The following is a 57,671-nucleotide window of genomic DNA, read 5'->3' as shown; positions in this document are numbered from 1 at the left end:
GCGCTCCAGTCGCTCGCCGCGGAGCGATGGTCCGGCCGCTGCGCGGTGCTGCACGACGCCACCGGCGAGCCCAGCGAGATTTATTTCTGGGGTACATCCGGCGATTAGCCGCGACCGGGACAACCGCCGGCCGAGATCGGCGCGGACGGGGCAGACATGCGGCGGCGGCTCCACTTACGATCGTGATCCGCTTCGGGGGATTGCGAGAAAGTCATGGCTGCACCAGGGTCACTGCGGCGCCGCTTGGGGTCGGCAGTCGCAGCATCCACATTGCTCACCGCTGGTGCGGTCGCGTTCGCGCCGCCGGCCCAGGCCCAAGCACCCGGGCCCGCGGCCCGCCCCGCCGAGGTCTCGGAGAAGCCGCCGGTGGATCCGGTCGCCACGGCCATCACCGAGGCGCGGACCGGCGGCGAAGCGGTGCCGGTCCCCTCGCTGACGGATGAGTATTCGACCACCTCGGCGAACCCGGACGGCACCCTGTCCGCGGTGTACTCCTCCAGCCCGGAGCGGGTGAAGAAGGACAACACCTGGGTGCCCATCGACACCACCCTGGTCCGGCAGAAGGACGGCAGTTACGGTCCCCGGGCGGCACTCAGCTCGCTGTCCATCTCCGCCGGCGGCGGCACCGACCTGCTGTCGATCAGGGACGGCCAGGCGGTGCTGAAGTTCTCCTGGGACAAGAAGCTGCCGGCCGCGGTGCTCTCCGGTGACACGGCGACGTACCCGGAGGTCCTGCCTGATGTGGACCTGCAGGTCACTGCCGACGCCACCGGGTATTCCTCGATGCTGGTGGTCAAGACGGCGCGGGCCGCGACCAGTCCGGCTCTGAAGCAGATCAATTTCGGGCTGACCGGTGTCGGGCTGAAGCTGGCCGAGACCCGCAACGGTGGCGCCGAGGCGGTCGACAGCAAGACCGGGAAGCGGGTGTTCCACACCGACACCGCGCTGATGTGGGACAGCACCCCGCCGGCCGCCGGGCCGCCGACCGAGGTGGACGCCCATGAGATGGGCCGGAACCGGGCGAAGATCAAGGTCGGGGTCAAGGGCGGCAAGCAGACGCTCGTCCCGGACCAGGGCCTGCTGTCCGCCAAGGACACCAAGTACCCGGTGTACATCGACCCGTACTGGTCCGGATCGCCCGGCAAGTCGCAGCTGAACTGGGCGCGGATCTCCAGCAACGGCTGGAACGTCTACAACTCGACGTCGACCACCGGCTCGACCAGCGCCCGGATCGGTTACGACAACTGGGCCGGCGGCGACGGCGAGAAGGCCCGCACCTATTACCGGATGAACACGGCCGGCATCAAGGGCGCGCAGATCTTCGAGGCCAGCCTGTACGTCGTGCACCGCTGGTCGGCGTCCTGCTACAACACCGCGGCGGTGGTCTACGGCACCGGTGGCGTCAGCAGCTGGAGTTCGTCCGGCCTGAACTGGGACAAGCAGCCGTCCAAGTCGACCGGGGTGCTCTCCACGGTCAACGGCCGGGAGCTGGACTGCGGCACCTCGAAGGTGCGGCCGACCCCGGCCAGCTTCAAGTTCAACGTGCTGAGCTACATCAAGAGCGCGGCGAGCGGCAAGTGGGGCAGCGCCACCTTCCTGGTCGCGGCCAAGAGCGAGAGCGACAAGTACAACTGGAAGCAGCTCGGTTACGGCGGTGGCGCGACCCTGTCGGTCAAGTACAGCTACAAGCCCGCCTTCACCAACGGCACCGGTAACCCGAAGATCAGCCCGTCGGTGACCGACCAGGGCCGGATCCTGACCACGACGCGGACACCGACGCTGACCGCGCACGGCTATTCGCCGAAGGTGAACGGCTACCAGGAGAACGTGCAGATCGCGTACCAGGTGTTCAACTCGGCGGGCACCATGGTCGCCAACGGCTACGGGCCCAAGAGCGGCTACAACCTCAACGGCAGCGCCTGGACGGTCACCCCGGCCCTGGCCGACGGCACGTACTCGTGGAAGGCAGCGATCAAGAACGCCTCCGGAGTGTGGGGTGGAGTCTGGTCGAAGACGCAGACGTTCACCGTCGACACGGTGGCACCCAAGGCGCCGACGGTGGTCTCGACGCAGTTCCCGCCGGACGCGCTCGGCAACGCGTTCACCGACAAGGGCACGTTCCAGCTCGGCAACGACAAGACCAACAACGTCATCGGCTACCTGTTCTCGCTCGACGGCGACCTGGCCAACGTCACCTACGCCGCGAACAAGGGCACCGCGTGGACGGCGACCACCGTGCCCACGCCGGGCACGATCTATTTCGCCCGGGCCGACAACGCCTGGGGGTACGGCACCACCACAGTGATCAACGGCACCGCGGGCCCCCAGTTCGCCCCGGTCAGCGCCGGCGCGCACCGGGTCTTCGCCAAGGCGGTCGACCAGGCCGGCACCACCTCGCCCCAGACCACGTACACCTTCTACGCCGGGACCAGCACCCCGTACTACGCGGCCGGCGACAACATGGTCAACGGCTGGTCGGCGCGGAACAACGACGGCAGCTACACCACGGTGCCCAAGGCGACCACCACCTCCACCACCGGTCAGCTGGTCAGCCAGATCCACTACAGCGGGTGGTACTTCTACAGCGGATACCAGGCGATGCTCGGCAACAAGAGCACCACCAGCAAGGTCGCCGTGAACGACACCGCGACTCTCTCCTTCAACGTCCCGGAACAGGGCCTGTGGGAGGTGGGCGCGAGCCTGATGACCGCACCCGACTACGGCACGTACACCCTGACCCTGGACAAGGGCCAGGCGACCGAGACACTGCTGATCGAGAACTTCGACGCCTACAACGTGCGTGGCGCCGTCAAGTTCCGCAACTTCGGCGTCGTCCGGGACGGCAGCGGCATTGCCCGGACCCTGAGTCGCGGCGTGCACACCGTCACGCTGAAGGTGACCGGTAAGAACGCCGCCTCCGCCGGCTTCCAGGCCGGTATCGACGTGCTGCGGATCGCCCCGGTGCCGACCTGCCCGATCAACAACATCAGCGCCTGTCAGAACAACGCCGCCATCAGCACCTACACCGCCGGCACCACGCCGACGGTCACCGCGGCGAACGCCGACGGCGTCGGCAACAGCATCGAGGCCGCCCATCTGAAGGCGGCCGGGTGGAACCCGGACAGCACCGTCACGGTCAACGGGGCGCCGATCAAACTGCCGGCCACCTTCGGTGACGGCAAGAACGACAACATCCTGTCGTACGGGCAGGTCGTCACGGTGCCCAGCAGCGGCGTGGTCAACAAGGGCAACGCGGTCGTCTTCGTCGGCTTCACCACCAACGGGCCGGCCCGCAACGCCACCGGAACGATCAACTACGCCCAGACCAGCTGCGGCATGCAGAGCCAGGCGTTCACCCTGGAGACCGTCTCCGACTGGACCAACATGCCGGCCACGGAGAAGGTGCTGACCTTCCCGACGTACAACAAGAACAACGCCACCCGGGTGGCCACCCCGATCAGCATGTTCGCGACCAGCGTGCCCCTGCTGTGTCCCGGCGCCACCGTCGCCAGCGTCACGCTCCCGCTGGTCACCAACGTGGCCCAGGGGGGCCGGTCCACCCTGCACTTCCTGGGCCTGGGCATCCGCCCGACGTCGATCTCCGGCAGCGGCGCGGACGCCACCCACTGGGTGGGCAGCTGGGCCGCAGCCCAGGACGTCGCCGCGGTGCAGGCCACCAACGCCGGCGTCAACAGCGACGTCACCCTGACCAACCAGACGGTCCGCATCCCGGCGCGGCTGAGCATCGGGACCGCCGGCGCCGACCAGAAGGTCCGGGTCCGCCTGGCCAACAGCCTCGGCAAGACGCCGATCACGCTGGACGCCGCCTCGGTCGCGCTGCAGGATCCGGCAGTGGGCGGGGCCGCGGCGAAGTCCGCTCCGATTCCGCTGACCTTCAGCGGGGCCCGGACCGTGACGCTGGCTGCCGGCACGGACGTGCTCAGCGACCCGGTCACCCTGTCCGCCGCGGACCGGGTGACGGCGCTGGTGAGCCTCAAGGTGCGCGGCACCGTGACCGCCGTGCCGGGTCACCGGGACGGCAAGACGCCGATCTACCTGAGCGCGGCGGACAACGCCGACCACACCGGCGAGCAGGCCGCCACGGGCTTCACCACGTCGGCCATCAACGGCCCGCCGTTGCTGTCCGGCATCGACGTCACCACCTCGGCGGCCGACCCGGCCGGCGCGATGGTGCTGTTCGGTGACCAGACGGTGAACGCGGACACCGGCAACTCCTCCGGCGGCGGTCAGCTCAGCGGCCGGCTGACGGACGCGCTGGCCTCCGCCGAGCAGGGCACCGGCGCCGTACCGATGGGTGTGCTGAACCTGGGCAGCAGCAGCTGGGGCACCCAGGGTCAGTTGCCGCAGACCAACTCCACGCTGCCGGAGAACGCCATCGCCGCGGTGGACCGGGCGATCCTCAACCAGGCCAACGTGCGCAGCGCGCTCATCTCCGCCGGTTCCGACGACCTGCGCGCCTGCACCGCCACCACGGCGGAGGCCTGCGCCGAGCCCGTCAAGAAGAAGCTGGTCGCCCTCACCGCCCAGCTGCGTCGTTTCAAGACCGACGACGCCGCGAACGCGGCGGTGCGGCTGCCCAGCCGGACCGGTGGCATCAAGGTCTACGTGGCGACGCTGCCGCCGTTCCACGGTACGCACAACGCGACCCAGGAGGCCGCCCGGAAGCTGGTCAACGACTACATCCTGGGCAACGACGGCGCGGCGACCCTGCAGGGTTACAGCGACGGAGTGGTCAACTTCGCCGCCGCGGTGTCCACCGACTTCGACGATGCGTCGGACACCGTCTTCGCCGACTATCTGTACAACTCGGGCGGCACGCTCTACCCGAGCGACCTCTACTACGAGGCGCTGGGCCGGCAGACGCTCGAGGACATCGACACCATCGACTGGGTCAAGGACGACCAGACCGGTGGCACGGCCGACGGCGACGACCCGGTCGCGGTGTGGGAGTTCAACGAGGACTCCGACGACACGGCCTTCGACACCGGCCACGGCACCGGCAGCGGTCGCACCCGGCACGACGCGGCCCTGACCGACGTGACCCGGGGAGACGGTCATCTCGTCGGCCGCAAGGCCGGGACCTTCAACGGGACCAGCAGCTTCGCCGAGACCGAACTCAGGACCAACACCACGCAGAGCTTCACGGTGGCCTCCTGGGTGCGGCTGACCGACAAGTCCACCGACCGGACCATCTTCACCCGGGACGCCAGTGGCCACGCCTCGCTGTACTTCCAGTACCAGAAGTCGAGCGACCGCTGGCTGGCCCAGATGCCGTCGGCCACCTCCGGCAGCGGGGTGGTCTGGCAGGACGCACTCTCCTCGCAGCCGGCGCGCACCGGGGTGTGGACGCACCTGGCGGCGGTCTACAACGCCGAGCTGAAGACGCTCACCCTGTACGTCAACGGGACGGCGGACACCTCGAAGGACGGCCTCACCACCTTCAACGACGTGAACGGGCCGACCTGGATCGGCCGCAGCGGCAGCACCTGGTTCGCCGGTGACATCGCCGACGTCCGGGTGTGGAACCGGGCTACCAACGAGGCGGAGGTGGAAGACCTGGCGGCGCCGGAAGCGGTGGCCGACTGGCAGTTCGAGGACGACAGCGTCGCCACCGTCGCCAAGGACTGGACCGCTTTCGAGCACGACGGCGCGTTCACCGGTGGAGCGGCGTACACCTACCCGGGGCACAACGACCTCGGGGACATCGGCGCGGTCGCCCTGAACGGGACCGACGCCGCCGTCACCGCCGATGCGCTGCTGCGCACCGATCAGTCGTTCACAGTGAGCGCCTGGGCCCGGCTCACCAAGAAGGACGCCAACTACACCGTGCTCAGCCAGGAGGGCACGCATGCGTCCCGCTTCATGCTGCAGTACGCCAGACAGTGCGACTGCTGGCAGTTCATGCTCACCGACACCGATCAGGCCCTGCCGGCGACCGTGCCGGCCCGGGGCCCGGCCGGGGCGGCGCTGAACACCTGGACCCACCTGGCGGCGACCTACGACGCCGGCACGGGCGCGGTGGCGGTCTACGTCAACGGTGACCTCGCCGGCTCGGCCACCGCGGCGGCCCCACCGTGGAACGCCACCGGCAAGTTCACGGTGGGCCGTACCCGCTGGGACGACCACGACAGCGACTGGTTCCCCGGTGCCGTGGACGCGGTCCGGGTGTTCCAGGGCGTCGAGTCCGCCGACCGGATCAAGGAATTCAGTACTTCCTGATCCATGTAGTGCTCGCAAGGACAGAGGAGGACCCGGTGGGCCGCACGGCCCACCGGTCGGGTCGTGCGGAGGGTGTCGGCAAATGCTGTCCAACAACGGTCACTCCACCGGTATCGCATCTGGTTGGCGGCTGCTCACCAGGGCGGTGGCGGTGCTGGTGCTGATACCGGGATCCGTGTTCCTCCTTCCGGTGGCGGCCTCGGCCAAGCCCGGGCACTCCGCGTTCCCCGAGCCGCCGGCTCCCAAGCGGGTGTCCCTGGCGAAGAAGAAGAGCGCCCCTCCGCTCGCGAAGCGCCGGCCGTACGCCCGCTTCGATCCGTCGGCGCGGGCGAAGCTCCCGGGCGTCGGCCGGGCCACTGTGGAGCTGTCCGGCGCGTCCGGCCGGGCCGCCACCGCCGAGTCGGCCCGATCCTGGACCCGGGCCGGCGACACCCCGGTCTCGGTGTCCCGGGCCCGGTCCGGTTCCGGCCCGAGCCGGGTGCAGGTGGCCACGGCGGACCAGAAGGCCGCCCGGAAGGCCGGCGTTCGAGGTGTGCTGTTCACCGTGCGCGGCGCCGACGCGGCCGGCACCGTCGGTGTGACCGTCGACAGCTCGACGTTCCGCAACGCGTACGGCGGTGACTACGCTTCCCGGCTGCGGCTGGTGCGGCTACCGGAGTGCGCGCTCACCACACCGGACCTGCCGCAGTGCCAGACCCGTACGCCGGTGCCGACCAAGGCCGGCGCGCCACTGACCGCGGAGGTCTCCCTGGCGGCCGGCTCCCGGGTCGCGGTGCTCGCCGCGACCTCCGGAGCCGACGGCTCGACCGGTGACTACAGCGCCACCAGCCTCTCGGCCGGCGGAAGCTGGTCGGTCGGCGGCAACACCGGCTCGTTCAGCTACAGCTACCCGATCGCCATCCCGCAGTCGATCGGCGCGCTGGCGCCCAGCATGGAGCTCTCCTACAGCTCCTCGTCCCAGGACGCGCGCACCGTCGGCACCAACAACCAGTCCTCCTGGATCGGCGACGGGTGGGGCTCGACCGAGAGCTACGTCGAGCGCAGTTACCAGAACTGCGGTGACGTCTCGGGTTCCGGTGCCGAGAAGAACAACGCCGACCTGTGCTGGGTCGGTCAGGTGCTGACCATGTCGTTGAACGGCGTGTCCACCGCCATCGTCTGGGACGCGGCGAAGAAGACCTTCCGTCCCGCCGAGGACGACGCGAGCATCAAGATCGAGAACCTGTTCGGCGCGACCAACGGCACCAAGAACGGTGAGTACTTCCGGATCACCCAGAACGGGGTGCAGTACTACTTCGGCCTGAACCGGCTGCCCGGCTGGAGTGCCGGCAAGGACGAGACCGAGTCCGTCTACACGGCGCCGATCTACAAGGCGCACGCCGGCGTGGACGAGTGCCCGGACAGCTCGACGTTCGCCGACACCAAATGCACGCTCGGGTACCGCTTCAACCTCGATTACGCCGTCGACCTGGACAGCAACGCGATGGCGTACTACTACGCGCCGGAGATCGGCCACTACGGGGCGAACCTGAAGAAGAACGCCGTCTCGTACATCCGCGGCGGCACCCTCAAACGCATCGACTACGGCATGACCGCCTCGACGATCTACTCGGCGACCGCTCCGGAGCAGATCAAGTTCGCCGTCGAGGAGCGGTGCCTGCCCGGCAAGCCGGCCGGCAACACCTGCTCGGACAGCCAGTTCACCGACGCCCACCCGGAGTACTGGCCGGACACCCCGATCGACCTGAACTGCACCGCCGGCGCCACCGACTGCGTCAACCACGCACCGACCTTCTGGATCCGCAACCGGCTCACCTCGATCACCACCCAGGTGCAGGTCGGCGGGGTCACCAAGCAGCTGGGCCGGTACGAGCTCACGCACGCCTTCCCGGACGGCGGCGACCACGCGCCGACGTTGTGGCTGGACTCGATCAGGCACATCGGCCTGGACCGGCTCGGCGGCGCCACCGCCGACACCGTCACCCCACCGGTCACGTTCTTCCCGGTGCAGATCGCGAACCGGGTCGGCACCGTGCCGGGCCTGCCGCTGATGTACCACACCCGGATCCAGAACGTGGTCAGTGAGGCAGGCGCCGAGACCACGGTCGAGTACAGCACCCCCACCTGCTCCGGGCTGCCCAAGAGCGATCTGTCCGACGACAAGGACACCGCGGCGCAGCGGTTCGCCTCGACCAACACCACCGGCTGCTTCCCGGTCTACTGGACCCCCGAGTCGCAGCCGCGGCCGATGATCGACTGGTTCTACACCCACCCGGTCAAACGGGTCACCACGATCGACAAGCACAACCGGTACCAGGACGGATCCCAGCCCAAGCTGGTCAGTGAGTACACCTACCTGGGCAAGCCGGGGTGGCACTACGACGACAACGAGGTGGTGAAGTCCAAGAACCGCACCTGGGGGCAGTTCCGCGGCTACCCGACCGTCGAGGTCACCACCGGTGATCCGGACGTCTTCCACTACACCAACCGCAAACAGGTCTTCGACTCCAAGACGCTGACCCGCAGCCACTACTTCCTGGGCATGAACGGCGACACCCTGCCGGACGGCGGCACCCGGTCGGTGCCCGCCCTGACCAGCCAGGACAAGACCGTCACGGTCGCCGACAACAACGCGTACGCCGGCCTGACCTTCGAGAGCGAGCAGTTCACCGAGGACGGCGGCACGCTCAACTCGTCCACCGTGAGCGTGCCGACGCTGATCGGCCCCACCGCCAGCCGGTCGCGCAGCGGCCTGCCCGCGCTGACCGCGCAGATGGTGCGGCCCGGCAAGACGATCACCCGCAGCAAGGTCTCGTACGGCTGGCGCAAGACCGAAAGCGCCACCTTCTACGACACCACCGTCGGCCGGAGCACCACCGGCAAGGCCGTGCAGTACGTCGACCGGGGTGAGGTCGGGGCCGCCGGCAACGTCCCGAACTGCACGTTCAGCCGCTACGCCGACGGTGCCGTGGCCACGCTCGTGCTGCTCACCGAGGTGATCGAGACGGATCAGGACTGTGCGAGCGCCGGGGCCGACCCGGCCGGCAACCTGATCTCCCATGTGAAGACCTCGTACGACACCAAGGGCCATCCGAACCAGGTGCAGCAGGCCACCGCGAGCTCCGGCGCGACCGCGACGGCGTTCGTGGTCGAGAAGACGATGACCTACGACTCGTACGGCCGGCCCACGTCCGCGGTCAGCACGCCGAACTCCAAGGCCGCCGACGGCAAGACCAGCATCGCGCGCAGCGTCTACACCCGGCGCAGCCCGGCGGCCGGCGCCCTGCCCGCCACGGTCACCACCATCACCACCGTCACCCCCGGCGTGGACTGTTCGGCGGCGACCGTCTCCACCAAGGACTGCCAGCTCGTCACCGAGATCCGCAATCCCGGCCGGCAGCTGCCGCTCGCCGCGACCGACGTGGCCGGGGCGCGGAGCTCGATGAGTTACGACGCGCTCGGCCGGCTCCGCGAGGTGTGGCTGGCGAACCAGGACCGGGCCGCCGGGGCGCCGCCGAGCATCACGTACGACTACAAGACCTCGGCGACCGGGCCGAGCGTGGTCACCACCAAGTCACTGCAGGACAGCGGCAAGTACGCCGTCAGCAAGGTCCTGTACGACGCCATGCTGCGGACCCTGGAGAGCCAGGACACCGGCGAGAACGGCACCGTCATCGCCACCGACGTGCAGTACGACTCGCACGGCTGGAAGGTGCTGACCAACGACGGCTACGCGGCCGTGGGCAGCCCGTCCGACTCGCTGCTGTCCGACCAGTTGTCGCAGGTGTCGATCCCGGCCACCACGGTCGAGGACCACGACGGCATGGGCCGGGTCACCCAGTCGATCACCGAGCACAACGGGGGCCAGACCACGCGTACGCGGACCGCGTACGCCGGTGACCGGACCACGACCATTCCGCCGCTGGGCGGCGTCGCGGTCACCGAGACCGTCAACGCGCGGGGGCAGCGGACCCAGCTCGACCAGTACACCCAGTGGCCGACCGTGACCGGTGACCCGGGAAGCGGCTTCACCGTCGCCGGCGGGACCGCCCAGAGCATCAAGTACACGTACACCCCGGCCGGGAAACAGGCCACGGTCACCGGTCCGGACAATGCGGTCTGGTCGTTCAAGTACGACCTGCGCGGCCGGCAGTCCTCGCAGACCGACCCGGACACCGGCTCGACCTTCACCTCGTACGACGACGCGGGCAATCTGCTCAGCACCAAGGACGCCCGCGGCATCCAGCTCGACTACACCTATGACCTGCTGGGCCGCAAGCTGGCCGGCACCGACCGCTCGAAGAACAACTTCAAGTTCGCGTCGTGGACCTACGACACCCTGCGGATCGGCCTGCCCACCTCGTCCACCCGCTACGTCTCCGGGGTGACCGGCGGCTACACGGTCGGGGTGACCGGCTATTCCACGATGGGCAAGCCGCTGGGCCAGACCATCAGCCTTCCCTCCGCGGAGAGCCCGCTGCCGGTGGAGTACACCACCGCGCTGCGGTACAGCGACACCGAGGAGCAGCTGGTCCAGCAGGACGACCCGGCCGTCGGCGGGTTGCCCGGCGAGACCATCACCTACAGCTACAACCTGCGGGGCATGCCGACCAGGACGTCCGGCATCGACCTGTACGTCGCCGACTCCATCTACACGGACTTCGGCAAGCCGTCGAAGATGACCATGGGCGCCTCCACCAACCAGGTCGAGGCGATCTACTCCTACGACGAGGAGAACCTGCGGCTCTCCGGCCGCACCATCTCGCGCTCGCAGGGGATCGGGCCGGTCGTCGACCACACCTCCTACCGGTACGACGAGGTGGGCAATCCGCTGTCGGTGGTCAACGAGCAGACCGAGAGCGGCAACACCGTCACCGACGCGCAGTGCTACCAGTACAACACGCTCAAGCGCCTGGTCGAGGCGTGGACGTCGGCGTCGCCCACCTGCGCCTCCGCGCCGTCCGGCACGGTGGCCACGGGGGCCGGGTCGTACTGGCAGACCTTCACGTACGACGCTGTCGGCAACCGCACCCAGGCGGTGGAACACTCCACCACCGGCGGCGCCGACGTCACCGAGAAGTACACCAACGGCTGCTCCACCGGCTGCAACCGGACCGGGGCGCAGCCGCACACGCTGACCGCCACCAGCGGTGGCGCCGACCCCACCGGCTTCGTCTACGACGTCACCGGCAACCTGCTCACCCGGACCGCGACCAGCGGCAAGAACCAGACGATGAGCTGGGACAGCGAGGGCCGGCTGGCCAAGGTGGTCAGCACCGGGGCGAACGCCGGCACGACCGAGTACGTGTACGACGCGGACGGCCGCCAGCTGATCCGCCGCGACCCCGGTCGCACCACCCTGTTCGCCGGCGACACCCAGGTGGTCGTCAACACCTCGGTCAAGCCGGCGGTCGTGCTGGGTGCGGTTCGCATCTACAGCCACGGCACCGGATCCGCCGTCGCCATGCGCTCGACGTTGCCCGGTGGCGGCACGCACTACCTCTTCAGCGACCCGGTGGGCACCGCCGGCCTGGCCATCGACACCACCACCCAGGCCGTTTCCCGCCAGCAGAACAAGCCGTACGGCGAACCCCGGGGCAGCGCGAACACCGCGGCCTGGCCGGACACCACCCGCGGCTATCTGGGTGCGCCGAAGGACACCGGGAACGGCTACACCGACCTCGGGGCCCGCAAGTACGACCCCGCGCTGGGCCGGTTCATCAGCCCGGACCCGATCCTGGAGACCACCGACCCGAACCAGCTGGGCGGATACACCTACGCCGGTGACAACCCGATCGCCTCGTCCGACCCGAGCGGCCTCGTCCCCGAGGAGATCTGGAACGGCCTGATCACCCCCGAGGAGTACTACGGGATCGTCGGTGGGACCGGCGCCGGCAAGGATGACGGCGGTGGCAAGGGCGGCAAGGGCGGCAAGGGCAAGGGGAAGGGCAAAGGCAAGGGCGCTCCGGGCGAGGATTACGAAAACTACACCCGCCGGCACAACGCGGCGCAGCTGCAGGCGGCGGAGTGGCTCGCGATGTTCCATTCCAGCTGGTACATCATCATGGAATTCCGGATCCCGGGAGCGTCGAAGTCGGGCAACGGGAACGACGGGTACGCCGACATCGTGGCCTACGACCGGATCAATGAGGAGTGGTACATCTGGGAGGTGAAACGGGTCGGCGGCGACAAGAACGCCGCCTCCGGCGCGGAGGCGAAGGGGCCCAAGGACATCGACTGGTACATCGAGCACTTCGAGGACTCGCATCCCGGCGAGGAGATGCGCCGTGGTCCGGACCTGCCGGTGGAGCTCCTCCAGCCCGACCCGGACGATCCCAAGGGCAGCACGCTGGTCACCGCCCCGGCGAGGCACGGTGACCGGGTCCGCGGGCCGGAATATGAGGGCGTGATCGTATATTGGACGCGCAAACAGCGAGAAGACGAGCCGCAGATGAAGACCTGGAAGTCCGACGTCTACCGTGGCCGGGCGGCGCTGGGCATGCCGAACGAGAACATTCCGATCCCCCTGCCCGCACCGGCGCCGTCACCCAGTCAGACGCCGGCGCCGCCGAAGCCGGGCTTCTGGGAGAACGAGTGGAACAAGTGGAAGGAACGGCAGAGTGATCCCTTCGGTGGTGGGATCCCGTGGCTGCCGGTGCCGATCCGCGTGCCGATCGTGGTGTGACGCGTAGGGAGACAGGAATGACCCAGTTCTGGCTTGAAGTGCAGCTGAATGTCGACACCAGCCGGGGATCGCTCGCCGATGCGGCGTACGTCTGGTTCGACACGCTGACCCAGGCGCTGACCCCCGCCGAGCGGGCCGAGCTGGCCGGCCTGCCGGCGGCGACCCGGATCAACCCGCTGGCGGAGGGTCCGCAGGGCGAGCCCGGCACGTTGTACGGCCTCATCGAGGTCGACCGTTCGATCGGCGGCGGCTACCCGACCACCGAGCGTCGCCATCTGTCGGACGAGGGCTTGGAGTGGCTGCGGGGCGAGCTGGCTGACATGCCGAAGAAGGTGACGGTGTGGATCGGCCGCTTCACCGAGAACGGGTTCCTCGGCGGTCGGTTGATGTACGCCAAGGCGTGGCCGTTGCGGGACACGCCCGGCTGGCTGGTCCTGGACGCCCAGGTGCCGGCCGACGACTTCACCGACCCCGGCGCCGGGCGGGCCGAGCAGCAGCGCTGGCTCGGTGCGATCCGGCAGGCCGCGGACCGGCTCAACCCGAGCTACGGCCAGATCGACTACTGGCGGGACAAGGGCAGTACCGCGCTGGAAAGATGCTCCAGAGGGCTGGCGCGGAACGCGCAACTGGCGATCCCGCAGACCCGGGAGCGGCTGCGCGGCTACTCCTGGCTGACGATCGCCGCGCAGGAGGTCGCCGAGAAACTCGGCGGCGCTGCTGCGCTAGCCGCCACCGGCGCGTTCGCCGAGGTGGAACCGCTCGCCGAGGGCGGGCTCTGGCTCCTGGCCACGGAGGACTTCGCCGACTACGGGATGAAAGCCGCGGAAGCGGTGTTCCACGCGGTGGCTCCGGCGCTGCCGCCCGGCATGCCCCGCCAGCGCGATGTCTACGGCGAGCCGCCGACGTTCGTGGTGATCGCCGACCCGTCCGATCGATGAGGTAGATCCTGGCTGATTGATGTCGGATCCGGGCCGCGCTGTTCGTAGCTACGGTGAACGCCGCCCACGAGGGCGTCGTCACGACCGCGGGAGGTGCCGGCCGATGTCGCATCCACAGGCCAAGGTTCACCGTATGTTCGAGCTCGTCGAGCCGATCGCCACCGTCACCTTCTCCGAGGTGCCGAACGAGGCGTTCCTGGCGCTGGGCATGCGCAACTACTGGGACGGATATTTCGCGGGCCGGGCGGCGCCGCTGGGTTTGGCGCCGGCTGAGGTGGTACACGCGGTCTTCTACAACTTCGCCGACGGTGAGGTGGCCCGCCACATCCCGTGGGTGTGGGGAAAGATCACCCCGCAGGAGGCGATCGTCGTGCGCGAGCGGGGCAGCGCTGCCGCGCTGCGGCAGATGATCGGGGAGCTGGCCGACTCGCCAGGCCTGGTGCGGGTCGCTGACCTCGCCACCCGGGCGGCGGTCAGCGCGCCGACCGAGGGCCGGGTGCTGTATGCCGGGCTCAGGGCGCTCGGGGTGCCCGAGGAGCCGGTGGCCCGGCTCTGGCACGCGGCGACGCTGCTGCGGGAACACCGCGGCGACGGCCACAACGCCGCCCTGGTCGCGCACGGCATCGGCGGCACCGAGGCGCATGTGCTGCTTGCTCTGTCGCTCGGCATGAGGGCACAGGAGTTCGGCCGGGTCCATCACCTGCCGAGGGCGCAGCTGGCCGCTGTCGTCGACGGGCTGCGCGACCGCGGCCTCGTGGACGCTGCCGGCGGGTTCACCGACGCCGGCCAGGAGATCAGGGAGCGGATCGAGGCCGTCACCGACGAGCTGGCGGCGCCGGCGTACGACGTGCTGAGCGCGGACGAGCTCGACGAGCTGATCGCGGGCCTCGAACCGATCGCCGCCGCCGTCCAGGCCGCCGGCAACTGAGCGGCGATGAGCCGACGACCACGACCCCGCTGCCCCGCCCACCGAGGCAGATCCGGAAGCCGGGATGGACCTCGAGAGGGAAGCTGCAGAACTGCCCCGGCGTCCCCGGCACCGTCGGACCCGACGACGCCGCCGCCTGGGTCTTCAACGTCGCCCGCGAGGGCGACAAGGCAGCCCGCCGCGCCGTCGACCGCTACGTCAAGGACGTCGCGGTCGGCACCGCCGCGCTCGTGCTGACCCTGGACCCGCAGGTCGTCATCTTCGGCGGCGGCCTCTCCGCCCCGGTGCCCCCCCCGCCGCCGGTAGCGCCGGCCTGGCTCCGCGGGCGGCCGGGCTCAGCCGGAAGGCACCGGCTCGCGCAGCCGTCCGATGAGGGCGTCCCCGACCCGCGCCGTCTCCTGCTTGTACGGCGTGTCCGACAGCACGAAGTGGCTGACGCCCAGGTCGGCGTACCGCCGTAGCGCGGCGGCGACGTCGTCCGCGGAGCCGACCAGCCATGTCGTGCCCGCACCGCCGCCGCCGTACCGGCCGGGAGCGGTGTAGAGGCAGCTGTCCAGCACGTCCGCGCGGCCGGCCAGATCCAGCAGGCGTTGCTGACCGACCGCGGGAGCGCCGCGCCGGTCGAGGCGCCGGTCACCGAACGAGGCCGGGCGCTGCGCCATCGCGGCGACCCGGGCCTCCGCGTCGCGCCACGCCTCCTCGGTCGTGTCCCGGACCAGCGTCGTGACGCGCAGGCCGAACTCCAGCGGGGGCAGGTCGCGGTCCAGGTCCGTGCTCAGGCGGCGGAGCCGGTCGATGCGTTCGGCGATGCCGTCCAGCGGTTCGCCCCAGAACAGCTGCACGTCGGCCTCGGTCGCGGACACCCGCTCCGAGGCGGGGGACGCGCCGCCGAAATAGAGGCGGGGACCGTTGGCGTACGGGCGGGGGACCACCGTCGAGTTGGTGACGGAGAAGTGCTCACCCGCGTACGTGACGTTCTCCTCGGTCCAGAGCCGTCGGGCCGTACGCATGAACTCCTTGGTCCTGGCGTACCGCTGGGCCTGGTCGCCTTCCGTGTCGCCGTAGGCGGCCAGGTTGTCCTGGCCGCTGACGATGTTGACCAGCAGCCGGCCGCCGCTGAGCCGGTCCAGGGTGGCGGCCGCGCTGGCGAAGTGCGCCGGCTGCCAGTAGCCCGGGCGGATGGCCACCAGCGGCCGGAAGGTCGTGGTGCGGGCGGCGAGCGCGGTGGCGACCGTGAACGTGTCCGGCCGGCCCCAGCCGGTGCCGATCAGGGCCCCCGCCCAGCCGTGCCGCTCGGCGGTCAGGGCCAGGTCCACGCTGTGCTCCAGAGTGCCGTAGCCCTCGACCGTGTCGTCGCCGCGGTGCCCCGGCTCGACGGTGTTGGGGATGTACCACAGGAACGTCGCGCTCATCGGATCGGCTCTCCGGTCAGGACCAGGCGGTTGGCCGGGCGGGGCAGCCCGTAGTGCTCGCGCAGCGTGGTGCCCTCGTACTCGGTGCGGAACAGACCGCGCTCCCGCAGGATCGGCACGACCTTGGTCGCGAAGGCCTCGATCCCGGAAGGCAGGACGGCCGGCATGATGTTGAAGCCGTCGGCGGCGCCGTTCTCGAAGTACTGCTGGATCGTGTCGGCGACCTGCACCGGCGTACCGGTGAAGGTGCGGTGGCCGCGCCCGCCGCCCAGCCGGCCGATCAGCTCGCGCACGGTCAGGTTGTCCCGCCGGGCCCAGTCCACGATGAGCGTGCGGCGGCTCTTCGCACCCTCGATCTGGTCCTCGCCGGGCAGCTGCGCGGGCAACGGCCGGTCGAGGTGCAGGGTGTCGGCGTCGACGCCGAGCGTCTGGGCCAGCGTCCGCAGGGCGTACTGCGGCGCGATCAGCCGATCCAGTTCGGCGTCGAGCTCGCGGGCCTCGGCCTCGGTGTCACCGATGACCGGGACGATGCCGGGCAGGATGACGACGTGCCCGGGGTCGCGTCCCGCGGCCACGACCCGGCGCTTCAGATCGGCGTAGAACGCCTGGCTCTCCGCGAGGGTCGGCTGCGCGGTGAACACGGCCTCGGCCCATCGGGCGGCGAACTCCTTGCCGTCCTGCGACGACCCGGCCTGCACCAGCAGCGGGTACGCCTGCGGAGAGCGGGGCACGTTCAGCGGCCCGTCCACCCGGAAGAAAGCGCCGCGGTGGTCGATGCGGCGGACCCGGTCGCTCTGCGCGTGCACGCCCCGCTGTTTGTCGGCCACGATCGCGTCGTCGGTCCAGCTGTCCCACAGCTTGGTGGCGACCTCGAGGAACTCGTCGGCCCGCTCGTAGCGGGTGCGGTGCAACGGCTGGTCGGCCAGCCCGAAGTTGCGCGCGGCCGCGTCGCCCGCGGTGGTGACGATGTTCCAGCCGGCCCGGCCGCCCGACAGGTGGTCGAGCGAGGCGAACCGCCGGGCCAGGTTGAAGGGCTCGTTGTACGACGTCGAGGCCGTCGCGATCAGCCCGATGCGGGTCGTGGTCGCGGCCAGGGCGGCGAGCAGGAGCGTCGGTTCCAGCTTGCCGGACGGCCGGCGACCCGGGTCGCTCCACAGCACGGGACTGTCGGCCAGGAACACGGAGTCGAACTTCGCGTCCTCGGCGATCCGGGCCAGGCGCTGATGCGCGGCCAGCGAGAGATTCGCGTACGGGTCGGAGCCGGGCAGCCGCCACGACGCCTCGTGGTGGCCGGTGTCGTGCAGGAACAGATTGAAGTGCAGCTTGCGGCTCATCGGCTCTCCTCGTCGACGCCCAGTTCGTCCAGCAGGTAGGTGCGGATCTCGGCGAACGCGGGATCGGAGCGCGTACGCCGGGTCAGGTCCACGCGTACGTCGGTGCGCACGACGCCGGCATCCAGCAGGATCACCCGGTCGGCCAGCACGATCGCCTCGTCGACGTCGTGGGTCACCAGCAGCACCGCCGGCCGGTGCTTCTCGCAGAGCTTGCGGAGCAGGGTGTGCATCCGGATGCGGGTGAGGGCGTCGAGCGCGCCGAACGGCTCGTCGGCCAGCAGCAGCTGGGGCTCGCGGACGAGCGAGCGGGCCAGCGCGGCCCGTTGCTGCTCGCCGCCGGACAGCTGGTAGGGCCAGGCGCGTTCGCGGCCGGCCAGGCCCACCTCGTCCAGCGCCTGCCGGCCCCGGTCGGCGGCGTCGGCGCCGCGCAGCCCGAAGACGACGTTGTCCAGGATCCGCTTCCAGGGCAGCAGCCGGGAGTCCTGGAAGACCACCGACACGGAGCCGGGCACCACGATCCGGCCGTGGCCGGCGACGTCGCGGTCCAGCCCGGCCAGAGCCCGCAGCAGGGTGCTCTTGCCGGTGCCCGATCGCCCGATGAGCGCCACGAACTCGCCGGCCGCGATGTCGAGGTCGAGTCCGTTGAGGACGCCGCCGTTCTTGGTGAAGCTGCGGTGCAGGTTGCGGATGCGGACCGCCGGTTCCGTGGTCAGTCCTCGAGCGTCCGTCGCCATGCGAGCACCTTCCTTCCTGTGGCACGGACGGCCGTGTCGGCCAGGTAGCCGAAGATCCCGTAGAGCACCAGGCCGACGACGATGACGTCGGTCTGGCCGTACTGCTCGGCCAGGGTGATCATGTGGCCGATGCCGCTGGTGGCGTTGTACTGCTCGACCACGACCAGGCCGAGCAGCGACGAGGTCACCGCGAACCGCATGCCGAGCAGGAAGCCGGGCAGGGCGCCGGGCAGCACCACGTGCCGGACGAACTCGCCGCGCCCGATGCCGATGGTCTCGGCCAGTTCGGCGTACCGGCCGTCGATGCCGCGCAGCCCGTTGTGGGTGTGCACGTAGATCGGGACCATGCTGATCAGCGCGATGGTCACGATCTTCATCTCCTGGCCGATGCCGAACCAGGCGATGAACAGCGGGATCAGCGCCAGGGTGGGGATCGAGCGCTTGATCTGGATCGGCCCGTCGAACAGGGCCTCGCCGATGCGGGACAGCCCGGAGATCACGGCGAGCACCGTGCCGCTGATCACTCCGAGGGCGAGCCCGACCACGGCGCGCTGCAGGGAGGACAGGATGTTGCCGAGCAGGTCGTGCTCGGCCCACTGCTCCCGGAACGCCTGCACCACGTCCCACGGCGCGGTGAGGATGGCCGGGCTGATCAGGCCGGTGGACGAGCCGGCGGACCAGACGGCCAGCACCAGCAGCGGGCCGATCCAGAAGGCGAAGCGGATCCGGTGGCCCGGGCCGAGCCGGCGGCGGACCACGCGGGCGTCGACCCGGGAGTCGTCGGTGCCGGCCTCGCGCACCTGGTCGACGTGGACGGTGGCGGTCATGCGGCATCACCGGAGACCACTTCGGAGCCGGCGGCGTCGGCCTGGACCTGCTCGAAGCGGCGGTCGACCAGCGTGTTCACGTCGATCTTGTCGTGCTTCTGCTCCCGGGCGAGCAGATCGGCGGTCTCCTGGAGCCGGCGTACGGCGTTGTCCCAGCTGGCCGGGATGCCCTTGGTCCCGTCGGTGGCGACCACGTCGCGGGCGTCCGCCGCGCTGAGCCCCTGGGTGTCCTGGTAGTAGAGCTTGGCGTACTCGTCGGGGTGCTTGTTCTGCCAGAGCACCGCCTTGGTGCGCACACTGACGTAGACCTTGAGGGCGGCGGCCTTCTCCGCGTCCTGCACCGCCTTGGTGAGGCAGTAGAGCGTCGAGGCGTCGTCGCGGATGCCGGTGCCGATCGCCACGGCCTGCGGGTACCGGGCCTTGTAGACCTTCACGTACTGGGCGCCGAGCGGGGCCACATCGACGGCCTTGCTGCCCAGTGCCGTCACGTACGCGTCGTCCTTGCTGGTCAGCTCGACCAGCGTGACGTCCTTCTGGCTCAGGCCGGCCTTCTGCAGCACCCGCAGCACGAGGGCGCCCTGGGCCTGGCCGGCGCTGTAGGCGATCTTCTTGCCGCGGAGGTCGGCGAGCGAGGTGACCTTCACCCCGGGAGCGATGCCCAGCTGATAGATGGGGTGCTCGAGCGGGTCGATGGTGACGGCCTGGAAGACGATCTTGGTGGAGGTGCCGGTCCAGGCGGCGAACAGCGACGGGATGTCGGCGACCGCGCTGCAGTCCAGCTTGTCGGCGCGGAAGGCCTGAATGCTCTTCGGGCCGCCGCTGATGTTGGCCCACTGCACCTTCACGCCGGCCGCGGTGAGCTCCTTGTCCAGCCCGGCCGCCTGGAGGACCGCCTGGGTCTGCGGGTCGCCGATGCGGATCTCGGTGCCGCTCGCCACCTTGTCCGGCAGCGCGGCGGTCAGTTCCAGCGTCGTACCGGTGTCGCCGCTGCCGCAGGCGGAGGTGACGGACAGGGCCGCCACCAGCGCGGCGATGGCCGTTCTTCGAAGTCTCGTGCTCATGATTTCTTCTCCGTGGCTCAGAGGACGTGGAAGGTGCCGTCGTGGTGGAGCAGGGGCGCGCTGCGGTCGGCGAGCTCGCCGACCGCCACCCGGCCGATCACCAGGTGCGACCCGCCGGCCGGATGCCGGTGCTCGATCGAGATCCGCGGCCAGGCCGCCGCGCCGTCCAGCACGGGTTCGCCGGTGGGCAGCCGGCGCCAGCGGGCCGGCGCGAGTGGCCGGGAGACGATGACGGTCATGGGACGGCCTCCGATCGGATGGAGCGCGGGCACGGCGGAGCAGGCCTGCGGGGCGGCAGGCCGGAAGCCGGAAAGGGGTGTCGGGTACCGGATGCGGCGGGATCACCGCCGGCTCAATTCATACTATGCAGCTGGGATTAGGGGGCAACCATGCGTCGGACTGAAATAAGTAGCCGCTGGTGGCCGGGGGTGTGCCGTACACCTGATCGAGGGCGACCGCGCCGCCGGCGACGGCGAGGACGTGGCTCGGAAAGCTCGTCGGCTGCACGGTCCGGGTCATGTCGGCGCCCGTGGCGGAGCAGGCCGCGGCCTCGGCGCGCAACGTCGCCAGGCACGCCGGCAGCCGGTTGGCACCCGCCTCGGCCACCACCAGGACCTCCGGATCGAACAGGTCGAGCAGCAGACCGGCGGCCCGGCCCACGAGGCGTGCGCGCTCCTGGAACAGCGCGACGCCTGCGGGGTTTCCGCTACGGGCCACCTCCACCAGAGCCGTGACGTCCGGCCGGTCGATCAGCCCGTCGGCCAGGGCGCGGCGCACCAGGGTCTGCTCGGAGACGGCCGCTTGCAGGCAGCCGATCCGGCCACAGGCGCAGACCTCGGCGCAGCCCTCGACCGGAAGGTGGGCGACAGCGCCGGCGGCGGACCGGGGACCCTGGTGGACGACTCCGCCCACCGCGAACGCGACATCGACGACGTTGCCCACGAACAGGTGCACCGCACTGCTGCGGGCCCGGCCGGCGACGGCCCCGAAGAGTTGCTCGGCTCGCAGCAGCGCGCGGGAATTGCTGTCGACGCGTACGGGCAGGCCGGTGGTCCGGGCCAGCTCGGCGCCGGCGTGGACGTTGCGCCAGCCGAGGGCGGGGTGCTCGACGACCGTACCGCCGGTGGTGTCGACCCAGCCGCCGGTGGCCAGCCCGAGACCGAGGATCCGGCGCCGGCCGCCGTGGTCGCGGCGTAGCGCCGACACACCGGCGCCCAGCGCCGCGAGGACGCTGGCCGGGTCGCGCTCGCCGTGCGGGTCCTGGCGCTGGGCGATGATCCGTCCGCGTAGGTCGAGCAGGGCCGTCGTGATGCGGGGGACCGCGATGTGGGCCGCGGCGACCGCGACCGCCTCGGTCTCGATGTCCAGCGGCACGTGCGGCCGCCCGATGCCCGGGCGCCCGGCCGCTTCCGGGGCCTCGCGGACGAGCCCGCGGTCCAGCAGTGCCGGGACGACGCCGCTCACCGTGGCCGCGGACAGGTGCGTCACCCGGGCGACCGAGCTGCGGGCGATCGGGCCGTGGTCGAGAACCGCGCGCAGCACCGCCGTCGCCGAATCCGGCGACCGGCGCGGGCCGGCCGGCGGCAGGTCGCTCCGGCGGGTCGGACGAGGGTGGGGCATCTGAACCTCGAGTTCTCCGCGGGACGGACCCGGGCCGGCCGGCCCTTGCTTCCACGGTCGTCAGCGCAGCACGGTCTGCGCGTGGCTCACGACGTAGCGGGCGACGTCGAGTCCGAGACGGATGCCGGCCAGGTCGGCGGTGCGGGTGTGGATGCCCGACCACACCCGGGCGTCGACGTTCTCCACACTCGGCCGGTGCCAGTCGACATAGGTACGTGTCACGCCGGGCGCGCTGGGGCTGCCGATCGTGTACGGCTGACGGGCGCGCGGCCCGGCGAGCGCGGTGAGCACGCCCTCGGCGAACCCGGAGTAGGTGTTGTGCCCGCTCGGATAGTCCGGGTGGGCCGGAGTGGCGTGCAGCGGGAGCCAGGTGGTGTCGCCGCCGGCCCGGATCGCGGTGACCGGCCGCCAGGTCCGGTACGCGTACTTGGCATCCGACGTGGCGATCTGGGTGTCCACCGCGGCCACGTGGAACAGCGCCACGAGGGCGGTGCGCTCCCGGATCGACCCGGTGGACCGGGCGACGGCGGCCCGCAGGATCGGCGTGTAGAGGGTCAGCGACGAGCCCAGCCAGAAGGTCGCGGTGTCGGTCTGGGCCTGGGTGCGTACGGTGCTGGTCGCCGAGCCGTACGCCTTGACCTCGGCCAGGTCGGCCTCGTAGCGCCGCGAGCCGACCGCCGGTGGCGCGGCCGGACGGAACTGGGCCGGCGAGCGGAGCACGAACGGGCGCGCGACCCGGTTGCCGTACTGGGTGGCCGGGGCGTACTGCGGCGGCGTCGGCTGCCAGACGCCGGGTGCGGCGTCGGGCACCGGGAAGGCGGCGTTGACCGAGGCCGGGTCGAGTCCGTCGTCCGCCCGCTCGGCCAGCAGCCCTTGCGCGGTCGCCCGGCCCGAGGCCACGCCGTCCCGGACCACCGGCGTCTCCGGCAACGCTGAGAGCTCGGCGGCGAGCGTGGCGTCGGCCGCGGGTTGCTGACCGGGGATCAGGGTGATGAGCGTCTGGTGCACCGCGCCGGCGAGGGCGGCTCGCCGGCCGGCGACTGACCGCGGACCTGTCTGGGCGCGGGCGGCCGCGAGCCAGGCGATCGCCCAGGTCCGGCTGTTGGTGACCTGGGTCGGCGCACCCCCGGCGGCGATCGCGGCGGAGGTGGTGTCGTACCAGGCCAGGACGGAGTCGGTGGCGACGGGCTGGGCGACCGCCGGTGCGGCGCCGCCCAGCGTGGCGCCGGTGACGACGCTGAGCAGGGTGGCACCGATCCGGGAGCGGGTGGTGGCGAGGACAGGCATGCTTTAGCCCTTCAAACCAATAGGAGAAGTAGGATTAGGGCAGCATGTATCGACGCGCTTCGCTCGGTCAAGAGGCGTAACGGGACCGTATCGAGTGTTGCCGGCGGCCGCGCCGTGTCAGAGGTGGGTGAAGACGACGAGCCGTGCGTTGCCGGCCAGCACCGACCAGGTGGCGTCGCAGACGCAGGCCGGCACCCTCGGTCAGCCGGTCGAGCATCCGGGGCGCCGGGGAGTGATCTCGCGCGGCACCCGGCCGGTGCGGCCCGCCGGCGGGACGAACCCGGCGAGGATGCCCAGCCGGCGGTGTGATGCCCGGAGGCCGGCGAGGGCAGCGCGTCGGCGAGGCCTACCTGTTCGCGTCCCGGCCGGGAGTCAGCCGGCGACCGGCGTCCTGGCTGATGGCGCCGGCGGCACCGGATCCGGGACCGGTGCGGGACCGCTCGGCCGGGCCGGGCCGGACGCGCCGTCGATGCGGGCCGCGGCCAGCGCGGCCAGCGGCAGGAGCAGCGTCGCCGTGCCGGGCACGTACGACAGCCCGTCGAACGAGTAGCCGCTGCCGTCGATGTCGAAGACCAGGTTCGGCACGAAGAACAGCAGCAGTCCGCCCGCCAGGAACGCCAGGAGCGTGCCGGGCAGTGCGGCCACGGCCAGTCCGGCCCACAGGGCGGCGGTCCGGCCGCGCCCGCGCGCCCGGTGCCGGCGCAACAGCGCGAGACATCCGACCGCGAGCGGCAGGGCGACGAACGCGGCGTACGCGGCCGGACCGGTGTCGTCGTCGGACAGCGGCGGCGGGATCAGCCCGGCCCCGACGGTGACCACGATCGGCGCCCCGAGCAGGAGTGCCGCGGCCCGGGCCGGCACCGGGCGGCGGCTGAGGGCCAGCGCCGGGACGACGGCGAGCAGGATGCCGGCCACCGCCAGGCCGATCGTCGTGACCTTCAGCCCGAGCGGCAGGTACGGGTGGTTCACCCCCGGTGTGCCCTGCAACATGATCAGCGGCAGCACGCCCGCGGCCATCAGCACACCGACGGTGACCCGGCGAAGCGCGGCACCGGTCAGCCGGCCGGGCATCGTGCCCCCGGACACCAGCCAGCCGGCGACCACGGGCACCACCCCGGCCAGCAGGGCGAGCCGCAGACCGCCCGGCCCGGTGACCTCCAGCCGGTGCAGCACCGCGTTGGCCAGCGTCAATCCGGCACCGACCAGCAACGACGCGGCCGGGCCGAACCGGCGGTCGGCGGTGGCGACCAGCATGGCCAGCACGGCCAGCAGGATCGCGGTGGCCCGCAGCTCCGCGGTCCACATGGCCAGCTCACCGTCGCCGCCGGGCATCGGCGCGGACAGCGAGACGTCCTTCATCCCGGGGGTCAGGATGGTCAACGTGTACGCCCAGCCGATCACGGCCACAGCGAGCGTGCCGGCACCGGCGACCACCACGGCCACCGGCATCGGCCGCGCTTCGGTGGGGGCGACGCGCACCGGTGCCGCTACCGTGCTGGGGTGCGGGCGGAGCGCGCCGAAGCCGTACGCCAGGGTGAACGCCGCGAAGCAGGCCAGCGTCAGCGCCCAGGGGCCCTGGTAGTAGAACGTGCGGCTGGTGGCCCCGTCGATGATCTCCGCGAACTCCGGGGGCGCCCCGCCCATGGTCAGGGACGCGACCATCGTGGCCGACCGGTCGCGGCTGCTCAGCGCGAGCGGCACGGCGGACACCACCGCGGCGAGCGCGCAGACCACCGGCACGCCGATCAGCATCAGCGCCGCGGCCCCGGCCCGCCCGGCCAATCGTCCGGACACTCGTCCGGCCGATCGTCCGGCCGTCCGCCCGCCCGTCCGCTCGGCCGCTCGCCCGCCCGTCCGCTCGGTTGATCGTCCGGCCGTCCGCTCGGTCGCCCGTACGGCGGCGGCACCGATCGCCGCGATGCCGGTCGCCCAGATCAGCAACCCGGCCAGCACGCCGGCCACGTACGGCACCTCCCCGCCGGGAACCGCACCCAGCAGGACCATCGGCGCGAAGGCGAGCGGCGCGAGCACGGCAGGGCCGGCGTCACCGAAGCGGCCGGAGCGCGAGAACGGCCGGCGCCGGCCCAGCCACCGGCCGGCCGGCAGGCACCAGGCCAGCGTGATGAGGGCCCCGACCAGGAAGGTCAGCCACTCGCCGCCGGGTGAGAACGGATCCACGCCGACCAGCTCCAGCAACCGGATGGCCAGGCTCCGGGAGTACGCGGACACGGACAGCGTGATCAGCGCGGCCACTACCAGAGCCACGGCCGCAGCGCCGGGTGCCAGCGACTCACCCCAGCCCCGCGGTGCCCCGCTGATGTCCCGGACCGGCGGCGCGGCGACCAGGCTGAACGCGTACCGCAGACGCTCTTTGGTCGTGGCCCGCTCGGCCTCCAGCGTGTGCAGCTCGGCGAGCCACTCCGCGTGCATCTCTTCGCGCAGCTCGGCCGGCCAGCGCCGGGCGGCCCGGGCCAGGCACCAGCGGGCGAAGCGGTCCACGGGCCTCATGCCGTCGCCGGTTTCGGCGCGGCCAGGCCGCGGTTCAGCTGGGCCTGCAGGGCCGCGACCTCGGCGTACGCCGACGCCCGCCCGTCCGGCGTGAGCCGGTAGTAGCGACGGGCCGGGCGACCGGCCTGGACCGGGTCGATGTCCTCCCAGTACGCCTCGACCCAGCCGGCGTTCTGCAGGCGCAGCAGGATCGGGTAGAGCGTGCCGCTGGGATGACCGCTGGCCCGCATGAGGTCGAGGCCGTACCGGTCGACCTCGGGGTCTTCGAGGAAGGCGGCGAGCACCTTGGAGACGGCGGCGGTGACCCGGAGAGGAGTTGCCATGCCGGCACCGTAGCGGACCCTAGCCAGTTTTTCTACATAGGGTTTGCCGCTACGCTGACCGGGTGATCGACTTTCGGACCGCGGTGGAAGCACGCGACCCTGACGCCATCGCGGCGACCCTGGCCGACGACGTGGTGTTCCGCAGCCCGGTGGCGTTCAAGCCCTATCCGGGCAAGGCCATCACCGCGGCGATCCTGCGCGGCGTGCTGCGGGTCTTCGAAGATTTCCGGTACGTGCGTGAGCTGGGCGGTGACGGCGGCCGCGACCACGCCCTGGTGTTCGAGGCGCGGATCGGCGACGTCGCCGTCGAGGGCTGCGACTTCCTGCACCTGGACGAGAACGGCCTGATCGACGAGTTCACGGTCATGGTCCGCCCGCTGTCGGCCGCCCAGGCCGTGGCCGCCGCGATGGCCGAGCAGTTCGAGCAGATCCAGCGCGAGGCGGTCGCGTCCAGCGGGCCGCGGGAGGGCCTCTAGGCTGGGGGGATGAAGGTTCTGTCCATCCAGTCGGCGGTCGCCTACGGCCACGTCGGTAACTCCGCGGCCGTGTTCCCGCTGCAGCGGCTCGGCGTCGAGGTCGTCCCGGTCCCCACGGTGAACTTCTCCAACCACACGGGCTACGGCGCCTGGCGAGGGCCGCTCATCCCGCCGGCGGACGTGGCCGAGATCCTGCTGGGCGTGCAGGAGCGGGGCGTGTTCCCGCAGATCGACGCCGTGCTGTCCGGCTACCAGGGCGGGGTCGGCATCGGTGACGTCATCGTCGACGCCGTCCGCCGGGTGAAGGCCGCCAACCCCGCGGCGCTGTACGCGTGCGACCCGGTCATGGGCAACGCCAAGTCCGGCTGCTTCGTCGCACCGGAGATCCCGGAACTGCTGCGGGACCGGGTCGTGCCGGTGGCCGACATCATCACCCCGAACCAGTTCGAGCTGGGCTTCCTGACCGGCACCGAGCCGGCGAGCATCGAGTCGACGCTCGCCTCGGCCGACCTCGCCCGGGCCATGGGACCCTCGACCGTGCTGGTCACCAGCGTGGAACGCCCCGACCGGGCGGAAGGCACGATCGAGATGCTGGTGGTGGACGCGGCCGGCGCCTGGCTCGTGAACACCCCGCACCTGCCCTTCAAGGCGAACGGGTCCGGCGACGTCACGGCCGCCCTGTTCACCGCCCACTACGTGGCCACCAAGGACGCGGCGGTGTCGCTGGAGCGTACGGCCTCCAGCATCTTCGACCTGATCGAGACCACGTACCGCTCCGGGGAACGGGAGCTGCAGCTGGTGCAGGCCCAGGAGTTCTATGCGACGCCGCGCATGCAGTTCAAGGCCGAGCAGGTGCGCTGAACCAGGCACCCCGGCGGTCGCTGCTCCTCACCCGAAGGGGGTCGGCCGAACATTGACGGTGCCGGGAACCTCAGTCGATGGGCGAGTCCGATGGGCGGCCCGGGCGGGCTGATCAGCGATAGCTGAGGACCGATGACCGGATCACGGTGCGTATTGGTCGCCGATACGGTCAGGCTGCTCAAGCCACCCGGTTCACCACTGAGGACTTCGCATGCGTCGAAAGGTCGGATCAGGACGTCACCGTGCACCGCTCGTCATGGGCGGTGTTCTCCTTCTCGCCGTGAGTGCGGCGGGGATCGTCCAGCTCGAGGCCGATGCCACCACCAAGGCCGCCCCGCCCCCGGCCCCTCACCACGCTGCGCTCAGTCCGGCCGTCCAGTCCCAGCTGGACACGGTGGGGCAGACCGACGTGCTCGTCAGCTACCGCGCCGGGCCGACGCGTCAGGCCGTACTGCGCACAGTGCAGAAGAAATACGGCGGACCTCGGACGAAGAACGGCCGCAAGGCCTATCCGGATGCCGCTGCCGCTGCCTACGGCCGGATGAAGCACGAGACCGCCGCCCGCGTCGGACGCGGCGTCACTGTGCTGCAGGACTACGAGGCCCTGCCGGTTCAGCACCTGCGCGTGTCCTCCCAGGCTGCGCTGCGGGCCCTTCGGGAGGATCCGGCGGTCGCATCCATCTCGGCCGACGCGCAGCTGGAGGCGAACCTCTCGAAGAGCTTGCCGCTGGTCCACCAGCCGGAGGTCGCCGCGCGTGGCCACACCGGCGCCGGCTCCGCGGTGGCGGTGCTCGACACCGGCGTGGACTACACCCGACCGGCGTTCGGATCCTGCAAGGCGGCCGGTGGTTCGTGCAAGGTCGCTTACACCCAGGACATCGCCAAGAATGACCACAAGCTCGACGCGGACAAGGGCCACCACGGCACGAACGTCTCGGGAATCGTGCTCGGCATGGCTCCCGACACGAAGGTCATCGGTTTGGACGTCTTCGACAAAACAGCCGCGGTCAGCGACATCGTCGCCGGTGTCAACTGGGTGGTCACCCATCAGGCCGAGTACAACATCACCGCGATGAATCTGAGCCTCGGTGACGGTTCGCACCACACCAGCGAATGCACCGACTCAGCGTTGACCGGCCCGTTCGCCGATGCCGCCACCGTCGGCGTTGTGCCGGTGCTGGCCGCCGGCAACGACGCCTACGTGAGCGGCAAATACCTCAGTGGCGTCTCGTTCCCCGCGTGCACGCCCGGAGCTGTCCGCGTCGGCGCGGTCTACGACGCCGACCTCGGCTCCCGATCGTACGGCGGGAAGAAGAAGCCGACCTGCGCCGACCCGACCACCGCCCCCGACAAGATCACCTGCTTCTCACAAGGTGGCCCGCTGCTCAGCGTGCTCGCGCCCGGAGCGGAGATCACGGCGGCCGGTGAGACGCTCAGCGGTACGAGCCAGGCCGCGCCGCACGTGGCCGGGGCGGTGGCGGTCCTCTCCACCGCATACCGTTCGGCGACCTTGAGCCAGTTGACCTACGCGTTGAGCACCGGCGGACCCGGGCTGATCGATGGACGGGAAGGCACGATCGATGCACCGCCCGCGGGCGGCTTCCGGATCCTGAATCGGCTCGACCTGCGCGGTGCCGACGACGCTCTGCGCGACCTGGTCGCCGCCCGGCGGGTCATCGGCAACGGCGTCGTGCAACTCGGTGTCAATCCGCTCGGCCATCTCAACGCCGCTGACGGCGAGAGCAGCCTGACGGGCCTGCGCTACCTGCCGACCGGAGCGGATGCGCTCACCCCCGGCTGCCTGTGTGAAGGATGGGGCATCGCCGACGCCGGCGCCGGGTTCAGCGGTTACGCCGACGAATCGACCGGGATTTCGCCGAACCTCAATGTCATCACCGCCAGCTACACCGCGACCCGGGCGGTCAGCACCGTGCAGGTCGGGACGATGCTGAAGGTGACGCACGACTACCATCCCTCCACCAGCCCGAACCTGATCGAGGCCACGGTGACGGTCCGCAACGTCAGCGGTGACTTCGAGACCCCGTCCGAGGTGTCGGACCTGCGGTACCGGCGGGTCATGGACTGGGACGTCGCGCCCACCGAGTTCGCCGAACACGTCACCCTGCACGGCGGTGGTGCCGCCGGCCTGGCGTACATCAGCGACGACGGGTTCGCCTCAGCCGACCCGCTCGCCGGTCCATCCAGCCTTCTCGCCGCGGGTGACGTCACCGACAGCGGTCCCAGCGATCATGGCGCCCTGTTCGACTTCGCCCTCGGCTCGCTCGAGCCGGGGCAATCCCGGAGCTTCACGCTGTACTACGGTGCCGCCGGCACCGAGCCGGATGCACTCACGGCCTTGTCCACTGTCGGCGCCCAGGCCTGGTCCTTGGGGCAGCCGAGCACGGCGGACGGGCCGAGCCTGGGGACTCCGAACACCTTCGTCTTCGGATACCGGCCCTGACCCGCACGTCAGCAGACCGTCGCCGGCACCCCAGGTGGGGTGCCGGCGGCATGTGCAGAGTATTGCCGGGTGAGGCAGAGCAGGTGCGCTAAGCCCCTCGGGTGGTCCAGGGCAGCGCCTCCAACGCCGCGGTCACCTCCGGCAGGGGCTGACCGCAAGCGGTTGCCGGCACGGCCGGCAGCACGGTCCGGCCGCCGGCGTCGATCAGGGCGAGCGTCACCGGCGCAGTCGCGACCGCGGGGCAGACGGTGTCTCCGGAACCGTCGCGCTCCGGCGGCGGCAGGCGCAGCGCCCGGACGAGGTCGTCGAGCGGTCCGGCCGAGCGCTGCACCGACTGCCAGACCCAGCCACGGTCCGCCGCCGCCGCGGAAGGGGCCGCCGGCGACTGCGGCGCGAGCAGCATCGTGTACGTGCACCGCCGCACCTCCACGGCCGCGAAGTCACCGGGCAGCGTGCCGGGCGGGGCCGGCGAGACCGTGGGGCCGGCGGTGAGCGGGGGGCACTGGCCGGGCGGTAGATACGCCGGGGCCACGGGACTGTCCGAGCACCCGGTCAGGGCGAAGCCGATCAGGACGACGCCCGCGGCGATCCGGGCGCCGGTGCAGCCGAGGCGACTCATGTGCTGCCTTCCTCGCGTAACCATCCCCCGCTCCGACGGTCCTCCGGACTGTCCGGTTCCCGGGGGCGGGACACCGCAGGCACCCGCCCCGGGACCGGAACTCACCGCATCGGGCTCACTGGGTGTTGACCCGCACGCCCAGCACCTGAGCGGCGGTCTGCAGGTCAGCGTAGAACACGATCCAGCTGCACTGACGGCCCGCGTACGCGTAGCCCTTGCACGGCCGCAGCGCCGACCCGGTACGGATGGCGCTCATGATGCCGCGCCCGATGATTCCGCCGTTGGCCGCGACGCTGGTCACCGGGCCGCCGCTGTCGCCCTCGCCGGCGAACGCGGTGTCGTCAGTGCTCTGCGCCTGCACCAGCCCGGTGATGCGGCTGACGCCGTTGAGCGCCGGCTCGATGGTGATGGTGTTGTTGGCGGAGATGATCCGGGCGTTGCACTGGGTGCCGGAGAAGGCCCCGGAGTGGCAGATCGTGGCACCCGGGAGATTGGTCACGGTGCCCTCCACGTCGACGTACGAGTTCGACCCGGCACTGCCCGGCGGGTTGATCGACGCGCCCCAGTAGATACCGGCGCCCGCCGGGGCGAGGATGAGCTCGATGTCGCGGCCGGTGTCACGCCCGCCGGAGATCGTGTTGCCGATGGTCTGCGTCATGGTCTCGCCGCTGCTCAACTGCACGGTCCCGGTCTGCCACGTGCCCGTCCCGCAGTGCGCCGCGGTCAGGATGTAGGTGCCCGCACCGTTGTTGCCGGTCACCCCGAATCCCGATGAGCACGCGTTGCCGGCGCCCTGCCGCACCATCAATGCTCCGCCGTAGAACGGCACGGTGTCGAAGTAGCGCGTGGCGAACGCCGGAAGGTCCATCGGGGCGAACCGGATCGGCATGTCGGTGTCCAGTGCCGGGACGAGCCGCCGGGCGTCCGCCGCGGTCGTGCCCGCTGGGAGGCCGGCGGCCCCGACGTCCAGTCCGGACCCGTCCGGCCGGGGCGCCACCTGCAACGCGCGCCGGACGCCACCGTCCGAGCCCAGCGGCCGGCGCGTGATGCGGTCGGCCTCGGCGAGCAGTTCGGCCTCGGTGTACGGCGCCGGTGCCACGGACACCGGCACGCCGTCCGCATCGGCCTGCCGCAGGATCTCGCGTACCGGATCGGGCACGGCGCCGTGCCAGAAGAGCCGCGCCCTGGTGCCGTCGAGGACCGCGCCGGCGAAGCCGGAGCCGGCGGTGGGCCGGACCGTCCGGATCTTCTGCAGCACGGTGGTGGCGCGGTCCTGCGTCATCATCAGGCTGCGCAGGGCGGGGGTGATGGCCTGTCCCGGTGCAACCGGGGTGCGGCCGAGGGCTCCGGCGCCCTCGGCGACCGCCGGCAACGGAACCGGATCAACCGGCCCCGCCTGAGCCGGCGGGATCTGGGTCAGCGCGGCGACGGTCGCCGCTGCGGTGAGCACGGTGGCTAGGTGGAATGGGCGTCTGCGCACGGTCGATCCCCTCGTTTATCGATGAACGCAAATGGGCCGGCCCGCGTGGGAAATTATCAGAACCGTTCGATGATCAGAAGGCCGCCGCCCGGCGGATCAGGGTGGGGTGCGTGAACCGCGCCGCTGTGTTCACCGAGACCGGCCCGCGTCCGTGCTGACGATCGTCGACCGGGACCTGCCGCCTGTCGGTTCCGGCGAGGTCAAGGTCCGGATCGTGCAGTCCGCGGTCAACCCCACCGACACCGGCACCCGGGCGGGACGTGGCGTGCCGGACGGGATCGCTCCGCCGCGGGTGCCCAATCAGGACGGTTCCGGGGTGGTCGACGGGGTCGGCGAGGGAGTCACCGGGCTCGCGCCCGGCGACCGCGTGTGGGTGTGGGACGCCGGTTCCGGTCGCGCTGACGGCACCGCACAGGAGTACGTCGTGTGCCGGGGCCACCGTCTCGTCCGAGGCGAAAGCCCGCCTGGCCATGGCCGCGGAGCCGACGCGGTCATCGACTACCGCCGGGAGGACGTGGTCGCCCGGGTCCGGAAGCTCAGCGGGACCGGACCGCAGCTCGTCGTCAAATTCAGTCCCGGCAACGTGGGTCAGGACCTGGACCTGATTCCCGAACGGCAACATCGCCCTGTACGTGGGCAGCGAAGCCGGCTCGGCCGCGGGGCCGAGCCGGCTGTCCGCCGGTCGGTGGGTCAGGCGTCGGTGGCCTGCAGGATGAGGTCGGCGACCTCGGCCGGGTGGGAGGCGAAGACCGCGTGGGAGGCGCCCTCGATGCTGACGGTCCGGCCCTTGGCGCGTTCGGCCATGAAGTGGTGCGCGGCGGCGGGGATGTTCTTGTCCGCCTCGGCGATCAGGAAGAAGCTCGGGACCGTGGTCCACGCCTGCTCACCCTCGGCCGGCTCCTGCAGCGCGGCCAGGGTGATCGGGCGCTGGGTGGCGGCCATGAGCCGGGTGGTCTCCTCCGGCACGTCGGCGGCGAACTGCCGGCGGTAGAGCTCCTGGGCGACGTACATGTCCTGGTTGCCGTCCGGCAGCGGGACCGGGCGCAGCGTCCCGGCCAGCGTGCTGCCCGGGTATCTGCCCGACAGGGTCGCGGCGCTGTCGCCGGCCTCGGGGGCGAACGCGGCGATGAAGACCAGCGACTTGACGTTGCTCGCGCCGGCGGCGGCCTTGCTGATCACCATGCCGCCGTAGGAGTGCCCGACCAGCACGACCGGCCCGCTGATCGAGTCGACCAGCGCACGGACCTGCGCGGCGTCGAACGCGACCGAGCGCAGCGGGTTGGGCGCGGCGATCACCTGATGTCCGGCGGCCTGCAGCCGCTGCGCGACCGGACCCCAGCCGCCCGATTCCGCGAACGCGCCGTGGACCAGGACGACGGTGAGCTTCTCCGACATGACTTCCTCCTCATAGCTGCTGACCGCTTCATAGTTCGACGATCGGGTGGCCGGTGGCATCCGTCAGATGACGGGCCGACCCCCTGGTATCGCGATCAACAGTCCGCGGTGCTGCAACGAACCCACCACGCGAGGGTGGCCGCCGTCGCCGGCCGAGGCACCGGAGGAGCTCTTGGGAATTTCAGCGGGCCTCGGCGCCCAGGGCGAGGTCGAAGCCGGCGCCGTTGCGGGCCAGGCCCACCAGGAGCAGACCGGCCCATTCCAGGGCGTGGGCCATCTCGAGGCCTCCTGCGTCCAGGGCTCTCATGCCCAGGCTCTCCAGGAACGCCGCGACACGGGCTTTCGCCTCGGCGTTGTCGCCGGCGAAGAACGCGTCCAGCGGCTTGTCGCCGGCCAGGACGCCGCCGAAGATCGTGTTGAAGGCCTTCACGACGTGGGCGCCCTCGGGAGCGGCGGCGGCGATCTGCTGGGACACCGAGTTGCCCGCGGTGGTCGCGAGTCCACTGGCGTCGGCGTTGAACGGGTTGGTGATGTCGACGAGGATCTTGCCGGCCAGCGCGTCGCCGTAGTGCGCGACCGCTTCCACGGCGCCGGCGTACAGGACGGCCACGATGACGATGTCACCCGCCGGCCTCGCGCCGAACGTGCCCGCGGTGGCCCCGTTGCCGATCTGGCCGGCGAGCGCCTGAGCCTTGGCGGTGTTGCGGCTCATGAGCTCGACGGTGTGACCGTGCTTGGCCGCCCGGGTGCCGATGGCGGTGGCCATGGTGCCCGAGCCGATGATGCTGATGGTGGTCATGACGTGTCTTCCTTCATCTGTCCATGGATCGTTGGTCGTGGGGGACGCGCTCAGATCACCGTGGTGCCGCCGTCGACCACCAGTTCCATGCCGTTGACGTAGCTCGAGTCGTCCGAGGCGAGGAACAACGCGGCCGACGCGATCTCCTCGGGCCGGCCCATCTCCCGCCGCGGGATCACGGATTCGAACTGCGCCTTCATCTGCTCGTCCATGACTTCGGCCAGAACCGGCGTGGCGACCTGGCCGGGGGTCAGCACGTTGACCCGGATCTTCCGGTCCCGCAACTCCGACACCCACACCCGGGCGTACGCGGGCAACACGGCTTTGCTCGCCGCGTACACACCCCAGTTGGGGTAGCCCCGCAGCGACGCGTTCGACCCGGTCATGAAGATCGAGCCGCCGTCGTTGAACAGCGGCAGCGCCTTCTGAACGGTGAACAGCGTGCCGCGCGCGTTCAGCGAGAAGGCGGCATCGAACTGCTTCTCGGTGATCTCGCCGAGCCGGGCCTGCTCGCCCGTCCCGGCACTTGCCCACAACACGTCGACCGTGCCCTTTTCCTGCCTGACCGTCTCGAACAAACGGTCCAGATCGTTCAGGTCGGCCGAATCGGCTTGCACGCCGGTCACATTCCGGCCGATCAGTTCGACCGCCTCGTCCAGCGCGTCCTTGCGCCGGCCGGAAATGAAGACGTGCGCTCCTTCGTCAACGAACAACTTGGCACCGGCCAGCGCCATCCCACTTGTCGCGCCGGTGATTACCGCAACCTTGCCATCGAGCTTTCCCACGATGACTCCATTCCCCTGTCGTGCCGATTTGTTGCTGATACCGAATTTGCTCCGGCCCATCAGGTCCTTTTGAGCGTGCCATCGGCCTGAGTTCGTTGTCCAAGACCTCTTTCGGTCGTTGCGATACCCTCAAGGCATCGCCGGACCGGGAGGCTCCATGGATCTGGACCTGCGCAAGGTGCGCTACTTCGTCGCCGTTGCCGACAAGCTGCACTTCGGCCGGGCCGCCGAGGAGCTGCACATCGCGCAGCCGGTGCTCAGCCGGCAGATCCGCGCGCTGGAGCACGATCTCGGCACCCCGCTGCTGACCAGGGACAGCCACGGCGTGGCGCTGACCGACGCCGGCCGGCAGTTGCTGGTCGACGCCGGCCCGCTGCTGGCCTCCGCGCACGCGGTCCGCCGCCGGGTGACCGTGGCCGCGCGCGGCAGCCGGCGGCTCATGGTGGGCTTCCGGGCGGGAATCGCGGTCACCCCCGCGATCCGGGAATTCGCCACCCGGCATCCGGACGTCGTGGTGGACGTGCAGCGCATCGAGGCCGACGACCAGGCCGCGCTGCTGCTCGACGGCCGCATCGACGTCGCCTACGTGCGGCTGCCCGTCGACGAGGCCGGCCTGCGCGTCACCCCGCTGTACGCCGAGCCCCGGGTGGCGGTGCTGCCCGCCGGCCACCCGCTCGCCGGCAAGGAGCAGATCACCGAGGCCGACCTGGCCGGCGAGCCGCTGCTCTGGCCCGCGGATCCGGGCACGCAGCCCACCAGGCGCGTCCACCCCAACGCCGGCTACCTGGTGCGCGGGGTGGACGAGACGCTCGAGCATGTCGCGGCCGGCCGGGGTGTCTCGTTTCTGGCCCGTTCGGCGACAGTTTTCTACTCACACCCGGAAGTCAGCTTCGTCCCCATCCCGGATCTGGCGCCCGACCAGGTGTGCCTCGCGGTGGCGGAATCGCGGACCTCGCCGGTGGTCGATGACTTCGTTACCGCGGCCCGGGCAACAGCCGAGATCACGGCCGAATGTGGGAACCAGGAAATGTGGGAGCTCGAAAGCAATTCCGTTACCGGGCGTGGTTGACCTCCACCGCATGAGGCCGGGACCGGCCGGCTGAGATTGTCGCGCGGCCTACCGCGCGCCTCGGGGTCCGGAGTGCACCGGAGACCGTAGGTGCCCGGCTGAGCCGCCTCGAAGGTCGCGATCCAGGTGTACGCCGCGTCGTCCTCGGCCCGGACCACCCGGACGACCCGCGTCGAGGCGGCGGTGACGGGCACAGCCGGACCCGACGGCGCGGTGACCTGGCAGCGGTTCGCGTCGGGCGGGGGGTCGCCACTGGCCCAGGACCGGTTCAAGGCGGCCGGGCGGCTCTCCACCAGGTACGGGCCAACGACGGCAAGCCGGTCACCGGGGCCGGCCGGCTCGCCGCGGACCCCACCCGGATCTCCCCGGACCGCCCACTCTGACGCCGTTCGCCGCGCAGGAAGGAACAGCTTGATGCGTCGTACCCGTGGAGTGGCCGCGGTCCTCGCCGGTCTGCTGCTGGCACTCCTGCCGGCGGCCGGCCCGGCGTGGGGGCACACCGGAAAACTCAAACTGGAGGTCGCCGGCGACGGCGCCACCGGCATCACCGTGCAGGCCCGCCACGGCGACGGGCACCGGCTGGACACGCTGGTCCGGCTGGTCCTCGCCGCCACCGCCGCGGGCGGGCGGACGGTCGGGCCGGTGCAGCTCGAACCGGCCGGCGAGGAGCAGGGCTTCTACTCCAGCGGCCCGATCCTGACCCCCCGGCAAATGGCAGGTGACGGTCAGCGCGCCGAAACCGCACGCCGGCAAGGCGACCGTGGAGGTGCGGGCCAAGGCCGCCCAGACGGCCCCGGCGCGGGTCGCGCCGGTCGCCGCGGCCGAACCGGGCGAGCCGGTCGGCAACGCGTCCTGGTGGGGGTGGTGGCCGGTCCTGCTCGGCGTCCTCGTCGCCCTGGCGATCGCCGCGACAACGACACCCCCGCGGAAAGCCCGGGCGGGTAGCGTCGCTCGGCATGACAGCTGAAAGCCTGCGATCGGTGGAGATCGAGCGGACCCGGGCCGGCGCGTACGACGTGCGCAACGTGCGGGGCGGGGTCATCGAACTGGGTACGGGGGACGACGACCGGTTCACGCCGGTGGAGTTGCTGCTCGCGGCGCTGGGCGGGTGCACCGCGATCGACGTCGACCTCGTCGCGAGCCGCCGGGCCGAGCCGGCCCGGTTCGTGGTCCGGGTGCGCGGCGACAAGGTACGCGACGAGGGCGGCGCCAACCGGATGGAGAACCTGGAGGTCGAGTTCGACATCGAGTTCCCGCCGGGGACGGACGGGGACCAGGCGCGGAAGATCGTGCCGCGCCTGATTCAGCAGTCGCACGACCGGCTGTGCACCGTCACCCGCACCGTGGAGCTGGGCACGCCGGTGTCGACGTACCAGCTCTCCTGACCCGTCGAAGAGCCGCTACCGCGTCCGTCCGCCGTACGGATTGTTCGGCGGCACGGCGCGCAGCACCGCGGTCGGCGCGTCGGCCATGCCGCCACCGACCGGCGCCGCCATGACCTGGGTCGACTGCAGGTCCGGTTCAGTGGGGCGCTTCCTGCGGCGGATCAGCATCAGCACGAGCATGCCCAGGCCCCCGGCCACCAGGAGCCCGCCCAGCAGGGTGAACATCAGCGAACCACTGCCGTCGTCGCCGGCGGCCTTGGTGGCCGGCGGCACCACCCCGGCCAGGCTGGCCTTCGGCGCGGGCTTCCCGGCTGCCGCGGGAGTGCTCTCCGCGGCGGTGGGCGACGGCGAGGTCTTGGTGGGGGTGGGCAGAGCGGTCAGGACCAGCCGTACGGTCGCGCCGCGGGCGGTGCCCTGCACGGTCGCGCGAGCGGTGCGGTAGCCGTCCTTGCCCGCGACGACCGTGATGGGGCCGGCGGCGATCGGCCTGCTGTCGCTCGCCTTGATCGAGAACCGGCCCTTTCCGTCGCTGGTCGTCCGGTACTCGTGCCCGGCGCTGTCCCGGACGGTCAGGCTCGCGTCCCTGAGCGCCTGGCCGTCGGCGTCGCGGACCCGGCCGGAGACCTTGCTCACCGCCGCCGCCGACGACGGCGTGTTCCCGCCCCGCACGATGATCATCTGGTGGTCGAAGGCGGTCTGCGTGCCGATCCGTACGCTGACCGCGAGGTTGCGCCCGCTCTCCTCGCCGGGGCCCACCTTCGGGGCGACGACCGTGGCGTCGAAGGTCCGGCTCTGCCGGGGTCCGAGGTCCGGGGCCGCGGCACATCCGGCGGTGCAGCGCAGGCCACCGGAGACGGCCACGAAGACCTTCTCGCTCCGCTGGTTGTTGTTCGTCGCCTGGAACCGCACGTGCACCGTCCCGCCGGACGGCACGCTCTCCGACGACACGCTCAGGATGCGGATGGCCGGAGGGGCGGCCGCCGCGGGCACCGCGTACCCCGCGAGCATCGCTCCGGCCAGCGCAACCGGCGCCGCGGCACGGATCAGCCGGGCCCGTGAGCTCGTCACGTCGAACCACCTTCTTCACGGCAAGCGACACCGGTCGATGACGCCGCGGGCCACTATGCCCTGTCGTGGGTGGCTCGCGCGACTCAGCGCCCGGACCGCGGTCAGAAGAACGGGATGATCCGGACCGGCGGGCGGACCGGGGGACGGGGCGGCGGCAGGTACCGCGGTGGTGGGCGGTAACCGGGTCCCGGGCGGTATCCCGGCCCGCCGTAGTCGTAGATCCGCGGTGGCGGCGCCGGCAGGTTCAGCCTGGGCAGCGGCGGCAACGGCTTGAGCGGCAGCAGCTTCAGGTCGCCGGGCTTGCCGGGGCGGGACCGCGGCGGCGTGCGGCGGGCCAGCGTCTCGGCCACCGTACGGTCGATCGTGGCGCTGCCGGCCGACAACGACTCCATCAGCATTCTGCGGGTCGTGGCGGCCCGTTCGGCGTCCGGCACGGCCCGCTCGACCGCCCGGGTCACGTCGGTCTGCTCGACGATGACCCGGGCCTCCTCGGCCACGTCCGGCTGACCGGGCCCGCTTCCGCCGGGCCCGGTCCGGGCGCGCCCCGACAGGGCGGCGTCCACCAGCCGGTCGTATGCCGCACCCAGCCGTTCCTGCAGGGTCGTGTCGGCGACCTCGGCGAACGCCTGGACCAGCGGATCGAGGATCGGCATCGCCTCGGTGAACGGCTTGAGGAGCGCGACGATCCGCTCGCTGACCACCTTCTCCAGTTGCAGGGTGACGGTCCGGCGGCCGTCGACGACCAGGTCGATGCCCGGCTGCGGGGATTCGCCGACGGCGGCGCGGGCGGTCGCGACCTGCTCCGGGGTGACCGACTTCGGCAGTTCCGTGCGGCCCTGCGCCGGCAGTCGGACCTCGGCCGGAATGATCCAGATCCGGTTGCGCCGGGCCGTCTCGTCGGCGACCATCCGATCGAGGGCGGCGACGCTGACACCGTGGGTGGTGCGGGCCTGCTCGGCGGCGGCCCGGACCTTGTCCAGCAGGTCGCCGATCGCGGCCTCCTGGCTCAGAGTGTTCCGGTAGGTCTGGGGCAGCGACCCGTACACCTTGTCCCACAGCTTGTCGGCGACCCGCTGGTTGAGATCGGCCTCGATCTGCCGGGTCACCTCGGCGTAGCCGCGCTGCGCGACCTTGAGCCGCAGGCGCAGGTCCTCGGAGGGCACGCCGAGGTGCATGCCGAACATGGTGAACGCGGCCAGGGTGGCGAGCCCGGCCGCCGCCGGCCCGCTGAACCGGGTGTAGAACGCGGTGCTCCGCTGCGCCGCGGAGGCGACCCGCCACCGCCACCCGCGGCCGGCGTCCGGCTCTTCCGGCTGCCGGCCGAGCAGCAGGCAGGTGAGCAGGTACACGGCGGCCAGGACCGCGAAGACGGCGAGTTCACTGAGCTTGAGACGGTCGGCGAAGAACCCGGACACGGCCTCGAAAGTCCGCTGCATCGCACCGAGCCGGTCGGCGCCGATGGAGTCACCGAACAGCTGCAGGTAAGCCGCCAGGAGACAGTAGAACGTCGCGGCGATGCCGATCGGCACCAGATAGAGGATCCCGACGGCGCACAGGTGGTACCGCAGGCCGGTGCGGACACCGTCCGGCCCCGCGGCAAGCCGCACCTGGCGGCGGCACCACCACACCAGCAGCCAGATGCCCGCGACGACCGACACGAACGGCGTGACGATCATGGACAGGAAGAGCGCCGCCAGCACGAGCAGCCCCACGACGACCGGGGTCCCTCGCTCCTGCACCGGCATCCGCCACCTCCGTCGCGCAACGACGTTCCGCTACCAGAGAACCACGCTGCGGCAACCATCGTCGAGGCGGATGGCCGCTTGTTGACACCTAGATTGCCTATGCCTACTGTGCCTGGGCATGGACATCCGTGGTCACCTCGATCTGCTTCTGCTGTCCGTGCTGGACGACGCCGGCCCGGTGCACGGATACGCCGTGATCACCGCTCTGCGCGATCGCTCGCAAGGCACGTTCGACCTGCCGGAGGGCACGGTCTACCCGGCCCTGCAACGCCTGGAACGCGCCGGCCTGGTGGCCAGCCACTGGGACGAGACAGCGCCCCGCCGGCGCCGGGTCTACCGGCTGACCGACGAGGGTCACCGCGCCCGGGCCGCCAAGAAGAAGGAATGGCGCGGCTTCGTCGTCGGCGTTCAGGCGATCATCGGCCCGATGACCGCCGGGGGCGTCGCATGACCGCCGCGGCTCCGCGCGGCGAGGGGCCCGTCGACCACTACCTCGACGAGATGTTCGACCTGCTGGCCGGCACCGGCGCGGCCGGCCGGCGACTGCTGATCGAGGCCGAGGAACACCTCACCGAGGCGGCCGCCGAGGGCCGGGCCCGCGGCCTGGACGCCGAGACCGCCGAACGCGAGGCCGTCGGCCGCTTCGGCGCGGCGGCCACCGTCGCCCGCCGCGTGCCGGCGAGCACCGGCACCGTCCGCGTGTCCCTGCGCCGGCTGGCGACGGCGGCGTGGGCGCTCACCGGCATCACCCTGATCTGGTACGGCCTCAGCGGCGCCCTGACCTGGCTGCTGAGCTGGCCCTGGACCCGGCTGCTCATCGCGACGGACCGGTTCGGCGGCGAACCGATGTGCGCACCCCTGCAGGCACTGCGGGATTCTTTGGACTGCGCCGGCTACTACCGGGAGGACGTCAGCCTGGTGCCCGGCTACGACCTCCCGTACCTGTTCATCGGCGGCGTCGGCGTGGCATTGATCATCGCGTTGCTCGCGCTGCGGCGTACCAGTGTGCTCGGTGCACCTTCGTGGACGCCGGCCCGCAGAGCCACCGGTCTGACGACGGCCGTGCTGGGCGGCCTGGCCGGCGTGGCCCTGCTGATCGAGGCGATCGACGGCGTGACGAAGAACGTCCAGTACTACGTGCTGGCCGACACGGTCGCCGGTCTGCTCGCCACCGTCATCGGCGCGGTCGCGCTGCGGCGAGCACTCAGACCCGCCGTCGCCGCATCGGCGGTGAATGACCGCGAATTGAGCCGGTGGGTCCGATAAAGTCAGTCTCGGCGGTTGCCCGGTGACACCGGAGGTGGCATGGACCCGGTCGATGTTCTGATCGTCACCGCGATCAAAGCGGAGTTCGAGGCGGCCAGGGCCGGGATTCGTGAATGGATCTCGGATGATTCCGACGCCGCCTGCCCGTACCTTCGCGGTGAATACGAGTGCACCGACGGCCGCCGGTTGTCCGTCGCGCTGGCCCGCCCCACTCGCATGAGCGGCCGGCATGCGAGCCCGCTGGCCACCACCCTCTCGGCCCGGCTGAAGCCCGGTTGCCTGGCGATGTCCGGCGTGTGCGCGGGAAACCCGGCTGAGGTGGCCCTCGGCGACGTGGTCGTCGCCGAGATGACGTACCAGTACGACGAGGGCAAGCTGACCGCGGCCGGGTTCGTCGGTGACCACCGCCAGTATCAACTGGACGGCCGGTGGATCAGGGTGGCGCAGGACCTCGACCCCACGGTGCTGCCCAGCTACGGGCCGGCGAGCGCGGGGGAGGCGGCCAACTGGCTGCTCGAGCGGTTGTACCTCGGGCTGGAGCCGACGAGACACCCCGGTTTCGACCGCTACTTCCCGCCGGGCACCTGGCTGCCCCGCACGGCGGCGATCGAGTCCGGCGGCCTGATCACGCGGGTGGGACCGGAATGGGCCCTGACCGACGCGGGACGGTCGCACATCGAGCGCATCCGTTACGACGACGTGGACGGCCCGGACCGGCTTCCGTTCGCCGTGGCCGTGGCGCCGATGGCCAGCGGCAACTACGTGGCCAAGGACGGTGGTTCCTGGGAACGGCTGACGGCGATGGGGGTTCGCACGGTGGCCGGGCTGGACATGGAAGCCGCGACCATCGCCACGGTCGCCGAGGCCCAGCAGGTGCCGCGCTGGCTGGTGGTCAAGGGCGTCATGGACCATGCCGACCCGGCCAAGGACGACCGCTACAAGCGGTTCGCCGCCCGGGCCTCGGCCGAGGTTCTCTATGCCCTGCTGGACCGGCTCGCCGAGCCGACCCCCGGTGGGGGCGAAACGACTGCCGGAGCAGCGAGCCGGTACGCGGTCACCATCGGCAGCGCGCAAGGGGTGCAGATCGGCGATCACAACGAGCAGCACAACGTCTTCGGCGCCTGAGGCCCCCGCCCGCGCCGGTGCGCCTAGAGGCCGCCGATACTGAGGCCCCGTATCGGTGGCGCCGGCAACGGCGCGACTTTTCGGCCGTCGACCTGAGGGTGGTGAACCGCGAGCTTGCCCGTCTCCAGAGCAGTGCTGGCCAGTTCGGCCGGAGCGGCCAACTGCATGGACCGGACGGTCAGTTCGACTTCGTGGGTGCTCCGATGGATGTTGTGGTTACCGACAGTCACCCCGTCGGTGCGGAAGATGCCCAGTACGTTGCCTGGTGCAGGAAACTTCAGGTGCTGGTCGACGGTCCGATCGAGGTTGACCGGCAAGCCGTTCACCGACTGGTCGACGTGCCGGCGGAACGTGGCCAGGGCTCCGGCGCCGCCGGTGGCCGGACAGAGGTAGTCGGCCAGATGCTGGGCGAGGCCGTTGTCGTGCCGCAGCAGGGCGGAAACCTGCGGACTGTCCGTGACGATGTAGTGGAAATTGTTGCGTTGGGTGTTGTGGTCGCCGACCTGTACGGCTTGGACATCGAAGGACAACAGGCGTTCGAGGATGCCCGGCGGCCGGCTCTGGGCTGACAATGTCAGCGGCTGAGACCGTACGCTCCACCGCTGGTCCACATTCTGCAGGGCGCCGACGAGGCCTTGTCGCCGGTCGCTGTTGCCGGGATCGGCCAGCAGGGCGCTCATGGCGTTCTTGACTGCTGTGTTGCGGAGCACGTCGTCGAAGTTCATGGCGAGGTCCGGGCCGCGCACCACGAAGCGGTTGACCTGGACGTTGTGGCTCCCGATCTGCACCCCGCGGGTGTCGTTCAGCTGGATGGCCGACTCGAGACCGGCCCGCAACTCCTGGCCGGGCGCGGGGATGTCGGCGGCGGTGGGAGCCGGTGGCCCGGCCCCACGGGTCAGGGCCAGATCGTCCAGGGTCCGGCGCAGCAACGGTGCTATCCCGAGCGCGACCGGTTCGAAGCGGTTGCGGTCCAGGCGTCCGCCGACCGGAGCGAGGACCCCGTCCACGGCCGTGAACTGCACCGACGCGCCGGCGACATCACATACCGGGCTCGTGCGGGCCAGCACCTCGCGCAGCCCGTTCTCATCGAGCCGGTGCAGGTCGACCGGGCGCGGCGTGGCGGGCATGGTGACCTTCGGCATGGGAAGTCCCCACAGCAGCTTCTGCCAGTCCGCGGTGGATCGTGCGGTGAGATCGAGGGTCGCGGCCGCGAGCCCGCCCATCGGCCCGGACTTCCAAAATTCGTCGCGAACGCCGTGGTCCGGCGACGAAGGCATCCGTCGGTGCAACAGGATGTGCCCGGCGGCGCCCTCGGGCAGCCAGTAGAGCCGGATCGAGATCTCTGCGGTCATGTCGTCTCCCGGGAGCGTGGTACGTACTGCTCCTCGACGCGGGGCGTCCCGTCGTCCCGCAGAGCCCGGATGCTGGTCATGACGAAGCTCGCGATGTCCTCGCGAAACGCCTCCGCCGCCCGCCCGGCGTCCACGGCCCGGCCCCCGGCCGCGGCCGCCTGTCCCTCGGCCGCGGTGACCCGGTCGACGAGGTCTGTTTCCAGGTTGTCGAGTCGCGTGTCGAAGTCCGTCCGGGCTTCGGCGACCTGTGTCGCCGCGTTCTGCTGAGTCTTCTTGATCGCGTCGCGGCTGCGCCGCCAGACGATCGCACTCGCCAGCACGGCAAGCAGCGCTACGACCAAGGAGATCCAGGGCAGACTGCCGTCGGAACGCGTGGTCCCCGGACCGGCCACCACCACCGTGGACACCGGGGCCGCCGGAGCCGGCGAGGCCCGGGTGAGCCGCTGCAACTCCAGTGCGGCCGCGTCGTCGCTGCGATCGACGGCCAACGCCGCCTTGAACGAGGCCGTTGCCGCTGCCGTCTTCCCGGCCCGGACGGCCACCCGGCCCTTCGCCACGTACGCGCCCGCGCTCGCCCGGAGCTCGCCGACCCGGGAGAGGCCGTCCTCGCTGCAGTCGCCTTCGTCGGCCTCCTGTGCGGCGGCATAGGCGTCCGCGGCTCCCGCCAGTTCTCCGGCGCTTACCAGACCGCCTGCGTAGTCGCACAGCGGAGTGGCCCGTGAGCACGATGCCAGCGCCGGCAGCAGGATGAACAGCAGAGCCCCGTGGAGTACCCGCCGGCGACACCTCATGCGGCCTTCCAAGTCAACTCAGAGTGACCTTAACAGCACTAAGAGTCTACGTCGTGCCGTGGCCGGACAACTCGAGGAGATCGCGGGCGCCCTGCCGAAGCAGTGCCGCGGCCACCGAGGTCCCCAGGGTGATCGGATCGGTCGCCCATTCGTGGACGTCGAGCACGGTCTTGCCGTCGAGGCTGAGCACCCTGGCCCGCAGGCCGAGGCGCCCGTCCGGCTCCGTGCGGGCCAGCGCGGCGATCGGGGAGTGGCAGCTGCCCTGCAGGATGTGCAGCATCGTTCGTTCCGCGACGGTCTCCTGCCGGGCCCGCGAATCGCCGAGGCCGGCCGCCAGCTCACGGGTGCCCGTGTCGTCCTCCCGGCATTGCAGGACCAGGGTGCCGGAGCCGACGGCCGGGACCATCGTGTCCACGTCGATCGGCTGGGTGATCCGGGACGCCTGGCCGATCCGGGTCAGGCCGGACACCGCGAGCAGCAGGGCGTCGTACTTCTCGCCGGCGTCGAGCTTGGCGAGCCGGCTGTTCGCGTTGCCGCGGATGGCCACCGGCACCAGGTGCGGCCAGTGCAGGGCCAGCTGCGCGACCCGGCGGACCGCGGAGGTGCCGATCCGGGTGCCGGCGGGCAGCTGCTCGATCCGTAGCCCCTCCGGGTGCACGAGGCAGTCGCGGACGTCGTCGCGGGCAAGGTAGGCGGCCATCACCGTGCCGGCCGGGGCGGGCCGGTCGCCGGGGACGTCCTTGACGCAGTGCACCACCAGGTCGACGTCCCCGGCGAGCAGGGCGGCGTCCACCTCCTTGGTGAAGGCTCCCTTGCCGCCCAGCGCGGCCAGGTCGCCGAGCCAGCGGTCGCCGCTGGTCGACATCGACTGCACCGCCACGGTGATCTCGGGGTGCCGGGCGGCCAGCATCGCGCGGACCCGTTCGGCCTGGGCCAGAGCCATCGGGGAGTTCCGGGTACCGATGCGCAGCAGGCGGGAGTCGGACATACCGGCGAGGTTAGTCCGCCGGATCCGGGCGCCGCCGACCAGGCCGCACGATCACGCCGCAGGGCCCGGTCGGTGATCCGGAAGTTTCCTGGGAGGTCTGCCGCCGGGGCCGGTCCGACCGGCGGATCTCTCAGAGTTCTCCCAGAAGCTCTGCGAAAGCGGCCAGCCGGGTCGGCGAGCATCGCCGCCATGACGATGATTGAGGTACGCGGACTGACCAAGAGGTACGGGCCCGACACCGTGGTGGACGACCTGTCCTTCACCGTCGAGGCCGGGCAGGTCACCGGCTTCCTCGGCCCGAACGGCGCCGGGAAGACCACCACCATGCGCATGATCGTCGGCCTGGCCGCGCCCGACCGGGGTTCGGTGACGGTCCACGGCCGCCGTTACGCCGACTTCCCGGTGCCGCTGACCGAGGTCGGCGCGCTGCTCGACGCCGGCGCGGTGCACGGCGGGCGGAAGGCGTACGACCATCTTCTCGCCCTGGCGGCCAGCAACGGCCTGCCCCGGCGCCGGGTCGGTGAGGTGCTCGACCTGACCGGGATGCGGGCCGCGGCGGGCAAGCGGGCCGGTGACTTCTCGCTCGGCATGCGGCAGCGGCTCGGTATCGCGGCGGCCCTGCTGGGCGACCCCCGGGTGCTGATCTTCGACGAGCCGGTGAACGGGCTGGACCCGGAGGGCATCCGCTGGGTCCGGGAACTCATGCGCTCACTGGCCGCGGAGGGCCGCGCCGTGCTGGTCTCCAGCCATCTGATGAGCGAGATGGCCCAGACCGCGGATCATCTGGTCGTGGTCGGCCGGGGACGGCTCATCGCCGACACCTCGGTGAGTGAGCTCATGAACGCCGCCGGGGGCGGCACGGTGCAGGTGCGGTCGAGCGATCCGGATGCCCTCGCGCTGCGGCTGTCGGCTGCGGGCGCGACCGTACGGGAAGGGCTCGAGTCCACCCTCGTGGTCTCCGGCATGAGCGCCGAGGACATCGGCAAGCTGGCCGCGTACCACGGGGTGCTCCTCAGTGAGCTGACCCCGCAGCGGGCGTCGCTGGAGGACGCCTTCATGGCCCTGACCAAGGACAGCGTCGAGTACCAGGGGGTGCCCGCATGAGCCGCACACTGCTGGCCGAGTGGATCAAGATCCGCAGCCTGCGTTCCACCTGGTACACGCTGGCCTGCCTGTTCGTCGTCGGGCTGGGCATCACCGCCCTGTCGTCGAACTCGGTCCAGGAGGCGTACGCGGACGCCGGGGCCGCCTGGGATCCGACGGCGCACAGCCTGACCACGTACATCGTGGCCCAGCTGATCATCGGGGTGCTCGGCATCCTGGTCGTCACCTCGGAGTTCGCCACCGGTCTGATCCGGACGACGCTGACCGTCACGCCCCGGCGGCACCGGGTGCTGGCGGCCAAGGTGGTGATCGCCGCGGCTGTCGCCGTGGTGGCCGGCCAGGTGCTGATGGTCGCCGCGTTCCTGATCGGACAGCCGCTGATCGACCGGCAGGGTGTGCCGAACGCCGGCCTCGGCGATCCCGGCGTGCTGCGGGCCGTGCTCGCCGGCGGTCTCTACCTCACCCTCATCGCGCTGCTGTCCGTCGGGCTCGGCACGATCATGCGGGCCACCGCGGGCGCGCTCGCCACCCTGGTGGGCGTCATCTTCCTGGTGCCCGCCCTGGCCGGCATCTTCCCGTCCTGGATGAGCGGCCTGTTCAACTTCTGGCCGACGCTCGGCGGGTCGGCCGCTCTCGCGACGGTCCCGGACGCGGACTTCCCGCACCCGTGGTGGAACCTGGCCGGTCTGGGCCTGGGAGTCGCCGGTGTGCTGGTGGCCGCCTTCGTGGTCCTGCGGCGCCGAGACGTGTGATGACGGTCCGCGACATCGGCCGGGGGCTGGCCGCGGCGGCCGGCGCGCTGCTCGCCATGGCCGGCACCGCGGCGGCCGGCCTGCTCCTGCTGGACGCCGGTGGAGGAGGCCGGCTCGAGCGCCTGACCGCCGCGGTCGTCGCGATGGCGGCCGGCGGTCCGGCCGACGTCGGGGTCACCCCGGCCGGCGGCCTGCCGATCACGGTGCGGGGCCGGATCGAGGTGCTACCGCTCGGCGTCTCCCTGGTGGGCGCGGTCGTCCTCGGGACGTTGCTGCTGGGCCGCGGCCGTTCCGGGCTGCTGGTCCGCGGCGCGTCCGCAACGGTCGCTTTCGTGGCCGGTCTCGGCGCGGTGGCCGCGGTGGCGCGCGGAACGCTGACGCTGCCGTCCGGCAGCGCCCGGGCGGCCGGCGGGGGAGTGGGGGCGTGCGCTTCGGGCACCCGTACGCCGTTCGCCGGCGCCTCCGTCGACAATTTGGAGGCCGGCTTCTCCGCGGCCGTCGGACCCACCGTGGCCGGCGCGGCGGTGGGGGCGCTGGCCGTGGTCGGGCTGTGCTGGCTGGCCGTCCGGTTCCCGGCTGTCGGGGGAACGCTGCGCGCCGCGCGGTGGCCGGCCGTCGGGGTCGCTTCCGTGTGTGTGTTCGGAGCGTGGGCGGTCGGCGGTCCGGCCGTGGCCGGCGGGGTGGTGCTCGCGCTGCCGCTCGTGGTGGGCGGTGCGCTGCTGCTCGGGCTGGGCGTGCCCTGGGCGTTCAGCTCGGGCGGCATGCTCTCGTGCGTCGTGGACGGCGGTTGGTCACCGCCCGGACGCGGTGCCCTCGTGGTCCTGTCGGGTGCTGTGCTCCTCGCCTGCGCTGTGGCGGTCGCCGCGCGTACCGGTGGAGACCGGGCCGGTGGCCCGCTGCGCCGGGCGACCGGGTTCGCCGTGCGCTTCGCCCCGGTGGTCGCTGCCGTGCTGGTCGTTCTGACGCTGCTGTCCCGGGTGTCCGTGGAGCTGGGCGTGCAGGCGTTCATCATCGCTGTCCCGGTCCTCGACCTGCGGCTGGCCGCGAGCCCGTGGGGTGCGCTGGCGGCCGGGCTCGGCGCCGGTGCCACCGCCGGCTTCGCCGCAAGCCTGCTGGTTGACGCCGTCCGGAGCCGGACCTCCGTAGGCTGGCGGGCATGACTGCCCGGGAAGACGCTGAGCGGCTGCTCGTGGTGGACGACGAGGCCACCGTCCGGGAACTGCTCGCCGCGACACTGCGCTTCGCGGGCTTCCGGGTGACCTCGGCGGCCACCGCGGCCGACGCGATCGCCTCGGCCACCGCCGACCCGCCCGACCTGGTGCTGCTCGACGTGATGCTGCCCGACATGGACGGCTTCGAAGTGGTCCGGCAACTGCGCGAGCACCGTACGCCGGTGCTGTTCCTCACCGCCCGCGACCGGCAGGCCGACAAGGTCACCGGGCTGTCGCTGGGCGCCGACGACTACGTGACGAAGCCGTTCGACCTGGAGGAGCTGATCGCCCGCATCCGGGCCATCCTGCGCCGCACCGCCGGACACCACGACGGGGTCCTGACCGTCGGCACGCTGGCGCTGGACGTGGAGGGACACCAGGTGACCCGGCACGGCCGGCCGGTACGGGTGTCGGCGACCGAGTTCCGGCTGCTGCGTCACCTCATGGAGAACGCCGGGCGGGTGGTGTCCAAGGCCCAGATCCTCGACCGGGTGTGGCACTACGACTTCGGCGGCGACGCCAGCATCGTGGACACGTACATCTCCTACCTGCGGCGCAAAGTCGACGGCGAGGAACCGAAGCTGATCCACACCGTGCACGGGGTGGGTTACGTGATGCGGGAGCCGCGCCCGTGAGTCTGCGCGTACGGCTGCTGCTGCTCACCACGGCCCTGCTGCTGACCGGGCTGGCCCTGGTCGGCACGGTTGTCTCCGACCGCCTGGAGCACTACCAGGTCGACCGGCTGGACAGCCAGCTGGGCTCGCTCACCGCCCTGATCTCGCGTCTGCCGGTCAGCGGGCCGCGTGATCCGGGCACCACGGGTGCCCGGGCCGACGTGCTCGATCCGGCCCTCGACCTGGTCGGGGCGCCCTACCTGGTCTACCTGGACGCCGGCGGCTCGGTCGCCGACGGCCTGCACGCCTCCCGGCTGAGCACCGCGACCCTGCCACCGCCGGCGGAACTGCGGACTGTCCCCACCGACGGGTCCGCGGTCTTCCTGCCCGCCGCCGACGACTCGGGCCGCTGGCGGGCTGTCGCCCGCCGGACCACCGGCTGGAACGGGACGGTGATCGCCGCGGCGCCGATGACCGCGGCCGACGCCACCGTGGCCCAGCTGCGCACCACCAGCCTGGTCAGCGGCATCGTGCTGCTGGTGGCGCTGACCGCGGTGGGCTGGTTCGCACTCGGCCGGGGGCTGCGTCCGCTGCGCCGCATCGAGCACACCGCCGCCGCGATCGCCGCCGGTGACCTGTCCCGGCGGGTGCCCGCCCTGGCCGCGCCGGGCACCGAGATCGGCCACCTCGCGGCGTCGCTCAACGTGATGCTCGGCCAGCTCGAACGGGCCTTCGCCGACCGGGCCGCCTCCGAGGCCAGGATGCGCACGTTCGTCTCGGACGTCAGCCACGAGCTGCGTACCCCGCTGTTCGTCATCAAGGGCTCGACCGACCTGCACCGGATGGGTGCGCTGGCCGCCCCGGCCGACGTCGACGCGGCCATGCGCCGCATCGACAGCGAGGCGACCCGGCTCACCCGGCTGACCGAGGACCTGCTGCTGCTCGCCGAGCTGGACGACGCGCCCGAGGCCCAGCTCGACCGCGCCCCGATGGACCTGCGGACGCTGGCCACCGACGCCCGGCACGACCTGCACGCCCTCGACGCGACCCGGCCGGTCGAGCTGACCGGCCCCGGCGGGACCGGCCCGCCCGGCCCGGCCCCGGTCGACGCCGACGAGGCCCGGCTCCGGCAGGTCGTCACCAACCTGGTCGGCAACGCGATCGCGCACACCCCGGCGGGCACCGGCGTACGCATCGGGGTGGGCACGCTCGACGGTCGCGCCGTGCTGGAGATCGCCGACCGCGGCCCGGGGATGACGGCCGAGCAGGCCGGCCGGGTCTTCGACCGCTTCTACCGCACCGACCGCTCGCGGAACCGCCTGGGCGGCGCCAACGCGGGTCTCGGACTGGCGATCGCGCGTTCGCTCGCCCGGGCCCACGGCGGCGACGTCGAGCTGGAGACGTCGCCCGGCTCCGGTGCCTGTTTCCGGCTTGTGCTGCCCCTGCTCGACGCGGCGCTGGCCCAGCCTTTGTAGCGTGTCGGCGTGAGCCGAGCCCGTGCCTGGTGGTCGATCGTCCTCTGCCTGGTGGCGGCGGTGGCGCTGCTGTACGCGGTGGTCCTACCGGGCGGCTACCTGACCTGGTTGTGGGTGGCCATGGTCCTGTGGACGGTGGCCGCCGTGGGCTGGCTGACGTCGCTGGCCGGCCGGTCCTGGCCGGTCCGGTTGGTCCTGCCCGTGGTGTCCGTCGTGACGATGGTGGTGGCCTGCTCGGGCGTGGCCGGCCGGGTGCTGTTCGCCTGGCACCGTCCGGGACTGGCGCAGCTGGCGGCGTCACCGCTGGGCGGAAGCCATGGCCTGTACCGCTTCTCGGCCGTGTGGAGCCACGGTGGTTGCGTCACGTACGTGACCGAGGACAGCGGCATGTCCCACTTCGCGGGCCTGGTGCGGTGCACGCCCGGCGTCCGACCGTCGCCCCGGCTGGGAGACACCGCCAACGACGCCGTGTTCGAGGCGCTCGGCGACGACTGGTACGCCTTCAGCGTCCCGCGCACCGGCTCACCGGTCTGGGGTTTCAACCCGTTCGCCGTCGGAGCCACCACCGAGGCCTGACGGTCAGCGCGGTTCGCGGGCTCGGAGAGTGCCACCGCCGCGGCCACCTCGGACAGTGTGCAGCGGGCGGCGAGCTGCGCGGTGAGCTCGCGCTGCGCTGCGGCTCGAAGGTCGACGCTCTTGCCGCCGAGGTGGTCGAACACGGCGTCCACGCCGATCCCGGCGGGCACCTCCACCAGGTCGGCGGCGGCCAGCAGAACAGCCGTGGCGCAGGCGCCGGTCTTGGTCAGCGCGGCGACCCGCCGGCCGACGAGGGAGCCGTCCACGCCGGGACCCACCTGGTCGACGACGCCGAAGAGGTCGTAGCCCGGGCGATGAGCGAGGCGGCGGAGGGCGGCCGGCGGACCCAGCGCGTACGGATGCGGCTGATCGTCGCCGCGTACCGGTACGGGATGCTCTTCGGTCAGCGGATCGCGGGCGTGCCGGCGACGCCGGGCCGCAGACCCCGCTGGACCAGTCGATGGCCCTGCTGGTCGGCCTGCTCGAAGCGATTCCCGGCGCCGCGCCGGTCGCCGGCAACAGCGGCGACCACGCGCTGGACGGGCAGCTGCGGAAGTGGCCCCGGGCGCGGGAGCTGCCGGGCACCACCCAGCTGGCCGCGCGGGATCGTGGACCTGGAACGCACCCGAGTGTTCGACAACAACGCCATCGACGTGCAGCGGCTGATCGATCAGGGGGTCGACGACGCCATCCGGTGGCTGGCGCCGCCGACCCCCCGACCCGCCCGGCTGGAGACTCGGCGGACCGCTCAGCTGTGCGGGTTGTCGACGTAGTTGCCGCGCGTGTACGGCGTCGAACTCGCCCCGTTGTCGATGCGGACGTAGAAACCCCTGATGACTTCGCCGGTGGCGGCGCTGTAGGTCTGGTCCGGCCACTGGGCGTACGAGCCGCCGCAGGCGTTGTCGGGCCGCGGCGTCGTCCAGACGCTGCGGACCGTGCTGCCGGCGGCCACCCGGATCTCGATCTTGACGATCGCGGTGGGGCTGCTGCTCGCGCAGCTGGTGTCCTTGACGCTCTCGTTCCAGCGCATGGTGCGCGTGCCCCAGGCTTCGACGGTCGCACTGCCGCAGGCGTACGACGGGCAGGCCTCGGACCGGGGAGCGGCCTGGGCGGCGGTGGCACCGGCGAGCGCGATGCCGGCGCCCAGGACCGCGGCGGCGGTGATTCGGGTCTTGCGCATGGGATTTCCCCTTCGATCGGGATCGGCGGGCGCCGGTGGTGCGGCGCGTTGCCGTTGTTGGTACGCCCGCTCAGCGCAGCCGTTCCACGATCCCGACCGATCCCGCATGCCCGCGGCGCTGGTCCACGGCGGCCAGCCGGGTGCGCAGCTGCTCGGCCTCGGGGCTGCCGAAAGCCGCGTACAGGTTCATCGCCTGCCGGTAGTGCTCGCGGGCGGTGAGCACGGCGCCGAGCGCTTCGTGCGCGTGGGCCAGGCCAGCACAGGCGCGGGCCAGCTGGTAACGGTCGCCGATACTGCCGGCGACGGACTGGGCCGCGGCATGGTGCGTCACCGCCGCGGCCGGGTCGCCCGCCAGGTACGCCGCCGCACCGAGCCCGTTCAGCGCCGACGCCTCACCCTCGCGTTCGCCGGTGTCGCGGTGGATGACGAGGGCCTGCCGGTGGTGGTCCTCCGCGCGGTCGAGCCGGCCGAGATGGGCGTGCAGGGTGCCCAGGTTGTCGAGCGTCCAGGCCTCGCCGTGCCGGTCGCCGTGACCGCGGAACAGCTGCAGCGCCCGGTGGAGGTGCTCGGCGGCACTGTCGAGGCGGCCCAGCGGCATCTCGGCCTCGGCGAGGTCGTCCAGGCCGTGCCCTTCGCCGTTGGCGTCCCCGGTCTCGCGGAAGATGACCACCGCGCGCTCGTGGCGGGAGATCGCGGACGCGTACTGGCCCATCCGGGCCTCGAGGTTGCCGAGGTTGCCCTCGGCGCGGCCCTCCCCGGTGCGGTCGCCGGCCTCGCGGCACGCCAGGATCGCCTGCTGGTAGAGCGTGACCGCTTCGTCGTACCGGCCGAGGCGGGCGGTCACGATGGCGAGGTTGTTGGCCGCCCGGGCCCGGCCGCCGGGGTCGCCCGCCCGGGTGAACAGCTCGAGGGCCTGCCGGAGCAGATCAACGGCGGTCTCGTACCGGCCGAGGCGGGTGTAGGTGGCACCGAGGTTCGTCAGCGCATGCCCCTGCGCCAGGGGATCGGCGATGTCCGCGGCGGCGTGCCGGGCGTGGTCGTGCAGGGTCAGCGCGTCGGAGTGATGACCGCCGTTCAGGTAGCGGAACAGTGTGGTGGACAACGCGGTCGTGTAGCCCGGCCAGCCCTGCACCGCCGTGTATGCGGCCACGGCGACCAGCGTGTGCCGCTCGGCGTCCAGCCACGCCCGGGCGGCATCCCGGTCGCCCACGTCCGGCATCGCCGACTCCGGCGCCGCGATCCGCGGGCGGCTGTGTGCCTCGGCGGGGGACAAGGCGTTCGCGGCGGCTGCGGCGGTCGCCAGGTAGTGGTCGAACAACCGGGTCAGCGCCGCCCGCCGGGCCGACGGCGCGTCCTCATCGGTCGCCCGGTTCGCCGCGAACGCCCGTACGAGATCGTGGAACGCGTACCGTCCCTCGCCGGCCGGTTGCACCAGATGGTCCCGGCACAGGTCGTCGAGCTCGGCGCGCACCGTGACCGGGTCCGTGCCGGCCAGCGCCGCCGCCGCGTACCCGTCGAAGTCCTGCCCGGGATGCAGCGCGAGCAGGCGCAGCAGCCGACGGCACCCACCGAGGTGGTCGTAGGAGACGCGCAGGGTCAGCTCGACCGCGTCGTCGAGGCGCCGCTCCTGCCGGCGCTCGTCGAGCCGGTCGGCGTGGTCGGTCAGCGTCCACCCGGGCGTCGCCCGCAGCTGCCCGCTCATCAGGGCCAGTGCGAGCGGAAGGTGACCGCAGCTCCGGGCGATCCGGGCCGGCGCCGACGGGTCCGGCCCGAGCGGAACCCGCGGGCGCACCGCACCGAGGAAGCGCAGCGCTTCCGCCGGCGTGAACGCGTCCACGGCGAGGCGCGTGGCCCCCGCGACCCCGGAGAGTTGGCGCCGGCTGGTAACCAGCGCGAAAGACCCGGGCGTGGCCGGCAACAGCGGCTCCAGCTGCTGCTCGTCGGCGGCGTTGTCGAGCAGGAGCAACACCCGCAGCCCGGTGAGCCGCTCCCGCAGGGCGGTGGCGCGCGCTGTCATCCCGTACGGGATCCGCAGGCTGGGCACCCCGGAGTGTTGCAGCATTCCGTCGAGCACGGCCGACGGATCGGCCGGCGGCTGGGTCGGGTCCTCGTGGAAGCCGCGCAGATTGACGGACAGCACGTGGTCGAAGGTGTGCTCGGCGGCGAGCAGGTGCCCGGCCCGGACCGCGAGTTGCGATTTCCCGGCGCCGGCCATGCCGGTGATGAGGCAGACCCGGGTGCCGTCGCCGAACGCCGACCGGACCCGGTCCAGTTCGGACTCCCGCGCGGTGAACGCCGGCAGGGCCGCCGGCAGGGCGGCGCTGACCCGTACCTGGGCAGCGGCCTGGAGCTCACCGCCGACCACCCGCAGCGCCTGCCGCCAGCGCGCGACGTAGCCGGGATCAGCGTGCAGGGCCGCGACCACGGCGACCACCAGATCGGGGTTCAGGCGGCGCCGTCCGGGCCGGAAGCAGTCGACCACGGTGGTCCGCCCGACGTGGTCGGCCTCCCGCCCGGAACGCGACCAGGCGGCATTGACGCGGGTGGTGATCGCGTCGAACGAGGGGCTCCCGGCCCACGCCTTGAGCAGCCGCAACCGCTGCACGATCTCGTCGACCGAGCCGGCCCGTTCGGGATCAGGCGGACTCGAGAAAGCTGACACGACAAAACCCTGGTTCACGCGGCCCACTCCGAGTCCCCGAAAGTCACCGATGCGACAACGACAATCCCCGAAACTTTCGGCAACGGATGATCGTTCCCCAAGGACAAAACGGTCGAGCGGTTCATCGTCGGCGACTTTTTGCATCAGTTGGCAACCGCATTGAGCTGCGGGAACGTAGGACGCACGACACTTTGTCCGTGTTCGTAATTCCGGGGCGTTTCCGGAAGTTGTTGACTTCCCGCGGACTGTCGATCGATACTTCAGCCGTCAATCGATAGATGGACATGAACCCCGCCTGGTCGCCCCGCCAGGCTTCCCCCGAGGAGGACGTCCGCGATGCAAGTAGCTCCCGTGCAACCGAAGGGCCGCCGGCGCGGCCTGGTCAGAACGCTGTTCGGTGTCGGCTGCGCCATGGCGATCGCCCTCGCCGGCACCGCGATGGCGGTCGACGCCAGCGCCGAGGCCAACCGGACCGTCACGTCGAACACCACCGGCAGCCACAACGGCTACTTCTTCTCGTTCTGGAAGGACAGCGGCAACGTCTCCATGACGCTGGGGCCGGACGGCAACTACACGTCCCAGTGGAGCAACGTCAACAACTGGGTCGGTGGCAAGGGCTGGGCGACCGGCGCCCGGCGCACGATCAACTACTCCGGCTCGTTCAACGTCAACGGCAACGGCTACCTGGCGCTCTACGGCTGGACCCGCAACCCGCTGGTCGAGTACTACGTGGTCGAGAACTTCGGCAACTACAACCCGAGCACGGGCGCGACCCGGCTGGGCACGGTGACCTCGGACGGCGGCACCTACGACGTCTACCGGACCCAGCGGGTGAACCAGCCGTCGATCGAGGGCACGGCGACGTTCTACCAGTACTGGAGTGTGCGGCAGCAGAAGCGCACCGGCGGCTCCATCACCACCGGCAACCACTTCGACGCCTGGACCCGCTCCGGTCTGCAGCTCGGCTCGCACGACTACCAGATCATCGCGACCGAGGGCTACCAGAGCAGCGGCAGCTCGAACATCACCGTGAGCAGCGGCGGCACCACGGTCCCCAACCCGGGCCAGACGACGACCCCGCCGGCCGGCGGGAGTGGTGGCTGCACCGCCGCGGTGACCGCCGGTGACTCGTGGTCCGACCGCTACAACCTCAACGTCGCGGTCAGCGGCTCCAGCAACTGGACCGTGACGATGAACGTCGTGGCACCGCAGAAGGTCCTCTCGACGTGGAACACCTCCGCGAGCTATCCCACCGCCCAGACGCTGGTCGCCAAGCCGAACGGCAACGGCAACAACTTCGGCGTGACGATCCAGAAGAACGGCAGCACCACCTGGCCGAGCGTCTCGTGCCAGGCCGGCTGACCCGGACCAGTCGAATCCGAGAGGAGGAACGAGCCGCATGCGAACCACATCACGTCGCTGGAGAGCGACGCTGACCGGTCTGACGGTCGCCGCCCTGGCCGCCCTGGGCCTCGTCGCCACCACTGTCACGGCCACCCCGTCCCAGGCGGCCGTCTGTAACGGCTACGTCGGGCTGACCTTCGACGACGGGCCGTCGGGCAACACCCAGGCTCTGCTGAACGCGCTGCGCCAGAACGGGCTGCGGGCCACCATGTTCAACCAGGGCAACTACGCCGCGCAGAACCCGGGGCTGGTCAGGGCCCAGGTCGACGCGGGCATGTGGGTCGGCAACCACAGCTACACCCACGCCCACCTGACGCAGGGCAGCCAGGCCGGCATGGACTCGGAGATCAGCCGTACGCAGACGGCGATCGCGAACGCCGGCGGTGGCACGCCCAAGCTGTTCCGCCCGCCGTACGGTGAGACCAACGCGACCCTGCGCGCGGTCGAGCAGAAGTACGGCCTGACCGAGATCATCTGGGACGTCGACTCGCAGGACTGGAACAACGCCAGCACCGACGCCATCGTGGCAGCCAACGCCCGGCTCACCAACGGCCAGATCATCCTGATGCACGACTGGCCGGCCAACACCCTGGCCGCCATCCCGCGCATCGCCCAGGGTCTGGCCGGCCGCAACCTGTGCGCCGGCATGATCTCCCCGTCGACCGGCCGGGCGGTCGCCCCGACCGGCACGTCCAACCCGACGACGCCGGGACCGAACCCGACGACGACGCCACCGCCGCAGGGCGGCGGCAGCTGCACCGCCACGTTGTCGGCCGGTCAGAGCTGGACCGACCGGTACAACCTGAACGTCGCCGTCAGCGGCTCGAACACGTGGACCGTGACGATGAACATCCCGGCTCCGGAGAAGGTCCTCTCCACCTGGAACATCAACGCGAGCTACCCGAGTGCGCAACAACTCGTCGCCCAGCCGAACGGCAGCGGCAACAACTTCGGCGTGACGATTCAGAAGAACGGCAGCACCACCTGGCCGACAGTCTCCTGTCGAGTGGGCTGAACCGGATGGTGGGGGGGGGGGGGGGGGGGGGGGGGGGACGAGCGGGCGGGGGGGGGGGGGGGGGGGGGGGGGGGGGGGGTGGGAGGGGGGGAATCAAAAGGGAACAACAAACAAAA

At 71.6% G+C, this 57,671-nt stretch carries 45 protein-coding genes and 2 pseudogenes (1 of these 47 cut by a window edge); 25 read left to right on the top strand and 22 right to left on the bottom strand.

The features are described from left to right. The 6 genes and pseudogenes from ACZ6S4_RS16290 to ACZ6S4_RS16265 all read left to right on the top strand — a co-directional run. On the top strand, positions 1 to 108 hold the 3' end of the coding sequence (locus ACZ6S4_RS16290; protein WP_465475706.1) for a hypothetical protein. The gene continues 303 nt to the left of window position 1, outside the view; 108 of the gene's 411 nt are visible here — the last part of the coding sequence; its start codon lies off the left edge, out of view; it ends in the stop codon at positions 106 to 108. A 162-nt stretch (positions 109 to 270) separates the two neighbouring features. Then, positions 271 to 6,240: a LamG-like jellyroll fold domain-containing protein gene (locus ACZ6S4_RS16285; protein WP_465475705.1), complete on the top strand. Its 5,970-nt coding sequence runs from the start codon at positions 271 to 273 to the stop codon at positions 6,238 to 6,240. An 82-nt stretch (positions 6,241 to 6,322) separates the two neighbouring features. Next, positions 6,323 to 12,925 carry an RHS repeat domain-containing protein gene (locus ACZ6S4_RS16280; RefSeq protein WP_465475704.1) on the top strand — a complete coding sequence of 2,201 codons (6,603 nt, stop codon included), beginning with the start codon at positions 6,323 to 6,325 and terminating at the stop codon, positions 12,923 to 12,925. Between the two features lie 17 nt (positions 12,926 to 12,942). After that, positions 12,943 to 13,863, top strand: coding sequence for a hypothetical protein (locus ACZ6S4_RS16275; RefSeq protein WP_465475703.1), 921 nt, complete (start codon positions 12,943 to 12,945; stop codon positions 13,861 to 13,863). 133 nt (positions 13,864 to 13,996) lie between these two features. Beyond that, complete coding sequence (locus tag ACZ6S4_RS16270) at positions 13,997 to 14,791, top strand: MarR family winged helix-turn-helix transcriptional regulator (protein ID WP_465475702.1); 795 nt, start codon at positions 13,997 to 13,999, stop codon at positions 14,789 to 14,791. Next, a pseudogene (locus tag ACZ6S4_RS16265) lies at positions 14,788 to 15,057 on the top strand (hypothetical protein); the annotation flags it as partial. The gene ACZ6S4_RS16270 and the pseudogene ACZ6S4_RS16265, both read left to right, overlap by 4 nt. A gap of 69 nt (positions 15,058 to 15,126) precedes the next feature. Here the strand turns inward: ACZ6S4_RS16265 and ACZ6S4_RS16260 are convergent. The 10 genes from ACZ6S4_RS16260 to ACZ6S4_RS16215 all read right to left on the bottom strand — a co-directional run bounded on the left by ACZ6S4_RS16260 (position 15,127) and on the right by ACZ6S4_RS16215 (position 25,897). Then, complete coding sequence (locus ACZ6S4_RS16260; protein WP_465475701.1) at positions 15,127 to 16,203, bottom strand: LLM class flavin-dependent oxidoreductase; 1,077 nt, start codon at positions 16,201 to 16,203, stop codon at positions 15,127 to 15,129. Beyond that, positions 16,200 to 17,537, bottom strand: a complete 1,338-nt coding sequence (locus ACZ6S4_RS16255; protein ID WP_465475700.1) for an LLM class flavin-dependent oxidoreductase — start codon at positions 17,535 to 17,537, stop codon at positions 16,200 to 16,202. Before ACZ6S4_RS16255 ends, ACZ6S4_RS16260 begins: the two co-directional genes overlap by 4 nt. Beyond that, complete coding sequence (locus tag ACZ6S4_RS16250) at positions 17,534 to 18,271, bottom strand: ABC transporter ATP-binding protein (protein ID WP_465475699.1); 738 nt, start codon at positions 18,269 to 18,271, stop codon at positions 17,534 to 17,536. The genes ACZ6S4_RS16255 and ACZ6S4_RS16250 overlap by 4 nt, the downstream gene beginning before the upstream one ends. Next, a complete protein-coding gene (locus tag ACZ6S4_RS16245) occupies positions 18,247 to 19,098 on the bottom strand; it encodes an ABC transporter permease (RefSeq protein ID WP_465475698.1) in 852 nt (283 codons plus the stop codon). Before ACZ6S4_RS16245 ends, ACZ6S4_RS16250 begins: the two co-directional genes overlap by 25 nt. Next, positions 19,095 to 20,159 (bottom strand): ABC transporter substrate-binding protein, encoded by a 1,065-nt coding sequence (locus tag ACZ6S4_RS16240; protein ID WP_465475697.1) that lies wholly within the window; start codon positions 20,157 to 20,159, stop codon positions 19,095 to 19,097. Before ACZ6S4_RS16240 ends, ACZ6S4_RS16245 begins: the two co-directional genes overlap by 4 nt. A 17-nt stretch (positions 20,160 to 20,176) precedes the next feature. Then, on the bottom strand, positions 20,177 to 20,398 hold the full coding sequence (locus ACZ6S4_RS16235) for a flavin reductase family protein (RefSeq protein WP_465475696.1): 222 nt from the start codon (positions 20,396 to 20,398) through the stop codon (positions 20,177 to 20,179). A gap of 118 nt (positions 20,399 to 20,516) precedes the next feature. Then, complete coding sequence (locus tag ACZ6S4_RS16230) at positions 20,517 to 21,779, bottom strand: ROK family protein (protein ID WP_465475695.1); 1,263 nt, start codon at positions 21,777 to 21,779, stop codon at positions 20,517 to 20,519. Positions 21,780 to 21,839: 60 nt separating this feature from the next. Then, the gene (locus ACZ6S4_RS16225) at positions 21,840 to 23,066 is read right to left on the bottom strand and encodes a vanadium-dependent haloperoxidase (protein WP_465475694.1); all 1,227 of its coding nucleotides are present in this window, start codon (positions 23,064 to 23,066) and stop codon (positions 21,840 to 21,842) included. 372 nt (positions 23,067 to 23,438) lie between these two features. Beyond that, positions 23,439 to 25,574, bottom strand: coding sequence for a hypothetical protein (locus tag ACZ6S4_RS16220; protein ID WP_465475693.1), 2,136 nt, complete (start codon positions 25,572 to 25,574; stop codon positions 23,439 to 23,441). Next, positions 25,571 to 25,897: a PadR family transcriptional regulator gene (locus tag ACZ6S4_RS16215; protein WP_465475692.1), complete on the bottom strand. Its 327-nt coding sequence runs from the start codon at positions 25,895 to 25,897 to the stop codon at positions 25,571 to 25,573. Before ACZ6S4_RS16215 ends, ACZ6S4_RS16220 begins: the two co-directional genes overlap by 4 nt. Positions 25,898 to 25,959: 62 nt before the next feature. On the opposite strand from ACZ6S4_RS16215, the gene ACZ6S4_RS16210 reads away from it, so the two are divergent. From ACZ6S4_RS16210 to ACZ6S4_RS16200, 3 genes are all read left to right on the top strand, one after another. Next, a complete protein-coding gene (locus tag ACZ6S4_RS16210) occupies positions 25,960 to 26,373 on the top strand; it encodes a nuclear transport factor 2 family protein (protein WP_465475691.1) in 414 nt (137 codons plus the stop codon). A gap of 9 nt (positions 26,374 to 26,382) precedes the next feature. Beyond that, positions 26,383 to 27,234, top strand: coding sequence for a pyridoxal kinase PdxY (pdxY, locus tag ACZ6S4_RS16205; RefSeq protein WP_465475690.1), 852 nt, complete (start codon positions 26,383 to 26,385; stop codon positions 27,232 to 27,234). A 280-nt stretch (positions 27,235 to 27,514) separates the two neighbouring features. Then, a complete protein-coding gene (locus tag ACZ6S4_RS16200; RefSeq protein WP_465475689.1) occupies positions 27,515 to 29,695 on the top strand; it encodes a S8 family serine peptidase in 2,181 nt (726 codons plus the stop codon). An 88-nt stretch (positions 29,696 to 29,783) separates the two neighbouring features. Here ACZ6S4_RS16200 and ACZ6S4_RS16195 read toward each other — a convergent pair whose 3' ends face one another. Together ACZ6S4_RS16195 and ACZ6S4_RS16190 are read right to left on the bottom strand one after the other, a co-directional pair. Continuing rightward, positions 29,784 to 30,314, bottom strand: coding sequence for a hypothetical protein (locus ACZ6S4_RS16195; protein WP_465475688.1), 531 nt, complete (start codon positions 30,312 to 30,314; stop codon positions 29,784 to 29,786). 115 nt (positions 30,315 to 30,429) lie between these two features. Next, entirely contained in the window at positions 30,430 to 31,794 is a 1,365-nt protein-coding gene (locus tag ACZ6S4_RS16190; protein ID WP_465475687.1) for a chymotrypsin family serine protease, read from the bottom strand. A gap of 106 nt (positions 31,795 to 31,900) precedes the next feature. Between ACZ6S4_RS16190 and ACZ6S4_RS16185 the strand changes: the two are divergent. Beyond that, positions 31,901 to 32,182, top strand: a pseudogene (locus ACZ6S4_RS16185) (alcohol dehydrogenase catalytic domain-containing protein); the annotation flags it as partial. A gap of 302 nt (positions 32,183 to 32,484) precedes the next feature. Here the strand turns inward: ACZ6S4_RS16185 and ACZ6S4_RS16180 are convergent. The 3 genes from ACZ6S4_RS16180 to ACZ6S4_RS16170 all read right to left on the bottom strand — a co-directional run bounded on the left by ACZ6S4_RS16180 (position 32,485) and on the right by ACZ6S4_RS16170 (position 34,773). After that, the gene (locus ACZ6S4_RS16180) at positions 32,485 to 33,189 is read right to left on the bottom strand and encodes an alpha/beta fold hydrolase (protein ID WP_465475686.1); all 705 of its coding nucleotides are present in this window, start codon (positions 33,187 to 33,189) and stop codon (positions 32,485 to 32,487) included. Between the two features lie 181 nt (positions 33,190 to 33,370). Beyond that, positions 33,371 to 33,988 carry an NADPH-dependent F420 reductase gene (locus tag ACZ6S4_RS16175; RefSeq protein WP_465475685.1) on the bottom strand — a complete coding sequence of 206 codons (618 nt, stop codon included), beginning with the start codon at positions 33,986 to 33,988 and terminating at the stop codon, positions 33,371 to 33,373. 50 nt (positions 33,989 to 34,038) lie between these two features. Then, positions 34,039 to 34,773 (bottom strand): SDR family NAD(P)-dependent oxidoreductase, encoded by a 735-nt coding sequence (locus ACZ6S4_RS16170; RefSeq protein ID WP_465475684.1) that lies wholly within the window; start codon positions 34,771 to 34,773, stop codon positions 34,039 to 34,041. Positions 34,774 to 34,930: 157 nt separating this feature from the next. Between ACZ6S4_RS16170 and ACZ6S4_RS16165 the strand changes: the two genes are divergently transcribed. From ACZ6S4_RS16165 to ACZ6S4_RS16155, 3 genes are all read left to right on the top strand, one after another. Continuing rightward, positions 34,931 to 35,842 carry a LysR family transcriptional regulator gene (locus ACZ6S4_RS16165; protein ID WP_465475683.1) on the top strand — a complete coding sequence of 304 codons (912 nt, stop codon included), beginning with the start codon at positions 34,931 to 34,933 and terminating at the stop codon, positions 35,840 to 35,842. Positions 35,843 to 36,256: 414 nt separating this feature from the next. Continuing rightward, positions 36,257 to 36,787 (top strand): hypothetical protein, encoded by a 531-nt coding sequence (locus ACZ6S4_RS16160; protein WP_465475682.1) that lies wholly within the window; start codon positions 36,257 to 36,259, stop codon positions 36,785 to 36,787. An 11-nt stretch (positions 36,788 to 36,798) separates the two neighbouring features. Next, complete coding sequence (locus ACZ6S4_RS16155; protein ID WP_465475681.1) at positions 36,799 to 37,227, top strand: OsmC family protein; 429 nt, start codon at positions 36,799 to 36,801, stop codon at positions 37,225 to 37,227. Positions 37,228 to 37,242: 15 nt separating this feature from the next. On the opposite strand, the gene ACZ6S4_RS16150 is transcribed toward ACZ6S4_RS16155, so the two are convergent. Both ACZ6S4_RS16150 and ACZ6S4_RS16145 read right to left on the bottom strand, forming a co-directional pair. Continuing rightward, positions 37,243 to 38,295, bottom strand: coding sequence for a carboxypeptidase-like regulatory domain-containing protein (locus tag ACZ6S4_RS16150; RefSeq protein WP_465475680.1), 1,053 nt, complete (start codon positions 38,293 to 38,295; stop codon positions 37,243 to 37,245). Positions 38,296 to 38,396: 101 nt separating this feature from the next. Next, positions 38,397 to 40,040: a hypothetical protein gene (locus ACZ6S4_RS16145; RefSeq protein WP_465475679.1), complete on the bottom strand. Its 1,644-nt coding sequence runs from the start codon at positions 40,038 to 40,040 to the stop codon at positions 38,397 to 38,399. 118 nt (positions 40,041 to 40,158) lie between these two features. On the opposite strand from ACZ6S4_RS16145, the gene ACZ6S4_RS16140 reads away from it, so the two are divergent. From ACZ6S4_RS16140 to ACZ6S4_RS16130, 3 genes are read left to right on the top strand one after another with little or no spacing between them, the layout of a single operon-like run. Continuing rightward, entirely contained in the window at positions 40,159 to 40,491 is a 333-nt protein-coding gene (locus tag ACZ6S4_RS16140) for a PadR family transcriptional regulator (RefSeq protein ID WP_465475678.1), read from the top strand. Beyond that, entirely contained in the window at positions 40,488 to 41,306 is an 819-nt protein-coding gene (locus ACZ6S4_RS16135) for a hypothetical protein (RefSeq protein ID WP_465475677.1), read from the top strand. The genes ACZ6S4_RS16140 and ACZ6S4_RS16135 overlap by 4 nt, the downstream gene beginning before the upstream one ends. A 39-nt stretch (positions 41,307 to 41,345) precedes the next feature. After that, the gene (locus ACZ6S4_RS16130; protein ID WP_465475676.1) at positions 41,346 to 42,431 is read left to right on the top strand and encodes a 5'-methylthioadenosine/S-adenosylhomocysteine nucleosidase family protein; all 1,086 of its coding nucleotides are present in this window, start codon (positions 41,346 to 41,348) and stop codon (positions 42,429 to 42,431) included. Between the two features lie 23 nt (positions 42,432 to 42,454). On the opposite strand, the gene ACZ6S4_RS16125 is transcribed toward ACZ6S4_RS16130, so the two are convergent. From ACZ6S4_RS16125 to hemC, 3 genes are read right to left on the bottom strand one after another with little or no spacing between them, the layout of a single operon-like run. Further along, positions 42,455 to 43,783: a hypothetical protein gene (locus tag ACZ6S4_RS16125; RefSeq protein WP_465475675.1), complete on the bottom strand. Its 1,329-nt coding sequence runs from the start codon at positions 43,781 to 43,783 to the stop codon at positions 42,455 to 42,457. Continuing rightward, on the bottom strand, positions 43,780 to 44,574 hold the full coding sequence (locus ACZ6S4_RS16120) for a hypothetical protein (RefSeq protein ID WP_465475674.1): 795 nt from the start codon (positions 44,572 to 44,574) through the stop codon (positions 43,780 to 43,782). Before ACZ6S4_RS16120 ends, ACZ6S4_RS16125 begins: the two co-directional genes overlap by 4 nt. A gap of 46 nt (positions 44,575 to 44,620) precedes the next feature. Beyond that, positions 44,621 to 45,562 carry a hydroxymethylbilane synthase gene (gene hemC, locus ACZ6S4_RS16115; RefSeq protein ID WP_465475673.1) on the bottom strand — a complete coding sequence of 314 codons (942 nt, stop codon included), beginning with the start codon at positions 45,560 to 45,562 and terminating at the stop codon, positions 44,621 to 44,623. A 195-nt stretch (positions 45,563 to 45,757) separates the two neighbouring features. Between hemC and ACZ6S4_RS16110 the strand changes: the two genes are divergently transcribed. From ACZ6S4_RS16110 to ACZ6S4_RS16080, 7 genes are all read left to right on the top strand, one after another. Then, a complete protein-coding gene (locus ACZ6S4_RS16110) occupies positions 45,758 to 46,666 on the top strand; it encodes an ABC transporter ATP-binding protein (protein WP_465475756.1) in 909 nt (302 codons plus the stop codon). After that, the gene (locus ACZ6S4_RS16105) at positions 46,663 to 47,418 is read left to right on the top strand and encodes an ABC transporter permease (RefSeq protein WP_465475672.1); all 756 of its coding nucleotides are present in this window, start codon (positions 46,663 to 46,665) and stop codon (positions 47,416 to 47,418) included. Before ACZ6S4_RS16110 ends, ACZ6S4_RS16105 begins: the two co-directional genes overlap by 4 nt. Continuing rightward, positions 47,418 to 48,578 (top strand): streptophobe family protein, encoded by a 1,161-nt coding sequence (locus ACZ6S4_RS16100; RefSeq protein WP_465475671.1) that lies wholly within the window; start codon positions 47,418 to 47,420, stop codon positions 48,576 to 48,578. Before ACZ6S4_RS16105 ends, ACZ6S4_RS16100 begins: the two co-directional genes overlap by 1 nt. Next, positions 48,575 to 49,264 carry a response regulator transcription factor gene (locus ACZ6S4_RS16095; RefSeq protein WP_465475670.1) on the top strand — a complete coding sequence of 230 codons (690 nt, stop codon included), beginning with the start codon at positions 48,575 to 48,577 and terminating at the stop codon, positions 49,262 to 49,264. The genes ACZ6S4_RS16100 and ACZ6S4_RS16095 overlap by 4 nt, the downstream gene beginning before the upstream one ends. Next, positions 49,261 to 50,718: a sensor histidine kinase gene (locus ACZ6S4_RS16090; RefSeq protein WP_465475669.1), complete on the top strand. Its 1,458-nt coding sequence runs from the start codon at positions 49,261 to 49,263 to the stop codon at positions 50,716 to 50,718. Before ACZ6S4_RS16095 ends, ACZ6S4_RS16090 begins: the two co-directional genes overlap by 4 nt. Positions 50,719 to 50,727: 9 nt before the next feature. Next, positions 50,728 to 51,294, top strand: a complete 567-nt coding sequence (locus ACZ6S4_RS16085; RefSeq protein WP_465475668.1) for a hypothetical protein — start codon at positions 50,728 to 50,730, stop codon at positions 51,292 to 51,294. 131 nt (positions 51,295 to 51,425) lie between these two features. Beyond that, positions 51,426 to 52,067, top strand: coding sequence for a hypothetical protein (locus ACZ6S4_RS16080; RefSeq protein ID WP_465475667.1), 642 nt, complete (start codon positions 51,426 to 51,428; stop codon positions 52,065 to 52,067). Here the strand turns inward: ACZ6S4_RS16080 and ACZ6S4_RS16075 are convergent. Together ACZ6S4_RS16075 and ACZ6S4_RS16070 are read right to left on the bottom strand one after the other, a co-directional pair. Then, positions 52,043 to 52,474: a hypothetical protein gene (locus ACZ6S4_RS16075; protein WP_465475666.1), complete on the bottom strand. Its 432-nt coding sequence runs from the start codon at positions 52,472 to 52,474 to the stop codon at positions 52,043 to 52,045. The genes ACZ6S4_RS16080 and ACZ6S4_RS16075 overlap by 25 nt on opposite strands. A gap of 70 nt (positions 52,475 to 52,544) precedes the next feature. Next, positions 52,545 to 55,136, bottom strand: a complete 2,592-nt coding sequence (locus ACZ6S4_RS16070) for a tetratricopeptide repeat protein (RefSeq protein WP_465475665.1) — start codon at positions 55,134 to 55,136, stop codon at positions 52,545 to 52,547. 336 nt (positions 55,137 to 55,472) lie between these two features. On the opposite strand from ACZ6S4_RS16070, the gene ACZ6S4_RS16065 reads away from it, so the two are divergent. Both ACZ6S4_RS16065 and ACZ6S4_RS16060 read left to right on the top strand, forming a co-directional pair. Further along, a complete protein-coding gene (locus ACZ6S4_RS16065; RefSeq protein WP_465475664.1) occupies positions 55,473 to 56,498 on the top strand; it encodes a glycoside hydrolase family 11 protein in 1,026 nt (341 codons plus the stop codon). Between the two features lie 37 nt (positions 56,499 to 56,535). Continuing rightward, on the top strand, positions 56,536 to 57,555 hold the full coding sequence (locus ACZ6S4_RS16060) for a polysaccharide deacetylase family protein (protein WP_465475663.1): 1,020 nt from the start codon (positions 56,536 to 56,538) through the stop codon (positions 57,553 to 57,555). The last annotated feature ends 116 nt before the right edge of the window (positions 57,556 to 57,671 follow it).

It is taken from the genome of Actinoplanes sp. NPDC051405 (genome assembly GCF_055586185.1).
This window is presented reverse-complemented; position numbering and strand designations above follow the sequence as displayed.

Excerpts from the sequence above, each read along its gene's own strand:
- ACZ6S4_RS16160 (WP_465475682.1), top strand. The coding sequence starts at position 36,257 with ATGCGTCGTACCCGTGGAGTGGCCGCGGTCCTCGCCGGTCTGCTGCTG.
- ACZ6S4_RS16180 (WP_465475686.1), bottom strand. The coding sequence starts at position 33,189 with ATGTCGGAGAAGCTCACCGTCGTCCTGGTCCACGGCGCGTTCGCGGAA.
- ACZ6S4_RS16125 (WP_465475675.1), bottom strand. The coding sequence starts at position 43,783 with ATGACCGCAGAGATCTCGATCCGGCTCTACTGGCTGCCCGAGGGCGCC.
- ACZ6S4_RS16255 (WP_465475700.1), bottom strand. The coding sequence starts at position 17,537 with ATGAGCCGCAAGCTGCACTTCAATCTGTTCCTGCACGACACCGGCCAC.
- ACZ6S4_RS16195 (WP_465475688.1), bottom strand. The coding sequence starts at position 30,314 with ATGAGTCGCCTCGGCTGCACCGGCGCCCGGATCGCCGCGGGCGTCGTC.
- ACZ6S4_RS16280 (WP_465475704.1), top strand. The coding sequence starts at position 6,323 with ATGCTGTCCAACAACGGTCACTCCACCGGTATCGCATCTGGTTGGCGG.
- ACZ6S4_RS16165 (WP_465475683.1), top strand. The coding sequence starts at position 34,931 with ATGGATCTGGACCTGCGCAAGGTGCGCTACTTCGTCGCCGTTGCCGAC.
- ACZ6S4_RS16240 (WP_465475697.1), bottom strand. The coding sequence starts at position 20,159 with ATGAGCACGAGACTTCGAAGAACGGCCATCGCCGCGCTGGTGGCGGCC.
- ACZ6S4_RS16220 (WP_465475693.1), bottom strand. The coding sequence starts at position 25,574 with ATGAGGCCCGTGGACCGCTTCGCCCGCTGGTGCCTGGCCCGGGCCGCC.
- ACZ6S4_RS16235 (WP_465475696.1), bottom strand. The coding sequence starts at position 20,398 with ATGACCGTCATCGTCTCCCGGCCACTCGCGCCGGCCCGCTGGCGCCGG.
- ACZ6S4_RS16135 (WP_465475677.1), top strand. The coding sequence starts at position 40,488 with ATGACCGCCGCGGCTCCGCGCGGCGAGGGGCCCGTCGACCACTACCTC.
- ACZ6S4_RS16060 (WP_465475663.1), top strand. The coding sequence starts at position 56,536 with ATGCGAACCACATCACGTCGCTGGAGAGCGACGCTGACCGGTCTGACG.
- ACZ6S4_RS16230 (WP_465475695.1), bottom strand. The coding sequence starts at position 21,779 with ATGCCCCACCCTCGTCCGACCCGCCGGAGCGACCTGCCGCCGGCCGGC.
- ACZ6S4_RS16270 (WP_465475702.1), top strand. The coding sequence starts at position 13,997 with ATGTTCGAGCTCGTCGAGCCGATCGCCACCGTCACCTTCTCCGAGGTG.
- ACZ6S4_RS16275 (WP_465475703.1), top strand. The coding sequence starts at position 12,943 with ATGACCCAGTTCTGGCTTGAAGTGCAGCTGAATGTCGACACCAGCCGG.
- ACZ6S4_RS16245 (WP_465475698.1), bottom strand. The coding sequence starts at position 19,098 with ATGACCGCCACCGTCCACGTCGACCAGGTGCGCGAGGCCGGCACCGAC.
- ACZ6S4_RS16155 (WP_465475681.1), top strand. The coding sequence starts at position 36,799 with ATGACAGCTGAAAGCCTGCGATCGGTGGAGATCGAGCGGACCCGGGCC.
- ACZ6S4_RS16175 (WP_465475685.1), bottom strand. The coding sequence starts at position 33,988 with ATGACCACCATCAGCATCATCGGCTCGGGCACCATGGCCACCGCCATC.
- ACZ6S4_RS16130 (WP_465475676.1), top strand. The coding sequence starts at position 41,346 with ATGGACCCGGTCGATGTTCTGATCGTCACCGCGATCAAAGCGGAGTTC.
- ACZ6S4_RS16110 (WP_465475756.1), top strand. The coding sequence starts at position 45,758 with ATGATTGAGGTACGCGGACTGACCAAGAGGTACGGGCCCGACACCGTG.
- ACZ6S4_RS16100 (WP_465475671.1), top strand. The coding sequence starts at position 47,418 with ATGACGGTCCGCGACATCGGCCGGGGGCTGGCCGCGGCGGCCGGCGCG.
- ACZ6S4_RS16145 (WP_465475679.1), bottom strand. The coding sequence starts at position 40,040 with ATGCCGGTGCAGGAGCGAGGGACCCCGGTCGTCGTGGGGCTGCTCGTG.
- ACZ6S4_RS16105 (WP_465475672.1), top strand. The coding sequence starts at position 46,663 with ATGAGCCGCACACTGCTGGCCGAGTGGATCAAGATCCGCAGCCTGCGT.
- ACZ6S4_RS16225 (WP_465475694.1), bottom strand. The coding sequence starts at position 23,066 with ATGCCTGTCCTCGCCACCACCCGCTCCCGGATCGGTGCCACCCTGCTC.
- ACZ6S4_RS16140 (WP_465475678.1), top strand. The coding sequence starts at position 40,159 with ATGGACATCCGTGGTCACCTCGATCTGCTTCTGCTGTCCGTGCTGGAC.
- ACZ6S4_RS16065 (WP_465475664.1), top strand. The coding sequence starts at position 55,473 with ATGCAAGTAGCTCCCGTGCAACCGAAGGGCCGCCGGCGCGGCCTGGTC.
- hemC (WP_465475673.1), bottom strand. The coding sequence starts at position 45,562 with ATGTCCGACTCCCGCCTGCTGCGCATCGGTACCCGGAACTCCCCGATG.
- ACZ6S4_RS16215 (WP_465475692.1), bottom strand. The coding sequence starts at position 25,897 with ATGGCAACTCCTCTCCGGGTCACCGCCGCCGTCTCCAAGGTGCTCGCC.
- ACZ6S4_RS16250 (WP_465475699.1), bottom strand. The coding sequence starts at position 18,271 with ATGGCGACGGACGCTCGAGGACTGACCACGGAACCGGCGGTCCGCATC.
- ACZ6S4_RS16095 (WP_465475670.1), top strand. The coding sequence starts at position 48,575 with ATGACTGCCCGGGAAGACGCTGAGCGGCTGCTCGTGGTGGACGACGAG.
- ACZ6S4_RS16075 (WP_465475666.1), bottom strand. The coding sequence starts at position 52,474 with ATGCGCAAGACCCGAATCACCGCCGCCGCGGTCCTGGGCGCCGGCATC.
- pdxY (WP_465475690.1), top strand. The coding sequence starts at position 26,383 with ATGAAGGTTCTGTCCATCCAGTCGGCGGTCGCCTACGGCCACGTCGGT.
- ACZ6S4_RS16260 (WP_465475701.1), bottom strand. The coding sequence starts at position 16,203 with ATGAGCGCGACGTTCCTGTGGTACATCCCCAACACCGTCGAGCCGGGG.
- ACZ6S4_RS16120 (WP_465475674.1), bottom strand. The coding sequence starts at position 44,574 with ATGAGGTGTCGCCGGCGGGTACTCCACGGGGCTCTGCTGTTCATCCTG.